This window comes from Streptomyces sp. NPDC028907, assembly GCF_055564995.1.
Genome location: NZ_JBVHVE010000001.1, coordinates 793,090 through 848,572, shown reverse-complemented (window position 1 = coordinate 848,572; position 55,483 = coordinate 793,090). Strand labels below are relative to the sequence as shown.

General features: G+C 70.5%; 49 protein-coding genes, 1 tRNA gene and 1 pseudogene (1 of these 51 cut by a window edge). 26 read left to right on the top strand and 25 right to left on the bottom strand.

The window, feature by feature from the left end:
• Nucleotides 1-897: the 3' portion of an aldo/keto reductase gene (locus ACZ4UU_RS03770; protein ID WP_468036273.1), read on the top strand. 117 nt of this gene lie to the left of the window's left edge; 897 of the gene's 1,014 nt are visible here — the last part of the coding sequence; its start codon lies beyond the left edge, outside the window; it ends in the stop codon at nt 895-897.
• A gap of 223 nt (nt 898-1,120) precedes the next feature.
• Here ACZ4UU_RS03770 and ACZ4UU_RS03765 read toward each other — a convergent pair whose 3' ends face one another.
• From ACZ4UU_RS03765 to ACZ4UU_RS03755, 3 genes are all read right to left on the bottom strand, one after another.
• Entirely contained in the window at nt 1,121-1,990 is an 870-nt protein-coding gene (locus ACZ4UU_RS03765; RefSeq protein WP_468036418.1) for a DUF4429 domain-containing protein, read from the bottom strand.
• A gap of 57 nt (nt 1,991-2,047) precedes the next feature.
• Nucleotides 2,048-3,265, bottom strand: coding sequence for an alpha/beta hydrolase (locus ACZ4UU_RS03760; RefSeq protein WP_468036272.1), 1,218 nt, complete (start codon nt 3,263-3,265; stop codon nt 2,048-2,050).
• Nucleotides 3,266-3,358: 93 nt separating this feature from the next.
• Entirely contained in the window at nt 3,359-3,985 is a 627-nt protein-coding gene (locus ACZ4UU_RS03755) for a TetR family transcriptional regulator (RefSeq protein WP_468036271.1), read from the bottom strand.
• A 66-nt stretch (nt 3,986-4,051) separates the two neighbouring features.
• Here ACZ4UU_RS03755 and ACZ4UU_RS03750 point away from each other — a divergent pair, with 66 nt between their 5' ends.
• Together ACZ4UU_RS03750 and ACZ4UU_RS03745 are read left to right on the top strand one after the other, a co-directional pair.
• Complete coding sequence (locus ACZ4UU_RS03750) at nt 4,052-5,671, top strand: MFS transporter (RefSeq protein WP_468036270.1); 1,620 nt, start codon at nt 4,052-4,054, stop codon at nt 5,669-5,671.
• 213 nt (nt 5,672-5,884) lie between these two features.
• Nucleotides 5,885-6,190: a small hydrophobic protein gene (locus tag ACZ4UU_RS03745; protein WP_468036417.1), complete on the top strand. Its 306-nt coding sequence runs from the start codon at nt 5,885-5,887 to the stop codon at nt 6,188-6,190.
• Between the two features lie 180 nt (nt 6,191-6,370).
• On the opposite strand, the gene aceE is transcribed toward ACZ4UU_RS03745, so the two are convergent.
• The gene (gene aceE / locus ACZ4UU_RS03740; protein WP_468036269.1) at nt 6,371-9,118 is read right to left on the bottom strand and encodes a pyruvate dehydrogenase (acetyl-transferring), homodimeric type; all 2,748 of its coding nucleotides are present in this window, start codon (nt 9,116-9,118) and stop codon (nt 6,371-6,373) included.
• Nucleotides 9,119-9,481: 363 nt separating this feature from the next.
• Here aceE and ACZ4UU_RS03735 point away from each other — a divergent pair, with 363 nt between their 5' ends.
• The 6 genes from ACZ4UU_RS03735 to ACZ4UU_RS03710 all read left to right on the top strand — a co-directional run bounded on the left by ACZ4UU_RS03735 (nt 9,482) and on the right by ACZ4UU_RS03710 (nt 14,239).
• Nucleotides 9,482-9,916, top strand: a complete 435-nt coding sequence (locus ACZ4UU_RS03735) for a DUF3052 domain-containing protein (protein WP_190068584.1) — start codon at nt 9,482-9,484, stop codon at nt 9,914-9,916.
• A 256-nt stretch (nt 9,917-10,172) separates the two neighbouring features.
• Nucleotides 10,173-10,631, top strand: coding sequence for a peroxiredoxin (locus tag ACZ4UU_RS03730; protein WP_468036268.1), 459 nt, complete (start codon nt 10,173-10,175; stop codon nt 10,629-10,631).
• A 113-nt stretch (nt 10,632-10,744) separates the two neighbouring features.
• Entirely contained in the window at nt 10,745-11,320 is a 576-nt protein-coding gene (locus ACZ4UU_RS03725; RefSeq protein WP_345010743.1) for a calcium homeostasis/redox stress adaptation protein, read from the top strand.
• 226 nt (nt 11,321-11,546) lie between these two features.
• Nucleotides 11,547-12,122 (top strand): TerD family protein, encoded by a 576-nt coding sequence (locus tag ACZ4UU_RS03720; RefSeq protein WP_468036267.1) that lies wholly within the window; start codon nt 11,547-11,549, stop codon nt 12,120-12,122.
• A gap of 127 nt (nt 12,123-12,249) precedes the next feature.
• Nucleotides 12,250-13,398 (top strand): DUF475 domain-containing protein, encoded by a 1,149-nt coding sequence (locus ACZ4UU_RS03715; RefSeq protein ID WP_468036266.1) that lies wholly within the window; start codon nt 12,250-12,252, stop codon nt 13,396-13,398.
• A 103-nt stretch (nt 13,399-13,501) separates the two neighbouring features.
• Nucleotides 13,502-14,239: a TerD family protein gene (locus ACZ4UU_RS03710; RefSeq protein WP_468036265.1), complete on the top strand. Its 738-nt coding sequence runs from the start codon at nt 13,502-13,504 to the stop codon at nt 14,237-14,239.
• Nucleotides 14,240-14,349: 110 nt separating this feature from the next.
• Here ACZ4UU_RS03710 and ACZ4UU_RS03705 read toward each other — a convergent pair whose 3' ends face one another.
• The gene (locus ACZ4UU_RS03705; protein WP_468036264.1) at nt 14,350-15,147 is read right to left on the bottom strand and encodes a TerD family protein; all 798 of its coding nucleotides are present in this window, start codon (nt 15,145-15,147) and stop codon (nt 14,350-14,352) included.
• A gap of 188 nt (nt 15,148-15,335) precedes the next feature.
• On the opposite strand from ACZ4UU_RS03705, the gene ACZ4UU_RS03700 reads away from it, so the two are divergent.
• Genes ACZ4UU_RS03700 through ACZ4UU_RS03690 form a run of 3 tightly spaced genes read left to right on the top strand, consistent with a single transcriptional unit; the run spans nt 15,336 to nt 19,963 of the window.
• Nucleotides 15,336-16,505: an HpcH/HpaI aldolase/citrate lyase family protein gene (locus ACZ4UU_RS03700; protein ID WP_468036263.1), complete on the top strand. Its 1,170-nt coding sequence runs from the start codon at nt 15,336-15,338 to the stop codon at nt 16,503-16,505.
• 36 nt (nt 16,506-16,541) lie between these two features.
• Nucleotides 16,542-19,145, top strand: coding sequence for a phosphoribosyltransferase (locus ACZ4UU_RS03695; RefSeq protein WP_468036262.1), 2,604 nt, complete (start codon nt 16,542-16,544; stop codon nt 19,143-19,145).
• Entirely contained in the window at nt 19,145-19,963 is an 819-nt protein-coding gene (locus tag ACZ4UU_RS03690) for an HAD family hydrolase (protein WP_468036261.1), read from the top strand. Before ACZ4UU_RS03695 ends, ACZ4UU_RS03690 begins: the two co-directional genes overlap by 1 nt.
• Before the next feature lie 64 nt (nt 19,964-20,027).
• Here ACZ4UU_RS03690 and ACZ4UU_RS03685 read toward each other — a convergent pair whose 3' ends face one another.
• Nucleotides 20,028-20,246: an FmdB family zinc ribbon protein gene (locus ACZ4UU_RS03685; RefSeq protein ID WP_079056472.1), complete on the bottom strand. Its 219-nt coding sequence runs from the start codon at nt 20,244-20,246 to the stop codon at nt 20,028-20,030.
• Nucleotides 20,247-20,497: 251 nt separating this feature from the next.
• Here ACZ4UU_RS03685 and ACZ4UU_RS03680 point away from each other — a divergent pair, with 251 nt between their 5' ends.
• The 3 genes from ACZ4UU_RS03680 to ACZ4UU_RS03670 all read left to right on the top strand — a co-directional run bounded on the left by ACZ4UU_RS03680 (nt 20,498) and on the right by ACZ4UU_RS03670 (nt 25,255).
• Nucleotides 20,498-22,615, top strand: a complete 2,118-nt coding sequence (locus tag ACZ4UU_RS03680; RefSeq protein ID WP_468036260.1) for a transglycosylase domain-containing protein — start codon at nt 20,498-20,500, stop codon at nt 22,613-22,615.
• A 52-nt stretch (nt 22,616-22,667) separates the two neighbouring features.
• The gene (locus ACZ4UU_RS03675; RefSeq protein WP_468036259.1) at nt 22,668-23,978 is read left to right on the top strand and encodes a polysaccharide deacetylase family protein; all 1,311 of its coding nucleotides are present in this window, start codon (nt 22,668-22,670) and stop codon (nt 23,976-23,978) included.
• 110 nt (nt 23,979-24,088) lie between these two features.
• Nucleotides 24,089-25,255, top strand: a complete 1,167-nt coding sequence (locus tag ACZ4UU_RS03670) for an amidase domain-containing protein (protein ID WP_468036258.1) — start codon at nt 24,089-24,091, stop codon at nt 25,253-25,255.
• A 33-nt stretch (nt 25,256-25,288) separates the two neighbouring features.
• Here ACZ4UU_RS03670 and ACZ4UU_RS03665 read toward each other — a convergent pair whose 3' ends face one another.
• Both ACZ4UU_RS03665 and ACZ4UU_RS03660 read right to left on the bottom strand, forming a co-directional pair.
• Nucleotides 25,289-26,716, bottom strand: coding sequence for a hypothetical protein (locus tag ACZ4UU_RS03665; protein WP_468036257.1), 1,428 nt, complete (start codon nt 26,714-26,716; stop codon nt 25,289-25,291).
• Between the two features lie 73 nt (nt 26,717-26,789).
• Nucleotides 26,790-27,569: a DUF4097 family beta strand repeat-containing protein gene (locus ACZ4UU_RS03660; RefSeq protein WP_468036256.1), complete on the bottom strand. Its 780-nt coding sequence runs from the start codon at nt 27,567-27,569 to the stop codon at nt 26,790-26,792.
• 196 nt (nt 27,570-27,765) lie between these two features.
• Between ACZ4UU_RS03660 and ACZ4UU_RS03655 the strand changes: the two genes are divergently transcribed.
• Nucleotides 27,766-27,837: transfer RNA gene (locus ACZ4UU_RS03655), tRNA-Val, on the top strand.
• Nucleotides 27,838-27,883: 46 nt separating this feature from the next.
• On the opposite strand, the gene ACZ4UU_RS03650 is transcribed toward ACZ4UU_RS03655, so the two are convergent.
• A complete protein-coding gene (locus ACZ4UU_RS03650) occupies nt 27,884-28,228 on the bottom strand; it encodes a hypothetical protein (RefSeq protein ID WP_468036255.1) in 345 nt (114 codons plus the stop codon).
• Nucleotides 28,229-28,334: 106 nt separating this feature from the next.
• Nucleotides 28,335-29,273: a ketopantoate reductase family protein gene (locus tag ACZ4UU_RS03645; RefSeq protein ID WP_468036254.1), complete on the bottom strand. Its 939-nt coding sequence runs from the start codon at nt 29,271-29,273 to the stop codon at nt 28,335-28,337.
• Nucleotides 29,274-29,363: 90 nt separating this feature from the next.
• On the opposite strand from ACZ4UU_RS03645, the gene ACZ4UU_RS03640 reads away from it, so the two are divergent.
• Nucleotides 29,364-29,600, top strand: coding sequence for a DUF2277 domain-containing protein (locus tag ACZ4UU_RS03640; RefSeq protein WP_468036253.1), 237 nt, complete (start codon nt 29,364-29,366; stop codon nt 29,598-29,600).
• Between the two features lie 749 nt (nt 29,601-30,349).
• Here ACZ4UU_RS03640 and ACZ4UU_RS03635 read toward each other — a convergent pair.
• The 4 genes from ACZ4UU_RS03635 to ACZ4UU_RS03620 all read right to left on the bottom strand — a co-directional run bounded on the left by ACZ4UU_RS03635 (nt 30,350) and on the right by ACZ4UU_RS03620 (nt 34,485).
• Complete coding sequence (locus tag ACZ4UU_RS03635; protein WP_468036416.1) at nt 30,350-30,949, bottom strand: DedA family protein; 600 nt, start codon at nt 30,947-30,949, stop codon at nt 30,350-30,352.
• A 299-nt stretch (nt 30,950-31,248) separates the two neighbouring features.
• Entirely contained in the window at nt 31,249-31,686 is a 438-nt protein-coding gene (locus ACZ4UU_RS03630; protein WP_468036252.1) for a DoxX family protein, read from the bottom strand.
• 407 nt (nt 31,687-32,093) lie between these two features.
• Nucleotides 32,094-33,734, bottom strand: a complete 1,641-nt coding sequence (locus ACZ4UU_RS03625) for an alkaline phosphatase D family protein (RefSeq protein ID WP_468036251.1) — start codon at nt 33,732-33,734, stop codon at nt 32,094-32,096.
• A gap of 106 nt (nt 33,735-33,840) precedes the next feature.
• Nucleotides 33,841-34,485, bottom strand: a complete 645-nt coding sequence (locus ACZ4UU_RS03620; protein ID WP_468036250.1) for an HNH endonuclease family protein — start codon at nt 34,483-34,485, stop codon at nt 33,841-33,843.
• A gap of 385 nt (nt 34,486-34,870) precedes the next feature.
• On the opposite strand from ACZ4UU_RS03620, the gene ACZ4UU_RS03615 reads away from it, so the two are divergent.
• Both ACZ4UU_RS03615 and ACZ4UU_RS03610 read left to right on the top strand, forming a co-directional pair.
• Nucleotides 34,871-35,452, top strand: coding sequence for a TMEM165/GDT1 family protein (locus ACZ4UU_RS03615; protein ID WP_468036249.1), 582 nt, complete (start codon nt 34,871-34,873; stop codon nt 35,450-35,452).
• A gap of 187 nt (nt 35,453-35,639) precedes the next feature.
• Entirely contained in the window at nt 35,640-36,302 is a 663-nt protein-coding gene (locus tag ACZ4UU_RS03610; RefSeq protein ID WP_468036248.1) for an HAD family hydrolase, read from the top strand.
• Between the two features lie 315 nt (nt 36,303-36,617).
• Here ACZ4UU_RS03610 and ACZ4UU_RS03605 read toward each other — a convergent pair whose 3' ends face one another.
• A complete protein-coding gene (locus tag ACZ4UU_RS03605; RefSeq protein WP_468036247.1) occupies nt 36,618-37,622 on the bottom strand; it encodes a peptidoglycan-binding domain-containing protein in 1,005 nt (334 codons plus the stop codon).
• 159 nt (nt 37,623-37,781) lie between these two features.
• Between ACZ4UU_RS03605 and ACZ4UU_RS03600 the strand changes: the two genes are divergently transcribed.
• Nucleotides 37,782-39,839 (top strand): MDR family MFS transporter, encoded by a 2,058-nt coding sequence (locus tag ACZ4UU_RS03600; RefSeq protein WP_468036246.1) that lies wholly within the window; start codon nt 37,782-37,784, stop codon nt 39,837-39,839.
• A 262-nt stretch (nt 39,840-40,101) separates the two neighbouring features.
• On the opposite strand, the gene ACZ4UU_RS03595 is transcribed toward ACZ4UU_RS03600, so the two are convergent.
• Nucleotides 40,102-40,758, bottom strand: a complete 657-nt coding sequence (locus ACZ4UU_RS03595) for a dihydrofolate reductase family protein (protein WP_468036245.1) — start codon at nt 40,756-40,758, stop codon at nt 40,102-40,104.
• A 132-nt stretch (nt 40,759-40,890) separates the two neighbouring features.
• Here ACZ4UU_RS03595 and ACZ4UU_RS03590 point away from each other — a divergent pair, with 132 nt between their 5' ends.
• On the top strand, nt 40,891-41,565 hold the full coding sequence (locus tag ACZ4UU_RS03590) for a hypothetical protein (protein ID WP_468036244.1): 675 nt from the start codon (nt 40,891-40,893) through the stop codon (nt 41,563-41,565).
• A 5-nt stretch (nt 41,566-41,570) separates the two neighbouring features.
• A complete protein-coding gene (locus ACZ4UU_RS03585) occupies nt 41,571-41,873 on the top strand; it encodes a hypothetical protein (RefSeq protein ID WP_468036243.1) in 303 nt (100 codons plus the stop codon).
• Here ACZ4UU_RS03585 and ACZ4UU_RS03580 read toward each other — a convergent pair.
• Nucleotides 41,862-42,302, bottom strand: coding sequence for a DnaJ family domain-containing protein (locus ACZ4UU_RS03580; protein WP_468036242.1), 441 nt, complete (start codon nt 42,300-42,302; stop codon nt 41,862-41,864). The two genes, ACZ4UU_RS03585 and ACZ4UU_RS03580, sit on opposite strands and share 12 nt — an antisense overlap.
• Nucleotides 42,303-42,400: 98 nt before the next feature.
• Here ACZ4UU_RS03580 and ACZ4UU_RS03575 point away from each other — a divergent pair, with 98 nt between their 5' ends.
• Nucleotides 42,401-42,793 (top strand): FHA domain-containing protein, encoded by a 393-nt coding sequence (locus tag ACZ4UU_RS03575; protein ID WP_468036241.1) that lies wholly within the window; start codon nt 42,401-42,403, stop codon nt 42,791-42,793.
• Between the two features lie 19 nt (nt 42,794-42,812).
• On the opposite strand, the gene ACZ4UU_RS03570 is transcribed toward ACZ4UU_RS03575, so the two are convergent.
• Complete coding sequence (locus ACZ4UU_RS03570) at nt 42,813-43,484, bottom strand: O-methyltransferase (protein ID WP_468036240.1); 672 nt, start codon at nt 43,482-43,484, stop codon at nt 42,813-42,815.
• A 297-nt stretch (nt 43,485-43,781) separates the two neighbouring features.
• On the opposite strand from ACZ4UU_RS03570, the gene ACZ4UU_RS03565 reads away from it, so the two are divergent.
• Nucleotides 43,782-45,851: a bifunctional glycosyltransferase 87/phosphatase PAP2 family protein gene (locus ACZ4UU_RS03565; RefSeq protein WP_468036239.1), complete on the top strand. Its 2,070-nt coding sequence runs from the start codon at nt 43,782-43,784 to the stop codon at nt 45,849-45,851.
• Here the strand turns inward: ACZ4UU_RS03565 and ACZ4UU_RS03560 are convergent.
• Nucleotides 45,805-47,397, bottom strand: a complete 1,593-nt coding sequence (locus tag ACZ4UU_RS03560; protein WP_468036415.1) for a hypothetical protein — start codon at nt 47,395-47,397, stop codon at nt 45,805-45,807. The genes ACZ4UU_RS03565 and ACZ4UU_RS03560 overlap by 47 nt on opposite strands.
• A gap of 79 nt (nt 47,398-47,476) precedes the next feature.
• On the opposite strand from ACZ4UU_RS03560, the pseudogene ACZ4UU_RS03555 reads away from it, so the two are divergent.
• A pseudogene (locus tag ACZ4UU_RS03555) lies at nt 47,477-47,599 on the top strand (DUF397 domain-containing protein); the annotation flags it as partial.
• Between the two features lie 45 nt (nt 47,600-47,644).
• Here the strand turns inward: ACZ4UU_RS03555 and ACZ4UU_RS03550 are convergent.
• Complete coding sequence (locus tag ACZ4UU_RS03550) at nt 47,645-48,001, bottom strand: hypothetical protein (RefSeq protein ID WP_468036238.1); 357 nt, start codon at nt 47,999-48,001, stop codon at nt 47,645-47,647.
• A gap of 9 nt (nt 48,002-48,010) precedes the next feature.
• Nucleotides 48,011-49,180 (bottom strand): steroid 3-ketoacyl-CoA thiolase, encoded by a 1,170-nt coding sequence (locus tag ACZ4UU_RS03545; protein ID WP_468036237.1) that lies wholly within the window; start codon nt 49,178-49,180, stop codon nt 48,011-48,013.
• A 213-nt stretch (nt 49,181-49,393) separates the two neighbouring features.
• On the opposite strand from ACZ4UU_RS03545, the gene ACZ4UU_RS03540 reads away from it, so the two are divergent.
• On the top strand, nt 49,394-50,629 hold the full coding sequence (locus ACZ4UU_RS03540) for a cytochrome P450 (RefSeq protein WP_468036236.1): 1,236 nt from the start codon (nt 49,394-49,396) through the stop codon (nt 50,627-50,629).
• Between the two features lie 164 nt (nt 50,630-50,793).
• On the opposite strand, the gene ACZ4UU_RS03535 is transcribed toward ACZ4UU_RS03540, so the two are convergent.
• The 4 genes from ACZ4UU_RS03535 to ACZ4UU_RS03520 form a co-directional block, all read right to left on the bottom strand.
• Entirely contained in the window at nt 50,794-51,210 is a 417-nt protein-coding gene (locus ACZ4UU_RS03535; RefSeq protein ID WP_468036414.1) for an aggregation-promoting factor C-terminal-like domain-containing protein, read from the bottom strand.
• Between the two features lie 357 nt (nt 51,211-51,567).
• Nucleotides 51,568-52,428 (bottom strand): ECF transporter S component, encoded by an 861-nt coding sequence (locus ACZ4UU_RS03530; protein WP_468036235.1) that lies wholly within the window; start codon nt 52,426-52,428, stop codon nt 51,568-51,570.
• Nucleotides 52,425-54,170 (bottom strand): ABC transporter ATP-binding protein, encoded by a 1,746-nt coding sequence (locus ACZ4UU_RS03525; RefSeq protein ID WP_468036234.1) that lies wholly within the window; start codon nt 54,168-54,170, stop codon nt 52,425-52,427. Before ACZ4UU_RS03525 ends, ACZ4UU_RS03530 begins: the two co-directional genes overlap by 4 nt.
• Complete coding sequence (locus tag ACZ4UU_RS03520) at nt 54,167-55,249, bottom strand: energy-coupling factor transporter transmembrane component T (protein ID WP_468036233.1); 1,083 nt, start codon at nt 55,247-55,249, stop codon at nt 54,167-54,169. The genes ACZ4UU_RS03525 and ACZ4UU_RS03520 overlap by 4 nt, the downstream gene beginning before the upstream one ends.
• Nucleotides 55,250-55,483 lie beyond the last annotated feature (234 nt).

Sequence of the window (55,483 nt, the reverse complement as noted above, 5' to 3'; positions counted from 1 at the left end):
TCCAGGGCGACCTTGGAACGCGCGCTGGAACTGGGCGTCACGCTGTACGACACGGCGGACGCGTACGGGGCGGGGGAGAACGAGAGGTTCCTGTCGCCGTTCTTCAAGGCGCACCGGGACGAGGTCGTCATCGCCACGAAGTTCGCGCTGGCGATCCCGCCGGACGACCCGACCCGCCGGATCATCCGCAACGACGCCCCGTACATCCGCCAGGCCGTCGAGGCGAGCCTGCGCCGTCTGGACGTCGACGTGATCGACCTCTACTACATGCACCGCCGGGACGTGAACATACCCATCGAGGAGACCGTCGGCGTGATGGCCGACCTGGTCCGCGAGGGCAAGGTCAAGCACCTGGGCCTGAGCGAGGTGACGGGTGAGGAACTGCGTGCCGCGCAGGCCGTCCATCCCATCGCGGCCGTGCAGTCGGAGTGGTCGCTGTTCAGCCGCGACATCGAGGCGAGGGTGGTCCCGACGGCCCGTGACCTGGGTGTCGCCCTCGTTCCGTACTCCCCGCTGGGCCGGGGCTTCCTGACCGGATCCTTCGCCAGTGCCGAGGACCTGACGGCCGGTGACTTCCGCCGCCAACAGCCCCGTTTCACGGGCGAGAACGCGACGACGAACGCCGCGCTGCTGACCCCGATCCGCACGGTCGCCGAGGCCCACGGCTCCACCCCGGGCCAGATAGCCCTGGCCTGGGTCCAGCAACAGGCAGCCCTGCACGGCCTCCCCGTCATCCCCATCCCGGGCACCCGCAAGCCCACCCGAGTGGAGGAGAACACAGACGCGACCCGAATCGCCCTGGGCGAGGAGGACATGAAGCTCCTGGAACCGATCGCAGCACAGGTAGCAGGAGACAGGTACGCAGACATGCGCTTCGCGTCGGCGGGCAGGGAGTAGAGCTTTCGGCGAGCGCGGTGCAGAGGCCTGGCGGGCTGATGGTTGAGGCTTTGGCGGGCGCGGGGTGGATGCTTGGCGGGCCGCGGGTAGAGGTTTTGGCGGGCGCGGAGTAGCGATCTTTCGGCGGCCGCGGGCCAGAGGCTTTTAGGGGCGCGGGGAACTGCGCGACCAGCCACACACGACCCGCACCCGCCACCCGACCGAACCCGGCAGACGCTCCGCCCTAAAGCTCCGCCAGCAACTCGGCCTTCTTGACGGAGAACTCCTCATCCGTCACCAACCCCGCCTGATGCAACTCCCCGAGGTGCCGGATCCGCTCGGCGATATCCGCAGGGTCCCGGCGCGGCACCCCCGCCGCCGGGACGGCTGCGGTCACCCCCGTGGAGCGAACCGCCGACAGCACCGCCGCGGCGAACGGCAACGACTCGTGCACCGGCCCGTACCCCAGCCCGAACACCACCGCCGCCGGATCGTGATCGACCTGCTCGGGCACGGGCCGCCCGTCGACGCCGTCCCGTCGGACCAACCGCAGGTACCCCTCGAAGACTTCGGGCGACCGCCACTCGACGCCGCTCAACTCGCCGACGGAGAAGCTCTGGTCCCCCGCCTTCCACTTCGCCGAGGACGCCCCGGTCCAGAACCAGCGGAACCGCACCGTCTGCCCGTCGAAGGACGCCTTCCCGTCGTACGCCTTGAACTGCAACGGCACCTCGGGCGCCCCCACGAGGAACTCCTCGGCCGGCCCCGACTCCTTCAGCTCCGCCCGCAGCTCGTCGGCGTAGTACTCGGCCAGCGTCTCGCGCTCGGCCGGCAGCACCAGCCGATACGGATCGCCGCCCTCCTTCAGCTGCCCTGCCGCCGCCTCCAGCAACGGATCGGCGCCGGGCCGCAGCTCAAGGCGCAGCACCACCGTTCCGCGCTTTCCCGGCGTCAGCGTCACCGCGCCGATCGCCTCAAGAGGCACTCGGCGTTCCCCCAGTGCCTGGAACAGCTTGGGTGTTCGAATGCCCCGTTCGTAACGGATGAGCACGGAGTCGGACTCGAACTCCCAGGCGGCATGAAATCCGGCCAGTACGTCACCCATGCGGCTCATCGTATGCGGCACGTGCTCCTCCGTCGCCACCCCGCGCACACCGCAATTCCTGCGCCTCTACGCGCGTCCGGCCGACGCCGTGTCGGACAAACCCGCCCGACAGGCCTCGGCATCGTCTGCGCACCGCACCGAGCGGTACGCGCCAACCCCGATCTCGGCGAAGTTCGCCACGCTGTCCGTGCCCGGCTCGAAGTAGCCGCCGTGTCCCTTGGCCTCTCGCGCCGACAGCACCCGGGCACCGAACACCGACGACACCGGGTCCTCCCCGTGTCCCAGCCCGCCGACCTCGAGATACGGCACGTCCTGCACCCAGTCGTCGGCGTCCCGCATCGCCCACACATGCGCGGACGTGCGCAGATGGGAGGCCTTCGAGACCCGCATGCCGGGGCTGCCGGCCACCGCTATGTCGGCCACCCGTCCCGGCAGCGAGGGCGCGGCGATCCCGCACACCACCGAGCCGTAGCTGTGGCAGAAGAGGGAGACCGGCGAGGCGCCGGGCAGGGCCCGCACCAGTGCCTCCAGCCGCACGGCCCCGCCCGCGGCCCGCATCGCCGTCGCCGAATCGATGCCGAGCCCGCTCGGCGCCGTGTAGTCGGCCCAGGCGATCACGGCCGTACGCGTCGACGGGCTGGCCGCGCGCTCGGCGGCGTACAGGGACTGGGCCATGCCGACCGGCGCGGAGTACTTCCGGCTGGTGCGCTGGAAGGTGAGCAGGTCGGTGTCGACACCGGGGACGACGACCGAGATCCGCTCGGCCCGGCTCAGGTCACCGAACACCTCGGCGGCCCGCCCCGAGCCCTCGGGGTCGAAGGCGAGGATGTTCCGGTCCGTCCGCATCATCGACTCGAAGCGATGCATACGGCGGCCCGCCTCGCGCTGCCCGTCGGGCGTGAGCTTCTTGTCGTGCATGCGTTTGCGCTCGACCTCGCGCGCCTCGTGGAGGGCGAGGCGGTTGGCGCGGTAGCGCAGGTCGACCGGAGCGCCGTTCATGTTGCCGACCGCCAGCGGATAGCGGCGTACGAGATCCGTGCGCTGGATATCTGTGAGCGACGCGAAGAAGCGGGCGAGCCGCGCGGGGGAGGATGTCGCGGCCGGCAGTCGATGTCCGGCGACGCTGCCGTCCTCCCAGGCGCTGAGCGAGGCCTGGAGCGGAGAGGCGGTCCGGTGGTGGCGCAGGGCGGTCCAGCCGGTGGTCGCCAACATCACGAACACCACGGCCAGTGCGAGCAGAGCGCGCCAGACGTTCAGTTGCGGGGACGTGTCGAAGGAAGTCACTGGGAGGACACACTAGGAGAACGGGAGGGTCTCGCGTTAACCAAGTGATGGGTATCACGTTTCGATCAAGGTGGTGGCAACACGCCGGTGACCTCAGCGTGTTCGCCAGCTCTCGCTGAGTGCCGGGCCGATCTGTTCGAGATATGAGACGGTCAGTGCCCGCATGGCGTCGAGGCTGAAGTCCTCACCGACACTCCACTGACGCTCCGTCAGCCGCATCACGCCGCCGAAGACGGCCACCGCCAGCCGTGGCCGCGGATCCGTGTCCATGTCGACCCCCTCGCGCTCGGCGAGGATGGCCGCGATCGCCTCCTCGACCTCGACCGAGCGGCGCAGATGGGCGGCGAGCAGGGCGGGCGTCGACTCGACCACCCGGCACATGCGCAGATACAGCTCGACCGGCGCGATGGCCTCGATCGCGTCGTTGAGCGTGTCCCAGCCCTCCACCACCGCCTGCCGCAGCGCCTCCATCGGTGCCTCCTGCGGCGGGCGCTCGCGCACCGACCGGAGGAAGTGCGCGACCGTCACCTCCATCAGGGCGAGGGCCGCCTCTTCCTTGCCGGCGAAGTAACGGAAGAACGTGCGCTGCGACACATCGACGGCCTCCGCGATGTCATCGACCGTGGTGCGCTCGTACCCCTCGGTGGTGAAGAGCTCCAGCGCGGTACGCAGCAGCGCTTCCCGGGTGCGCTGCTTCTTGCGTTCGCGCAGTGTTTCCATATGTGTCAGTTACCGACTTGTGAATCGGTTTGTCAATTGTCAGTGGCTGTCATTAGCCTCGAACGTATGACTAGTCAGACCACCATCAAGACGACGGGGCCGGGGGACCGGGCGCCGGCAGCCCCGCCGGATGCGACGCCGGCCAAGGGGCTGCGCGGCCACCCTTGGTTCACCCTCATCACCGTCGCGGTCGGGGTCATGATGGTGGCCCTCGACGGCACCATCGTGGCCATCGCCAACCCGGCCATCCAGAAGGACCTGAGCGCGTCCTTCGCCGAGGTGCAGTGGATCACCAACGGCTACTTCCTCGCCCTCGCGGTCTCCCTGATCACCGCGGGCAAGCTCGGTGACCGGTTCGGCCACCGCCAGACGTTCCTCATCGGCGTCGTCGGCTTCGCCGCCGCCTCCGGCGCGATCGGCCTGTCCAGCAGCATCGCCTCGGTCGTCGTCTTCCGTGTCTTCCAGGGCCTGTTCGGCGCGCTGCTGATGCCGGCCGCGCTCGGCCTGCTGCGGGCGACCTTCCCGGCCGAGAAGCTCAACATGGCCATCGGTATCTGGGGCATGGTCATCGGCGCCTCCACCGCCGGCGGCCCGATCCTCGGTGGCGTCCTCGTCGAGCACGTCAACTGGCAGTCGGTGTTCTTCATCAACGTGCCGGTCGGCATCCTCGCCGTCGTCCTCGGTGTGCTGATCCTGCTCGACCACCGCGCCGAGAACGCCCCGCGCTCCTTCGACATCCTGGGCATCGGCCTGTTGTCGGCCGCGATGTTCTGCCTGGTCTGGGCACTCATCAAGGCCCCGGAGTGGGGCTGGGGCGACGGCAAGACGTTGCTGTTCATAGCCGGGTCGGTGGTGGGCTTCGCGCTCTTCGCCCTCTGGGAGACAAAGGTCAGGGAACCCCTCATCCCGCTCGCCCTCTTCCGCTCGATCCCGCTCTCCGCGGGTGTCGTGCTGATGGTCCTGATGGCCATCGCGTTCATGGGCGGCCTGTTCTTCGTGACGTTCTACCTCCAGAACGTCCACGGCATGAGCCCGATCGACGCCGGTCTGCACCTGCTCCCCCTCACCGGCATGATGATCGTCGGCTCCCCGCTCGCGGGCGCGATGATCACCAAGCTCGGCCCGCGGGTCCCGCTGGCGGGCGGCATGGCGCTCACCGCCATCGCCATGTACGGCATGTCCACGCTTCAGACGGACACCGGCAGCGGCGTGATGTCGATCTGGTTCGCCCTGCTCGGCCTCGGCCTTGCGCCGGTCATGGTCGGCGCCACGGAGGTCATCGTCGGCAACGCGCCGATGGAGCTGTCCGGCGTGGCCGGCGGCCTCCAGCAGGCCGCGATGCAGATCGGCGGCAGCCTCGGTACGGCAGTCCTGGGCGCCGTCATGGCCTCCAAGGTCGACAGCGACCTCGCCGGCAACTGGACCTCCGCGGGTCTGCCGCCGCTGACCGCCGCTCAGGAGGCCCAGGCGTCCGAGGCGGTCCAGGTCGGCGTACCGCCGCTGGCCCCGGGTACTCCGGACGCCGTCGCCGCGAAGATCACGGACGTGGCGCACGACACGTTCATCTCGGGCATGAGCCTGGCGTCCCTGGTCGCCACGGGCGTGGCGGTCGTCGCGGTCTTCGTGGCCTTCCTCACCAAGCGGGGGGAGAACGCTGAGGCGGGCGCGGGGGCCGCGCACATCTGACGCGAACGGGGGGATGGGACAGGGCAGTTCCCCTATCAGGGTGACAACCCCGAAGATCCCTCCCGTACGGCATGCGCCGCAGGTCACAGTGGGTCAAGCCAGGGCCTGCGGCGCGCTGCCGGAGGGGGTCAGCGCGCCGCGGCCCGGACACGCAGGCATGAGAAGCGCACCGTGGGTACTCGCCAAGTCGAACGCCGAATCAGGGAGTTGACGATGGCGGGCTTCGGACACGGTACGCGCAGGCACCCTCGCTCACGTGGCCGGACGTGGTCACGGACCGGGCCGGATCGCGCGACCCTGGGCATCGTCGGAGCCGTCTGCGCGGTCGCCGGATTCTTCGTACTGGGCATCATCCTCGGCCCGGTGGCGATCGTCTGCGGCTGGCTGGCCATGAACCGAACCTGGTCAGGAGCCCGCCCCGTCCCGGCGTTGATCGCCGTCGTCCTGGGCGCGATCGACACCCTGCTGGCGATCGTCTGGCTGGCGGGTGTGGCAACCCCGGGCAACGGTATGTACTAGCGCCTGGGAACACCCAGCGGGCGATGTGAACGGCCACCACACCGCGTCACCCGGCGTCCTGATGTTCCCGTTCAGCGAGTCCCGCTCCGCCCCTGACACCCCGCGGGTGTGAAGGGGCGGAGCGCCCGCAGGTCACCCACGGGCGCACCACCCCATCGAGCGGTTGACGGACGCCGGAGGCTACGCGTCGCCGCCCGCCGCACCCGGGTCCGCGGCCGACGCGTCGAGCAGCTGGTACCGGTCGATCGCCTGCTTCAGCACGGACCGGTCCACCTTCCCTTCCTTCGCCAGCTCGGTCAGCACCGCCACCACGATCGACTGCGCGTCGATGTGGAAGAAGCGGCGCGCCGCCCCACGGGTGTCGGCGAAGCCGAAGCCGTCGGCCCCCAGTGACTGGTACGTCCCCGGCACCCACCGCGCGATCTGGTCCGGCACCGACCGCATCCAGTCGGAAACGGCCACGAACGGACCCTCGGCCCCGCTCAGCTTCCGCGTCACCCACGGCACCCGCTGCTCCTCCTCCGGGTGCAGCAGATTGTGCTCCTCGCACTCCACGGCCTCACGCCGCAGCTCGTTCCACGAGGTCGCCGACCACACGTCGGCCTTCACGTTCCACTCCTCGGCGAGGATCCGCTGCGCCTCGACCGCCCAGGGGACGGCCACGCCGGACGCCATGATCTGCGCCGGGATCGACCCGGAGGCACCCTCGCTCAGCCGGTACACGCCCTTGAGAATGCCCTCGACGTCGACGTTCTCCGGCTCGGCCGGGTGCTGGATCGGCTCGTTGTAGACGGTGAGGTAGTAGAAGACGTCCTCGCCGTGCGGGTGCTCCTCGGAACCCCCGTACATCCGCCGCAGGCCGTCCTGCACGATGTGCGCGATCTCGTACGAGTACGCCGGGTCGTAGGCGACGCAGCCCGGGTTGGTCGAGGCGAGCAGCTGCGAGTGGCCGTCCGCGTGCTGGAGGCCCTCACCGGTCAGCGTCGTACGGCCGGCGGTCGCGCCCAGCACGAAACCGCGCGCCAGCTGGTCGGCCATCTGCCAGAACTGGTCGCCGGTGCGCTGGAAACCGAACATCGAGTAGAAGACGTAGACCGGGATCAGCGGCTCGCCGTGCGTGGCGTACGCCGAACCCGCCGCGATCAGCGAGGCGGTGCAGCCCGCCTCCGAGATGCCGTCGTGCAGCATCTGGCCCTGCGGCGACTCCTTGTACGCCAGCAGCAGCTCGCGGTCGACCGACTCGTACTGCTGGCCGAGCGGGTTGTAGATCTTCGCACTCGGGAAGAACGAGTCCATGCCGAACGTGCGGTACTCGTCCGGCGCGATCAGCACGAACCGCTTGCCGATCTCCTTGTCCCGCATGAGGTCCTTGAGGAGCCGCACAAAGGCCATGGTCGTCGCGATCGACTGGTTACCGGAGCCCTTCTTCACGGTCGCGTACGTCTTGTCCGCCGGCAGCGCCAGCGGCTTCGAGCGCACGACACGCGTCGGGACGTAACCGCCGAGCCCCTTGCGGCGGTCGTGCATGTACTGGATCTCCTCGGAGTCGCGCCCCGGGTGGTAGTACGGCGGGACCCCGCTCTCCAGGTCCTTGTCGGCGATCGGCAGGTGCAGCCGGTCGCGGAAGCGCTTGAGGTCGTCGACCGTCAGCTTCTTCATCTGGTGCGTGGCGTTGCGGCCCTCGAAGTTGGGACCCAGCGTCCAGCCCTTGATCGTCTTGGCGAGGATCACCGTCGGCTGGCCCTTGTGCGCCTTGGCCGCCGAGAACGCCGCGAAGACCTTCCGGTGGTCGTGACCGCCGCGGCCCAGGTGCAGGATCTGGTCGTCGGTCATGCCCTCGACCATGGCGCGCAGCCGCTGGTCGTCGCCGAAGAAGTGGTCGCGGATGTAGGCGCCGGTCTCGGTGGCGTACGTCTGGAACTGGCCGTCCGGCGTGGTGTTCATCCGGTTGACCAGGACGCCGTCGCGGTCCTGCGCGAGCAGCGGGTCCCAGGTGCGGTCCCAGATCAGCTTGATGACGTTCCAGCCGGCGCCGCGGAAGATCGACTCCAGCTCCTGGATGACCTTGCCGTTGCCCCGCACCGGGCCGTCGAGGCGCTGCAGGTTGCAGTTGACCACGAAGGTGAGGTTGTCCAGGCCCTCGCGCGCGGCGATGGACAGCTGGCCGAGCGACTCGGGCTCGTCCATCTCGCCGTCGCCCAGGAACGCCCACACATGCGACTTGGAGGTGTCCGCGATGTCGCGCGCCTCCATGTAGCGGTTCATCCGGGCCTGGTAGATCGCGCCGATCGGGCCGAGGCCCATCGACACCGTCGGGAACTCCCAGAAGTCCGGCATCGACCGGGGGTGCGGGTAACTCGACAGGCCGTACCGCGCCTTCGACTTCTCCTGGCGGAACGCGTCCAGGTTCTGCTCGCTGAGGCGGTCCAGCAGGAAGGCGCGGGCGTAGATGCCCGGCGAGGCGTGACCCTGGAAGAAGACCTGGTCGCCGCCGTCGCCCTCGTCCTTGCCCCGGAAGAAGTGGTTGAAGCCCACGTCGTAGAGCGAGGCGGAGGACGCGAAGGTGGCGATGTGACCGCCGACGCCGATGCCGGGACGCTGCGCCCTGGACACCATCACCGCGGCGTTCCACCGGGTCGCGTTGAGGATCTTGCGCTCGATCTCCTCGTTGCCCGGGAAGAACGGCTCGTCCTTGGTGGCGATCGTGTTGACGTAGTCCGTGCTGCGCATCTCGGGCACGGCGACACGCTTCTCGCGGGCCCGTTCGATCAGCCGCAGCATCAGATAGCGGGCCCGCTCCCGGCCGCGCTCGTCCACGGCGGCGTCGAGGGAGTCGAGCCACTCCTGGGTTTCCTCGGGATCGAAGTCAGGAACCTGACTCGGAAGGCCGCCAATGATGATCGGGTTGCGATCGGATCCGGAAGCCACGCTGGTCCTTACCTGTCAGAGGGCTGTGTTTCGGGGGTTTCTGGGCGTCTGCACCGCTCCCCATCGTGTACCTCGGGGGGCCAAACGTCATCTCTACTGTGAGGTAACCGTTTCCTGGGCAACGGTGGAGCCGTAACGGATGGTTCCCAAACGCACAAAGGGGGCAGATTGGTGTGGTGCGCGTCACCCTGAGACGATGAGGGCGTGCCTGGAGTTGCGGTGACACGTTCACGATCGTCACCGTTTCGGCGGTCTGAACGGCCGGGTACTTGCGCGATCCGCCCCGCCCGTGTGGACTACGGCCAATGCTTCGCGCACGCGCGTGGCTGAGTTATTTCCCAAGACATGATCAGGAGGCAACCCGTGAGCGCGACCGCGGACCACGCGGAGGAGCGGACCCTTGCCGAGAGGCTGGGGTTCCAGCCCGAGCAGGTGGTCCAGGAGATCGGCTACGACGACGACGTAGACCAGGAACTCCGCGAGGCCATTGAGTCAGTCACCGGCACAGAACTCGTGGACGAGGACTACGACGACGTTGCCGATGCCGCGGTGCTGTGGTTCCGCGACGAGGACGGCGACCTGACGGATGCGCTGGTGGACGCCACCACGTACATCGAAGAGGGCGGCGCGATCCTGTTGCTGACGCCGAAGACCGGCCGTGACGGCTACGTGGAGCCGAGCGACATCTCTGAAGCCGCGACCACGGCGGGTCTGTCGGCGTCCAAGAGTGTCAGCGTCGGCAAGGACTGGAGCGGCAGTCGGCTGGTGACGCCCAAGGCCGCGAAGTCCAAGAAGTAGCGGTTCGAAAGTGGCCGTCGGCTGAGAGGCCGCCGTCCGCTGGGGTGGCCGTCCCTGGGGGCCGCGCCCCCAGACCCCCGTATCGGCCCTGAACGGGCCTCGTCCTCAAACGCCGGACGGGCTGAGTGTGCCGGGCCGGGCTGAGAAGCCCGGCCCGGCATTTCGCGTCCCGCACCCCGGCTGCCGCACGGCCCCCGGTGATCGCTGCGTAGGGTGGGTTCCACCCGAACAGACCCACGAAGGGACATCCACGACGATGGCGATCCAGGTCGGCGACAAGGCCCCCGACTTCGAGCTCAAGGACAACCACGGCGCGACCGTGAAGCTCTCCGACTTCCGCGGTTCCAAGAACGTCGTCCTGCTCTTCTACCCCTTCGCCTTCACCGGCGTGTGCACCGGCGAGCTGTGCGAGGTGCGCGACAACCTGCCGCAGTTCTCCGACCGCGACACCCAGGTGCTCGCCGTCTCCAACGACTCCATCCACACCCTGCGCGTCTTCGCCGAGCAGGAGGGCCTGGAGTACCCGCTGCTCAGCGACTTCTGGCCGCACGGCGAGGTCAGCCGCGCCTACGGCGTCTTCGCCGAGGACAAGGGCTGCGCGGTGCGCGGCACCTTCGTCATCGACAAGGAGGGCGTCGTCCGCTGGACGGTCGCCAACGCCCTGCCGGACGCGCGCGACCTGAACGAGTACGTCAAGGCGCTCGACACCCTCTGATTCTTCGGTACCAAGGCATGCGAGCCACGGGAACCCGTTACTAGGATCGACTCGTTGATCCGATATCAAACGTACGGCGGGGCTCCCCGCCCCTGGAAACCAATGGAGGACTCGTGGGAGTCAGCCTCAGCAAGGGCGGCAACGTATCACTGAGCAAGGAGGCCCCGGGCCTCACTGCGGTCATCGTCGGTCTGGGGTGGGACATCCGCACCACGACCGGCACCGACTTCGACCTGGACGCCAGCGCGCTGCTGCTGAACCCGGAAGGCAAGGTCGGCAGCGACGCGAACTTCGTCTTCTTCAACAACCTCAAGAGCGCCGACGGCTCGGTCGAGCACACCGGCGACAACCTCACCGGTGAGGGCGAGGGCGACGACGAGCAGATCAAGATCAACCTCGCGGGCGTCCCGGCCGACGTGGAGAAGATCGTCTTCCCGGTCTCGATCTACGACGCCGAGAACCGCCAGCAGTCCTTCGGCCAGGTGCGCAACGCGTTCATCCGCGTCGTCAACCAGGCCGGCGGCGCCGAGATCGCGCGCTACGACCTCTCGGAGGACGCGTCCACCGAGACCGCGATGGTCTTCGGCGAGCTGTACCGGCACGGCGCGGAGTGGAAGTTCCGCGCCATCGGCCAGGGCTACGCGTCGGGTCTGCGCGGCATCGCGCAGGACTTCGGTGTGAACGTCTGAGTTCGATCCGAGGGGTGACCGTCCAGGACACCACTGGCTGAGTCCGGCGCCGCATTCGTTTGGGTGCGGCGCCGGATGCGCAGGACAACCAAAGAAGCAACACAGGGCCTGTCTTTCGGATCAGCCCGACTCCGATCGGCGTCGCCTGGCAAGCGCAGGTGAGCGTGCCAGACCCCGCGGCCCCGGGCTGAGCCGAAAGACAGGCCCTAAAGGGGAGGACCAGCACATGGGCGTCACGCTCGCCAAGGGAGGAAACGTCTCCCTGTCCAAGGCCGCACCGAACCTCACCCAGGTGGTGATCGGGCTCGGCTGGGACGCGCGCTCCACCACCGGAGCCCCCTTCGACCTCGACGCCAGCGCCCTGATGTGCAACGGCGGACGCGTCCTGGGCGATGAGTGGTTCGTCTTCTACAACCAGCTCAAGAGCCCGGACGGCTCGGTGGAGCACACCGGGGACAACCTCACCGGTGAGGGCGATGGCGACGACGAGTCGCTCCTGATCGACCTCTCCAAGGTGCCGGCCCACTGCGACAAGATCGTCTTCCCGGTCTCGATCCATATGGCCGACGAGCGCGGCCAGACCTTCGGCCAGGTCAGCAACGCCTTCATCCGCGTGGTGAACCAGGCCGACGGCCAGGAACTCGCCCGCTACGACCTGAGCGAGGACGCCTCCACCGAGACCGCCATGATCTTCGGCGAGGTCTACCGCTACCAGGGGGAATGGAAGTTCCGCGCGGTCGGGCAGGGCTACGCGTCGGGCCTGCGGGGCATCGCACTCGACTTCGGAGTCAACGTCTCATAACGCGATATGAGCAAAAGCCGGGCCGGGGTAGGGGTGCGAAGAGGTGCCGAACTAGACTTCGGCTTCAAAAGTTCGTAAAGCCGAGTGCGGCGCGGGGGAGCCCCGTACACACAGGATTGGGTAGCCAGTGGTTCTGAAAACCTTCGGTTGGTCGTTCGCGGTCACCGCGCTCGGCCTGGTTGCAGCGGTCCTCTTCGGGGGGTGGACCGCCCTCGGTATCGTGGCGATCCTCTCCGTCCTCGAGATCTCGCTGTCCTTCGACAACGCGGTGGTCAACGCCGGAATCCTGAAGAAGATGAATGCCTTCTGGCAGAAGATCTTCCTCACCATCGGCATCCTGATCGCCGTCTTCGGCATGCGCCTGGTCTTCCCGGTCGTCATCGTCGCCATCAGCGCCCAGCTCGGGCCGATCGAGGCCGTCGACCTCGCCCTCAGCGACAAGGACCAGTACCAGCAGCTCGTCACCGACGCCCACCCGGCCATCGCCGCGTTCGGTGGCATGTTCCTGCTGATGATCTTCCTGGACTTCATCTTCGAGGACCGGGACATCAAGTGGCTGGGCTGGCTGGAGCGCCCGCTGGCCAAGCTCGGCAAGATCGACATGCTGACCGTCTGTATCGCCCTGATCGTGCTCCTCATCAGCGCGATGACCTTCGCGACCAACGCCCACCAGCACGGCGGCGCACACGTCGACAAGGCGGAGACGGTTCTGCTCTCCGGTATCGGCGGCCTCATCACCTACCTGATCGTGGGCGGTCTCTCCGGCTTCTTCGAGGACAAGCTCGAAGAGGAGGAGGAGCGCGAGCACGAGGCCGAGGAAGAGGCCGAGCGCTCCGGCAAGCCCCGCACCGCCGTCGCCATGGCCGGCAAGGCCGCGTTCTTCATGTTCCTCTACCTGGAGGTCCTGGACGCGTCCTTCTCCTTCGACGGCGTGATCGGCGCCTTCGCCATCACCAACGACATCGTCCTGATGGCCCTGGGTCTCGGTATCGGCGCGATGTACGTCCGTTCGCTGACCGTGTACCTGGTCCGCGAGGGCACCCTCGACGACTACGTCTACCTGGAGCACGGCGCGCACTACGCCATCGGCGCCCTCGCCGGGATCCTCCTGGTCACCATCCAGTACGAGATCAACGAGTTCATCACCGGCTCCATCGGCGTCATCCTGATCGGCTGGTCCTTCTGGTCCTCGGTGCGCCGCAACCGCGCGCTGGCGGCAGCGGAGGGAAAAGCTGAGGCCTCGGACGAGAAGACTGAGGTCTCGTCCGGGGTGTGACATCCCTGCGGGGGAGGAACGCTCTGAGCGGGGCGGCCGGGCGTCCGGCCGCCCCGCCGGGTTTTCCAGTGAACGCAGGTCTTTCGTGGGACATGGGGGCGGCATGGGCTTCTTGGACGGACTCTGGCGGGGCCGGGCGGCCGAGTTCGACTCGGGCAGCGCGTCATCGAACTCGATCGAACTGACGAAGCGGCACGACCGGGTCTCGCTCACCAAGCAGGGGGCGGCGACCGGTCATCTCCGGGTCAACCTGGCGTGGCGTATGCGGACGTCGGACATCGGGGGCTCGCAGCGGGAGAGCCTGCTGCGGCACCCCTTGAAGGCGCTCAGGCCGCCAGAGGTGCTGGGGCACAGCCAGAGCATGGTCAACGTGGACCTCGACCTCGGCTGCCTGTACGAGCTGGCCGATGGGACGAAGGGGGTCGTCCAGCCCCTGGGCGGGTTGCTGGGGGACGTCAACGCGCCGCCGTATGTGAAGCTCAGCGGGGACGACCGGTTCGGGTCGGCGTCCGGGGAGACCATGTACGTCAACCTTGATCACCGGGAGGAGATCAAGCGGCTGCTGGTCTTTGTGTACATCTACGACCAGACGCCGGCGTTCGACCGTACGCACGCGATCGTCACGCTGTATCCGAGCAACGGGCCCCGGATCGAGATCGGCCTCGACGAGCGGCATCCGCAGGCTCGGTCCTGTGCGGTGGTGATGATCGAGAACGTGAAGGGCGAGATCTGGGTTCGGCGTGAGGTGAAGTTCGTGTACGGGTTTCAGGCCGAGCTGGATCGGTTGTTCGGGTGGGGGCTGCAGTGGGGGCGCGGATACAAGACCAAGGCGGAGCGCTGACGCCGGGTCTCGGCCGATTCGCCTGAGAGCTCGGGTCGTCCGGTGCGATGGCGGTCGCGGGCCTGTTGTGGCTTGTCGCGCAGTTTCCCGCGCCCCTTACGGCGTTGCAGCTATCGTCCGATGAACTGTGGCCCTTGGGGTGGCAGCTGGAAGCCCTCGTGCTGGTGGGGGGCCGCCACCGGGGGCGGGTAGCCGTAGCCCGACTGGGAGGTCGGCTGGGGGTAGCCGTAGGCCGGCTGGGTCGGTGGGGGCTGTTGGGGGTAGCCGTAGGACGGCTGGGGTGGGACCACGGTCGTGGGCTGCTCGGGTGGGAGGGGCTGGGAGACCTCCGGCGCGGGAGCCGGGGCGGGCTCGTCCATCGCCTCGGACTCGTCCACCGAGATGCCGTAGTCCGTGGCCAGGCCCTTGAGGCCGTCCGAGTAGCCCTCGCCCAGCGCGCGGAACTTCCAGCCCTCGCCGCGCCGGTACAGCTCGCCGCAGATCAGGGCCGTCTCCTGGCCCGTCTCCGGCTTGATGTCGAAGTACGCCAGCGGATCGCCGTCGGCGGCCGCGGCGTCGTACAGCACGATGCGCAGATCCCGTACGCGGTCGAAGGCGACGCCGTCCGCCGAAGCGACCAGCAGAATCTGACCGACGCCGGACTCGACACCGGCCAGATCTGTCTGGATCGTGTCGGTGAGGCCCTCGGCGCCCCGCTTCTTGCCGAGTCGCCAGACCTTCCCGGAGGGGTGCCGGGGCTGGTTGTAGAAGACGAAGTCCTCGTCGGAGCGCACACGACCGTCGGGGCCGAGGAGGAGTGCCGAGGCGTCGACATCCGGGACCCCCTGCCCGGGCGTCCAGCGCAGCACGGCGCGTACCGTCGTGGCTTCGAGCGGGACGTTCGACCCCTTCAACATCGCGTGCGTCATACGGTCATCCTGCCCTCTCCGTCCTGGTCACGACAACGCGGGGGTGCGACGGACCGTGCGCGCCTGTGTTCGTCCGCGTTACCAGAAATTCATGCCCTGCGGGAACCCCTGACATGGGTATCTACGTACTATTACCGGCCACCTGTGAACCAGTCGCAGGGGCCACTGAGTCACCACGGGGGAGCTTTATGCGTCATTTCGGGCACATCGCCCCGGAGGTGCGCCAGCGCCTCTTCCACCAGGAGCCGTGCGAGTTCTCCGCCGACTCCCCGGCCCGGCTGCTCTCCGCGGCCCTGGGCGCCACGCTCTACAGCCCGGCCACCCGGCCGCGGCTCGCCGACGACATCGTCAAACAGACCGGACGCGGCGTGGTCTCGATGGTGCTGTGCCTGGAGGACTCCATCGGCGACGAGGACGTGGCGGAGGGCGAGGAGAACCTCGTCCGGCAGTTCACCGACCTCGCGGGACGCCAGGGCGCCGTGGCGCCGCCGCTGCTCTTCGTGCGGGTCCGCACCCCCGAGCAGATCCCCGACCTCGTACGGCGGCTCGGCCCCGCCGTACGGCTGCTGTCCGGATTCGTGCTGCCCAAGTTCACCGAAGAGCGCGGCATGCCCTTCCTGGAGGCCCTCGCGAGCGCCGAGGCGCAGAGCGGGCGGCGGCTGTTCGCCATGCCCGTGCTGGAGTCGCCGGAGCTGATGTACCGGGAGTCACGCGTGGAGACCCTGGAGGGCGTCTCCCGCGCGGTCGACAAGTACCGCGAGCGGGTGCTGGCGCTGCGCCTCGGGGTCACCGACTTCTGCTCGTCGTACGGCCTGCGGCGGGCCCCGGACATGACGGCGTACGACGTCCAGATCGTCGCCTCCGTGATCGCCGACGTGGTGAACATGCTGGGCAGGGCCGACGGCACCGGGTTCACGGTGACCGGGCCGGTGTGGGAGTACTTCCGGGTGCAGGAACGTATGTTCAAGCCCCAGCTGCGCCGCAGCCCCTTCCTTGAGGGCCAGGCCGAGGAACTGCGCGAGGCCCTCATCGAGCACTCCATGGACGGACTGCTGCGCGAGATCACCATGGACCACGCCAACGGCCTCCTCGGCAAGACCTGCATCCACCCCTCCCATGTGCTGCCCGTGCACGCGCTGTCCGTGGTCAGTCACGAGGAGTTCAGCGACGCCCAGGACATCCTGCGGCCGGAGCGCTGCGGTGGGGGTGTACTGAGGTCGCAGTACACGAACAAGATGAATGAGGTGAAGCCGCACCGCGCCTGGGCCGAGCGGACCCTGCTGAGGGCCGAGGTCTTCGGTGTGGCCAACGAGGACATCGGCTTCGTGGAGCTGCTCGCCGCCGGGATTCCGGCCTGACGGCCGGCCTTCATCTCCGATATTTCCAAGGGACGCATGAACAACGCAGTGAACAACGGGGTCTGGTCCGGGAGCTGGGTCGCCGAGCGGCTCGGAGTCCAGCTCGTGGGCGACGACGAGCTCGAGCAGATGCTGGGGCTGGCCCTGCGGCGCAATCCCAAGCGGGCGCATCTGCTGGTGTCCAACGTGCTCGGCAAGCATGTGCCGCAGTCGCCGTCCGTGGTGTACGGGGCCGGGTTCGCCCTCGGGCGCCGGGTGCGGGAGCTCTTGGGCGCGGAGGAGGCTGCCAGGGCGGTCGTCCTCGGTTACGCGGAGACCGCGACCGGGCTAGGACACGCCGTCGCCGACGGGGTGGGCTCCGCCCCGTACCTGCATTCCACGCGCCGCCCGGTCACCGGGGTCGCCCGCGCGGGCGGCTTCGAGGAGTCCCACTCGCACGCCACGTCCCATCTGCTGCTGCCGGAGGATCCTGCCCTGCTGGCGGGGGACGGGCCGCTGGTTCTGGTCGACGACGAGTTCTCCACCGGGAACACGGTGCTGAACACCATCCGGGATCTGCACGAGCGGTATCCGCGGCGGCGGTACGTCGTGGTCGCTCTGGTGGACATGCGGTCGGCGGCCGACGCCGGGCGACTGGAGGACTTCGCCCACGAGATCGACGCCCGCGTGGACCTGGTCGCGGCGGCTTCTGGAACCGTACGGCTGCCGGAGGGGGTGTTGGAGAAGGGGCAGGCGTTGGTGGCGTGGTTCGAGGCCGAGAGTGCCGTGGAGGGTTCGTCGTCGAGTGCGGGCGCGTCGGGGCCGGTCGCGCAGTTCCCCGCGCCCCCAAACGGCGGCGTTGCCGTTGGAGCCGACCAGAAGGGCAACCCCCCAGGGGCGTGGGGAACTGCGCGACCAGCCCCCACCGAGCCGCACCCGGCAGACGAGCGCACCCACCCCCACCCCACCCGCATAGACCTGCACTGGCCCCCCGGCCTCCCCGACGGCGGCCGTCACGGCTTCACCCCCGCCCACCGAACCCGGCTCGAAGCCGCCCTCCCCGCCATGGCCGCCCGACTGGCAGAGGCACTCCCCGCCGACGCACGCCGCGTCCTCGTCCTCGGCTTCGAGGAGCTGATGTACGCCCCCCTGCGCATCGCCCGCGAGCTGGAGCGGAGCGCCGACGTGGAGGTCCGCTACTCGACCACCACCCGCTCACCCGTCCTCGCGGTCGACGACCCGGGGTACGCGATACGGACCCGCCTGACCTTCCCGGCCCACGACGACCCGGCCGACGGCCCCGGCGAGCGCTACGCCTACAACGTCGCGGGCGCCGGCTTCGACGCCGTCATAGCCGTGGTCGACTCGGTCGCCGACACCCCCGAACTGCACGCCCCCGAGGGCCTGTTGGGGCAGCTCGCCGCGCACACCCCGCACGTCCTGCTCGCGGTCGTACCGTCCTACGTCCCCGGACCACCCCCTGCCAGTCCCGAAAGGCCCCCGATGCTGCCCGAGCCCCTCCGCGGCCCCGCCTTCTCCTCGTACGACCCCGAAGAGGTCGGCTGGCTGCTCCAGGACCTCTCGGACGTGACGCTGGAGGCGCCGACCGAGGAGCGCGAGGAGGCCATCCAGAGCGGGGGCGCGCACTACGCCGAGTCGCTGCCGGTGGAGTACCAGCCGAGCGAGCAGTACCAGGCGCTGTTCCACGCGGCGCTGGAGGAGACGGCGGCGCGACTGGCACAGGCGGCCGCTGCCGTCACCGAGCTCGTCCTCGCCGAGCGGTCACCGCGCCCGGTGCTCGTCTCCCTCGCCCGCGCCGGTACCCCCGTCGGCATCCTCATGCGCCGCTGGGCCCAGTTCCGGCACGGCCTCGAACTGCCCCACTACGCCGTGTCGATCGTGCGCGGCCGCGGCATCGACGCCAACGCCCTGCGCTGGCTGGCCGCCCACCACGACCCGCGTGACGTCGTCTTCGTCGACGGCTGGACCGGCAAGGGTGCCATCACCCGCGAACTGGCCGAGGCGATACGGGAGTTCGAGACCTCCGACGGCATCACCGGCTTCGACCCGGAGATCGCCGTACTGGCCGACCCGGGCTCGTGCGTGCGGACGTACGGCACCCGCGACGACTACCTCATCCCGTCCGCGTGCCTCAACTCGACCGTCTCCGGCCTGATCTCGCGCACCGTCCTGCGCGCCGACCTGGTCGGCCCGCACGACTACCACGGCGCGAAGTTCTACCGCGAACTCGCCGACGCGGACGTCTCCGTGGCCTTCCTGGACGCCGTCTCCGCCCGCTTCCCGGAGGTCGTGGACGCCGTCGAGGCGACCGCCAAGGAGCTGCTGTCCGGCGACCGCGCGCCGACCTGGGAGGGCTGGGCCGCCGTCGAGCGCATCAGCGAGGAGTACGGCATCCACGACGTGAACCTCGTCAAGCCGGGCGTCGGCGAGACCACGCGGGTGCTGCTGCGCCGGGTGCCCTGGAAGATCCTGGCGCGGGCCGGTGCCGGCGCCGACCTGGACCATGTCCGACTGCTGGCCGAACAGAGAGGGGTACCGGTGGAAGAGGTGGCGGAACTGCCGTACACCTGCGTGGGGTTGATCCACCCCAAGTACACGCGGGGCGCGACGGGTGCCGACGGCAAGGCGGTGAACCTCTGATGCCGGTGCTGGTGGCGAGCGATCTCGACCGTACGCTCATCTACTCCGCCGCGGCCCTCGCGCTGACCATGCCGGACGCGCGGGCGCCCAGGCTGCTCTGCGTGGAGGTGCACGAGGCCCGGCCCCTGTCGTACATGACGGAGACGGCGGCCCAGCTCCTGACCGACCTCGGTGACACGGCGGTCTTCGTGCCGACGACGACCCGGACCCGCAAGCAGTACCAGCGCATCAACCTGCCGGGCCCCGCGCCGAAGTACGCGATCTGCGCCAACGGCGGCCATCTGCTCGTGGACGGCGTCACCGACCCCGACTGGCACGCCCAGGTCCAGTCCCGCCTGGCCGAACAGTGCGCGCCCCTCGCGGAGATCCAGGACCATCTGATGGCCACGGCGTCCCCGGCATGGGTGCGCAAGCACCGCATCGCCGAGGACCTCTTCGCCTACCTCGTCGTCGAGCGCGAGCTGCTGCCCGAGGAGTGGGTGAAGGAGCTCGCGGTATGGGCGGAGAACCGCGGCTGGACGGTCTCCTTGCAGGGCCGCAAGATCTACGCCGTCCCCAAGCCCCTCACCAAGAGCGCCGCAGTGCACGAGGTGGCCCGGAGGACGGGCGCGGACCTGACTCTGGCGGCCGGCGACTCCTTGCTGGACGCCGACCTGCTACTGGCCGCGGACAAGGGCTGGCGCCCGGGCCACGGCGAGCTGGCCGACGCCGACTGGACCGCCCCGGCGATCAGCGCACTGCCGGAGCGGGGCGTTCTGGCGGGCGAGCGCATCCTGCGGGAGTTCCTGAAGGCAACCCGCACGAGAGCGCCCCGCTAGGGGCGCGGGGAACCGCGCGACCAGCCCCCACACACACCCGCAGCCAAAAACGCACCCGATCTACCTAGCCACAACACCCGCCACCGCAACACCCGCCGCCCCCGCCGCCCGCCTTGGGCACCGCGGGGGCGGACGCCGTCCCGCCCACAGCCACCGTCGACAGAAGCTTCACCGTGTCTTCATGCCCCGCAGGGCACGCGGCGGGCGCGGAGGACTCCGCCATCGGACGGCTCAGTTCAAACGTGTCACCGCAGCTGCGGCACCGGTACTCATAGCGAGGCATGCCCAAAGACTAATCGGCCTGACCGGTTACCCACCCCTCTGCGACTGTTTGTGCTCGGGCCTGTCCGATACCAGTGTGGAGAAATTGAAAAGAGCACTGATAGTTTTCGATCGCCGCGAGGAGCCGTAAGGCCGGGGGAACAGGGGGCGCGCTGCCGTTGACCGCGGCGGCCATGCCCTTCCTCGCGGGCACGACCGAATGCGGGGAGGGGCGCAGCCGTGACCAGGGCTGGGCAGGAGCCGGACGAGACCATGCAGTTGAAGGTCCCCGCGCTCCCGCCGGACGAGACCGTGCAATTACGGACGGTCGATGCGGAGTTATCCCGCACAGGCGACCGCGACACAGCGGAGTCCCGCACCCCGGGGCACCGCCGGAAGGCCACACGGCTCCCGGCCCTGTCCCGCCTCAGGACGGCCGCCGCCCCGTGGGCGGCGCACCTGAGCCGCCTGCGGCCCCACTACCCGCGCCCCGGCCGCACCGGCTGGCGCCGCTGGATGCCCTCCTGGCGGCAGTGGCTCGGTGTCGCGCTGACCTTCCTCGGCCTGACCACCGCGGCCCTGACGGTGGCGTACGCCGCCACGGACATCCCGGAGAACCTCAACTCGTACGCGACCCAGCAGGACAACGTCTACTTCTGGTCCGACGGGACGCCCATGGCCCGCACCGGCTGGGTGCGGCGGCAGGACATGCCGCTGAAGGACATACCCGACGACGTCCGCTGGGCGGTGCTCGCCGCGGAGAACGCCAGCTTCTACTCCGACCCCGGCATCTCCCTCAGCGGCGTCACCCGCGCCGTGTGGCGCACCTTCGGCGAGGGCGACACCCAGGGCGGCTCCACGATCACCCAGCAGTACGTCAAGAACGTCTACCTCAACCAGGACCGCTCGGTGGGCCGCAAGTTCACCGAGGCCATGCTCGCCCTCAAGCTCGACAACCGGATGAGCAAGGACGACATCCTGGAGGGCTACCTCAACACCAGCTGGTTCGGCCGCGGCACCTACGGCATGCAGCGCGCCGCCCAGGCCTACTACGGCAAGGAGGTCGGGGAGCTGAACGTCAGCGAGGCCGCGTTCCTCGCCTCCCTCCTCAAGGGCGCCGCCCTCTACGACCCCGCGCTGAGCGGGGCCAACCACGCGCGGGCGGTGGAGCGCTGGTCCTGGATCCTCGACCGCATGGTCGACATCGGCAGGCTGTCGCCGGCCGAGCGGGCGAAGTACCGGACGTTCCCCGAGCCGCTGAAGCAGACGCAGGGCTACGACACCGGCACGCAGAGCGACTACCTGGTGGAGCTGGCCGCGCAGTACGCCAAGAAGGCCGCGCACCTGACGGACCAGCAGTTCGACCTCGGCGGCTACCAGATCTACACGACCTTCGACCGCGAACGGGAGACCGCGCTCACCGACGCCGTGACCAGGGCCCGCAAGCAGGCGCGCGAGGATCACCCGGCGACGGCGAAGACCGCGCACTACGGTGCCGCCTCGGTGGCCGCCGACGGACGGATCCTCGCGGTCCACGGCGGCCCCGACCACCGTACGCAGGGCTACAACGAGTCCAACGCGACCACCGTGCCCGCCGGTTCGGCCTTCCTGCCCTTCGTCTACGCCTCCGCCCTCGACAACGGCGTCCGCAAGACCCGCGACGGCGCCGCGACCGAGGTGACACCGCAGACGCTGTACGACGGCGACGACGGGATCCCGGTCATGACGCCCGAGGGGCCCTACTGGGACCGCGGCGGCAAACAGGTCAGGGCTCGCAACGACGGCGGGGAGGACCACGGACGGATCAGTCTGCACAAGGCGCTCGCCCTGTCGGTGAACACCCCGTTCATGCAGCTCGGCATGGACACCGGCCTGGACAAGGTGCGCCGGACCGCCGAGGCGGCCGGTCTGCTCGGCTCCAGCTTCGGGCCGCAGGTGCCGGCGCTGTCCCTGGGCAGTGCCACGCCCAGCGCGATCCGGATGGCGAGCGGATACGCCACGTTCGCCGCCGCGGGCAGGCATGTCGAGCCGTACTCGGTGGCCCGGATCACGCGCAACGGCTCCAAGGTGCGGCTGGCCGGGCCGGCCTCCCGGCGTGCGGTGCCGGCGAAGGTGGCCGAGCAGGTCCAGTCCGCCCTGCGGGACTCCTTCGCCCTCGCCCATCCGGCCACCGCCGCCTCCGCCCCGCGCGTCAGCGGCAAGACCGGCACCACCCAGGACGACACCGCGGCCTGGTACGTCGGCACCGCCGCCTCGGTGTCGACGGCCGTCGTGGCCTACCGCATCGATCTCGCCAAGAGCCTCGAACCCCTGCCGCTGAAGGGCGTCGCCGGCACACCCGACGACAGCGTCCCGTACGGCATCTGGGCCGGCGCCCTGGGTCTCGACTGACCCGGCGACCCGCCACCGCACGCCCCCACCCCCCTCGCAGAATGGCCCGCCCATGTCGTCGAAACCCGGCCGCCGCCGAGCCCACGCAAGCCATCGCCGGGCACGCGCATCCGAGCATTCCGTCCGTCTGGGAGCGCTGGCGGTGGCTGTCCTCCTCTTCGCCTTGGTGGTCCCCGTGGCCTACACGAGCCTGACCGGCTCGGACCGCACCACACCGATCGCGTCCGCCGGCGACCGGGGCGGCTCAGTCACGGAGGAACCGCCCGCAAGGCCCTCCGAGAGGCCCGAGTGGGACGGGAGGACGAAGGTGCTCGGCGACGGCTCGACCTCGTACACCGGGCCGCAGAAGGGCACGTTGAAGCCGAAGCGGCTCAAACCCGGTGAGAAGCCGCCCCAGTTCGTCGTCTTCTCCTGGGACGGTGCCCTGGCGGGCGACGACCAGCTCTTCGCGCACTACCGGGAGCTGGCCGAGAAGTACGACGCCCACATGACGTTCTTCCTCACCGGCATCTACCTGCTGCCCAAGGGCAAGGCGAAGCTCTACGCCCCGCCGCAGCACGACAAGGGGGCCGCGGCCATCAGCTACCCCACCGACGCGCACATCCGCACCACGCTGGAACAGCTCGGCAAGGCGTGGAAGGAGGGGCACGAGATCGGCACCCACTTCAACGGCCACTTCTGCGGTATCCGCGGCGGCGGCCACTGGAGCGTCGACGAGTGGAAGAGCGAGATCGACCAGTTCTACGCCTTCGTGGAGAAGTGGAAGACCAACACCGGCTACACCGACCTCGCCCCACTGCCGTTCGACATCCGCGAGGAGGTCACCGGCGGCCGGGCGCCCTGTCTGGAGGGCCAGGGGAACCTGCTGAAGGCCGCCAAGAGCTACGGCTGGCGCTACGACGCCAGCTCCACCGGCGACTTCCAGATATGGCCCACGAAGAAGAACGGCATCTGGGACTTCCCGCTCCAGATGCTCCCGTACGAGGGCGGCGACTTCCAGGGCCTGTCCATGGACTTCAACTTCCTCTACAACCAGTCCGACGGCGAGACCGACGGCGACCCGGCCCGGCACGCCGAGTGGCAGCAGGAGACGCTCGACACGTACATGGCCGGCTTCAACCGGGTCTACTACGGCAGCCGGGCGCCGCTGTTCGTCGGCAACCACTTCGAGGAGTGGAACGGCGGCATCTACATGAAGGCCGTCGACCAGGTCATCAAGAACGTCTGCACCAAGAAGGACGTCAAGTGCGTGTCCTTCAGGGAGCTCGCCGACTGGATGGACGCACAGAAGCCGGAGACCCTGCGGCGGCTGCGCGGTCTGGACCCGGCGCAGTCGCCGGACTGGTCGACGGTCGTGAAGTAGCCGGACGAGGACTCGGTGCGCGTTCAACCACCCCCGAGTGTGGGGGAGTTGGGGAGATGGTGTAAAGATTCCTCACCCGGGTTCGACCACCCCGGGCGAGGAGAATCCCCGTGAGATCAAGAACACCGATCAGTACGCGCCGCCGCGCCACCATAGTCGCGGCCGCCGTCGCCTCGATCGCCGCCTCGGCGGCACTGCCGCCCACCTGGAGCGCCGGCGCCGCGGTAGCCGACGACCCGACGGTGGACGCCACGACCAGGGCCACCTTCCAGCGGTTGGCGGACGCGGTCTTCACCGACCGCACCCAGGCCCTGGTCGACGGCGAACGCACCCGGAAGCCGCTGACCGACGGCTTCGCCGGCGACGTACGCCTGTCCTCCCGCACGGCCCGCGCCGAGGACACCGCCCTGTCCGCGCTGGACCGGCGCAAGGACCTGCTCGCGCGGCTCGGCGAGCGGTACCGCAAGGCCGACACCGCCGTCACGCTGGACGCCACGCGCGTGACGGGCCGTACGGCGAAGGCCGCCGTCACCGAGACCACGACCCTGACCTACGCCAAGGTGCGCGGCGACGAGCCGACGACCACCGGCTTCCAGGCCCACCACGAACTCACCTTCACCGCCGACCGGCACGGCGACTGGCAGCTGACCGGCATCCGCGACACCGACCAGGGCGTCGCGGTGAACACCCTCGCCAAGCCGTCCGTGAAGGCGCCCGCCGTGGACGACACCATGCCGTCCGCCCCGCGCGCCGCGACCACCTACCCCGCCCCGGCCAAGCCCAAGACCCTCACGGGCACGGCCCTCGACTACAAGGGCATGGCGGCGTACGCGGAGAGGTACTGGAGGAACTACAACAAGGACTACCCGGACTTCAACGGTCAGGGCGCGGGCGGCGACTGCACCAACTTCGTCAGCCAGGCCCTGAAGGCCGGCGGCTGGAAGCACGTGCCCGGCTACGTCTACGACTACACGAAGTGGTTCGGCAACGCCGAGATCCAGTCGCACTCGTTCGTCGGCGTCAACGAGTGGTCCTGGTTCGCCCAGAACTCCAAGCGGACCACCAGCCTCACCAACGTCTACCAGATGGACATCGGCGACGTGCTCCAGATGGACTTCGACAAGAACGGGTCCAAGGACCACACGATGATCGTCACCTACCGCAGCCCGCAGGGCGTGCCGTATCTGACGTACCACTCCACGAACACCTACCGGCGCTCGCTGGCCAGCCTCATCGCGTCGGACCCGAACGCCGCCTACTACGCCTACCGCACCTGATCACCACGGACGGAGGCGGTACGACCGCCCGGCTCAGTGCCCGGCCCCGCGCTCCTCGCGGATCTGGGCGACGACCCGGGCCACCGTCCGCCGTACCGCCTCCGTCTCGGTCAGGAAGTGCCAGTAGTCCGGGTGACGCCCCTCCAGCGTGCCCATCGCCCGCTCCAGTCGGGCTACCGAGTCGTCCAGCGGCCGCGCGTGCCGCGGATCCGGGGTGTTCCGCCCCGACATGGCCAGCCGCTGGGCGTCCCGGATCGCGAACCGTGTCCGGTCGATCTCCTGCTGTGGATCCTTCTGCACGGCGTTCAGCCGCCGCAGCCGGTCACCGGCCGCCGACACCGACTCGTCGGTGCTGTTCAGCAGCGCCCGCACCGTCGACAGCAGCGCGGTGGCGTCCGGCCAGCGCTGCTCCTCCCGCGCGGCCTGCGCCTCCTTCAGCTTCAGCTCGGCCTGCCGTACGTTCTCCGCGGCCCCGTCCGGCACCCCCTGGAGGTCCTGCCAGCACGCCACCGTGAACCGCCGCCGCAGCTCGCTCAGCACCGGCTCGACCTGCCCGGCACGGGTGGTCAGCGCCTGCGCGCGGGTCCGCAGCGACACCAGCCGGTGATCGATCTCGGCGGCCCGCTCCGGCAGCCGCTCGGCCTCCACCCGGACCGCTTCCGCCGACCGCGCGACCCGCTCGGCCCGCTCCAGCGTCTGCGGGAGGCCATGCTGCCCGGCACCCTGGTTCAGCTTGGTCAGCTCCGGACCGAGCGTCGCGAGCCGCGCCGCGAGGTCGTCCGCCCGCAGCCCCGACGCCCGTACGGCGTCCAGCGCGTTCGAGGCGGCCAGCAGGCCCTGCCGGGCGCGCTCGACGGCCGGGGCGAGACGGGCCAGCTGGGTCTCGGCCTTGCCGAGCAGCGGCCCCAGCCCGTCCGTGAACCTCTCCAGCTCCCGCTTGACGTTGTCCAGGTCGTCCTTGGCCTTGGTCAGCTCGCCACGGGCCCGGGCGGCGACCGAGGCCTCCAGGTCGTCGCGGTCGAGGTCATGGGCGTCGACGGCCTGGATGTACTGGTGGCTGACCTCGTCGATACGCCGCCCGAGCGCCTCGAAGTCGCTGATGGCCCGGCGGGCGGCCGGAGAGTCGTCGACGGCCGTGATCGTCTCGATCGAGATCCGCAGATCCCGCTGGGCGGTGTCCAGCTCGTAGAACGCGGCCGCCGCTGCGTCCTTCGCGGCCTGCGCCTCGGCCCGCTGGCTCTCGGCCCGCCCGCCGAACCAGCGCCGGGTACCGCCGCCGGCGAACGCGGCGGGCAGGGCGAGGGCGACGAGGGCGGGGAGGGCGGCGAGGGCGAGGGTGTCACGCAGGGCGCGGCGGGTGCCGTACGGGACAGGGCCGACGGTGTCGGCCCGCACGCACTCCGGGTCGGTCTGCGCGCGCGGCGCTGACGGCGAGTTCGGCTGCGGAGGTGTCGCCGTCACATCCCTCTCCCGTGCTGTCATTCACCCTGCCCGGTTCATTCTCCCACCGGTTTAGGACGAACACACGGGCCGGTTAGTTCGCGGTTCGCACCGTGACTTTTCCGTCGCCGGTACGCGCGGAGACCTCGTGCGGGCTGGTGTTGTCCCGGGGCACGGACACGTCGACCGCCCCGTCGCCGGTCTCGGTCGTCACGTCGTACGTCGCCCGGGGCAGCTCGACCGTCACCGAGCCGTCGCCGCTGCGGGTCTCCACCAGATCCGGCACGGTGCCGAGTTCGAGCCGGATCGAGCCGTCACCGGTCCGCGCCTGCACCGTGCGCGAGGACACGCCCCAGACCCGTACGGAACCGTCGCCCGTCCGCAGGTCCAGCGGCCCGCTGGAGTCGGTGACCCGCACGGACCCGTCCCCGGTCTGAACGCTCAACGGATCCCGGAACCCCCGCGCCCGCACACTCCCGTCCCCGTCCTTCACCTTCACCGTGACGCCGCGCGGCACCTCGATGCGGTGCTTCGTCGAGCAGTTCGCGATCATGCCCGAGCACTTCTCCCGCAGCACCAGCCGGTCGTCCTCCATCGACCACGTCACCTTCGGATCCGAGCCGATCGCGACCGTCCCCTGGAACCACCGCGTCACCTCGACCGTCCCCGCCTCGTTCCCGTCGGCGGCGATGATCTCCAACGCCGAGTCGTCCGAGTCCACGGTCAGCGTCCGCCCCTCCAGCGCGAAGGACCGGTGCTCGGGTTCCTTGTCGTCCCCGGCAGAGGCCCCGCACGCGGCAAGCCCCCCGACGAGCGCCACGACGACTCCGACGGCGGCGACAGCGCGGACGGCAACCGGAACGGTACGGGCCATGACGATCTCCCCCTGAGACTCCCTGAGACCTGCCCTTCAGGGCCCAGGATTCGGATGGTGATTCGACCGTACGGATCCGGGGGACCGCTCGGGATCCGGGCCGCTCCCGGATCCGAGGTGGGGATAACCCCAGGACGGCCCCGATACGGGTTTGCGGGACATGGCCCCTGGCAGGGTAGGCTGTCGACTCGTTCTCGGGTGCGTAGCTCAGGGGTAGAGCGCCTGCCTTACAAGCAGGATGTCGGCGGTTCGAAACCGTCCGCGCCCACCGCGGTAGAGGACCCCGCCGTTCGCGGCCGGGGTCCTTCGCCTTTTCAGCCCTCCTGCGGCGCCGACGCCTCATGGGCGTGCTTCAGCTGGGAGCGGGCGTCGACCCGTTCGGCTCCGGCGAGTTCCGACCAGTAGCGGTGGCCGCTGATGAAGACCGTGAGTTCGTGTTCGCGGCGGCGGAGCTTCTCCACCTGGGCCTGTTCGTCCTCCGTCCAGCCGGGGGAGGCTGGGCGCTCGACCTTGCGCCAGCCGTTGTCGTCGCTGAAGGCGTCCAGGGGCACGACCGACCAGGGGAGCCGCTTCAGGAGGGCCGACAGCTCGGCCCGGACCTGATGCAGCTCCTCCTGACCGGCGAGCAGGTCACTCGGAAAGTCATAGGGCGTAGCCACGAGCCAATGCTACGCCTGTTCGATTTTGGGTGGCGAGCTTGTTTGGGTGGTTCATGCGAACGGGTGTGTGGGCGGGTGAGCGGGAGGCTCACCCGGGCCCGGTCGGCTAGTGGCCGGCCTCCCTCAACTCACGCACCAGCCCGGTCGTGACCGGCGTGGAAATCCCATGGTGCTCCGCCGCGCGCAGCAACGCGCCGCCGATGGCGTCCAGTTCGAGGGGACGCCCGGCCTCGGCGTCGCGCTGCATCGACGACTTCGTGCCCGGAGGGAAGGCGTCGTAGCGGGCGAGGGCCTGGGCCGGGTCGGCGGGGCCGCCGCAGGCGCGGCTGACGGCCGCCGTCTCCTCGACCAGGGACGTCAACTGCTCGCGGTGGCGGGTGCGTACGTCGCCGAGGGGGAGGCCGTGGCGGGTGGTCAGCAGGGCGAAGGGGGCCAGGAACGACATCTTCGCCCAGAGGGCCGCCGTCTCGTCGGTCAGGACACGGGTGGTGGGGCCGGCCGTGTCGAGGGCTTGCGCCAGGGTGTCGAGGCGGTCGCGGGGGACCGAGTCGCCGGTGAGGTCGATCTCGGCGAACGGGCTGGCGTGTTCGATATGCCCCGGGGCGACGCGGGTCGACTCGGCGCGGATCACGGCGGGGGCGACACGGTCCGGGCGGTAGCGGGCGCGGAGGGACGCCGGGTGCTCCACGCCGTTCAGGAACGGGACGACCAGGGCGCCGTCGCCGAGCGCGGTGGGCGGGACGCGGGTCAGGGCCGCGTCCAGGGCGGTGGCCTTGACCGCGATCAGACAGGCGTCGACCGGTTCACGGAGCTCGGTGTCCGCCTCCACCTGGGCCGTGAAGTCACCGAAGAGGGCGCTGCGGACCTGGATTCCGTTCGTCCGCAGGGCCTCGGCCGTCTCGTCACCGGCCAGGCAGACGACACGGTGGCCGGCCCTGGACAGCAGCGCGGCGAGCAGGCCGCCGATGCCGCCCGGGCCCAGCACCGCCACGGTGAGCCGGTCGTTCGCGGTGGTCTCTCCCGCCGTCGTTCGTTGCGCAGTCATGCGTTTCCTCTCGTCGGTCGGCCCCAATCGCGGTGGCCGCCTCGACGTGATCATGGCAGACGGGCCCCTCTCCGAGGGAGACTGTTCGACATGTGCCGCAGTATCAAGACACTCCGTCCGCCCGTACTGCCCGAAGAGGCGACCGAGGACGAGATCCGAGCCGCCGCCCTCCAGTACGTCCGCAAGGTCTCCGGCTTCCGCGCCCCGGCCGCCCACAACCGCGAGGTCTTCGACCACGCCGTCGACGCCATCGCGGCCGCCACGGCCGAACTGCTCGACGGGCTGGAGGTGCGAGGGGCCGGCGCGGTGGCGCGCAAGGCCGGGTAGGGCCGCAGGCAAGGGCACGGTCGGGACAGGGGCCGGCAGCACGTCGGCGGACGCCGCGCCGGGGGGCGGGCCTTGCCGCGCGATGGGGCACGCACGGCCCACTCGCGGGTCGGCTGTGCCTGCCTGGTCAGTCGCCGGTCGGTTGTGCCTGCCTGGTCAGTCGGCGGTCGGTTGTGCCTGCCTGGTCAGTCGGCGGTCGGTTGTGCCTGCCTGGTCAGTCGGCGGTCGGCTGTGCCTGCCTGGTCAGTCGCCGGTCGGTGGTGCCCGGCGCGGTAGTCGTCGGGTCGGCTGGACCCGCACGGCCAGGTCGTGGGGTTGGCTGTGCCCGGGTGGTCAGTCGGCGGTCGGTTGTGCGCGTGTGGCAGTCGTGGGGTTGGCTGTGCCCGGGTGGTCAGTCGGCGGTCGGTTGTGCGCGCGGCAGTCGTCGGGTCGGCAGTGCCCGGGTGGTCAGTCGCTGGTCGGTTGTGCGCGCGCGACAGTCGGCGGTCGGTCGTGATCGCGCGGCCAGTCATCGGTTCGGCTGCACCCGCGGGCAGTCACCAGGTCGGCTGCGCGCACACGGCAGTCACCGGATCTCCGGTACCCGCATGGCAGTCACCGGATCGCCGGCACCCGCACGGCAGTCACCGGACCGCCGGTACCCGCATGGCAGTCACCATGTCGCCGATGGCTTCCCCACGTCGGCCGACCCCGCCGTCGAAGCGCGCGTCGACTCCCCCCGCCCCCAGTGGAGCGCACATGCGGAGCGTCTACGCCGGCTTCCGGCGCATCACATACGTGGCCACCGCACCCGCCGCGAACAGGGCCGCGACCGAGACGGCAGTGGCCAGCCAGGTGGCGCCCAGCCACTGGGCGCCGAAGTAGCCGAGGGCCACGCTGTAGGTGGCCCAGGTGAGGCCGGCCAGGGCGGACCAGGGGAGGAAGTCGCGGGGGCTGCGGTGGGTGGCGCCGGCGCTGAGGGAGACCACTGAGCGGCCCGCGGGGGCGAAGCGGGCCAGGACGACCAGGGCGCCGCCGCCTCGGGCGAGGGCCGTGCCGAGACGTTCCTGCGCTGATGTGAGGCGGCGGGAGCGGGCGATCGCGCGGTCCAGGCGGGCGCCGCCGCGCCAGGCGAGGCGGTAGGCGACCAGGTCGCCCAGGACGGAGGCGGTGGCGGCGCAGAGGGTCAGGGCCAGGATGTCGGGGACCTCGCCGGGGACCTGGCCGGTCGCGGCGCCCGTCCCCGCGGCGGCCGCCGTCGCGGCCGTGATCACCAGGACGCCACTGGGCAGGACGGGGACGAACACGTCCAGCAGGACCGACAGTCCTACGACCACATAGATCCATGGGGCCGCCGTCAGCGAACCCATGTCCTCGAGACCCTCGAGCACCGCAACTCCCCGTTTACCCCCGTGGCCAGTCCGTGCCGTGCCGCGACGTCGCGGGGGAGCGGCAGGTGCGGCCTATGACAGCCATACAGCGTACGCCGGGGGTGTGACAGGAGATTCATCGGGGGCTCGTGTGTTCGGCACAGCATCTTCACCCGGCTGCCGCCGGTACGCAGGCGGAACGGCGCCCGTACCCGCGTGGGCCGCGCAGGTACGGGCGCCGTCATCCAGCCGTCATCCAGCCGTCATGCAAGGGCGGAGCCCCGTGCCGCCAACGGGCGTCAGGCCGCCACCGGCGTCTTGTCGGCCGCCGTCCGGCTCTGCGCCTCGGGGCGCTTGGCGAACAGGCGGTCCAGTCCGAACGCGCCGGAGCCCGTGAAGATCAGCAGGAACATGGCCCAGCAGTACATGACGGCACCTTCGCCGCTGTTCTCGATGGGCCACAGTGCCTGTGGCTGGTGGACCTTGAAGTACGCGTACGCCATGGCGCCGGAGGATATGAACGCCGCGGCACGGGTGCCCAGGCCGAGCAGCACCAGGCTGCCGCCCACGAGTTCGATCACGGCGGCGAACCAGCCGGGCCAGGTGCCGGTCTCGACGGTCTCGCCTCCGAAGGTGCCGAAGAGCGTGTTGGCGCCGTGGCAGGCGAAGAGCAGGCCGACGACTATGCGGAACAGGCCGATGGCGTACGGCTGGGCGCTGTTGAGGCGTCCGGTCATGTGGGGGACTCCCTCGGTCTGGGGTTTACCGGTCCTTTTGAGGAACGGTGCGGAGACGGATACTGATCGGTAGCCCCCACGTTAGGTAGCCCTAATCAACACTTGCAAGTTCAACATTTGGCCAGGTTTTGCTGTCGGCGTCCCCATCCACCCCGGAAGCAACCGCACCGTAGCGCGGCTCTCGCCACCGCATCGGCGTCCGAAAGAGTGACCGAATCCACACCCGGCCGTGCCCCCGCCGCCGTCACCCGGTGCACACCCTCCGTAGGCACACCCGACGCGAACCGGCCGGGACGCGCCCGCCCCTGACGGTCGATCAGGCGATACGTGCCGCTGTGTCACGTCCACCCCGTCGTCAGTCGCCATCGCACCGACAGCCCCGAGCCCTCAGGCGACCGGCCGCACTCTCACGGCGTGAGTTCCGACTCCGCCACCGTCCGAAGCCGCGCAGCACCCCCGCGCGGCACACGCGCCTGCTCCAGCCGCAGCCGCGCCGAACGTCCCCGCAGGGTCAGGGTCATGAGCTGGTTGCCGAACCAGGGGCCGCCTGTGCGGCGCCAGTCGATCGGCGGGGTGGGGCAGCCGCCGTGCCCGGCGAAGCGGCGACCCAGCACCCGGGCCGGCCCGCTCCAGCCGAAGCGGAAGCCGAGTCGGATGGCCAGCGGGATGGCGTTGTGGACGGGGGAGCAGGTCAGTTGGAAGACGCGGGCGGTGGGGCCGGTGCCGGTCGGCCAGGCCGGTTCGGCCACGTAGGCGTGGTGGACGTCGCCGGAGAGCACGCACACCGTCGCCGGAGCCCGCGCGCCCGACCCGGCCTCGGCGATCAGTGCGGCCAGGGCGTCGAAGGACGACGGGAACGCCGCCCAGTGCTCCAGGTCCGCCCGCCGCCGCAGGTTCTCCCCGAACCGCGCCCAGCGCTCCCCGCGCTCGCCCCGGCACAGGGCCGCGTTCCACGCCTCGGCGTCGTGCACCAGGTGCGGCAGCAGCCAGGGGAGGGACGTACCGATGAGGAGGTGGTCGTAGGAGCCGGGCGCGTCCAGGGCCTGCTCGCGCAGCCAGCGGGCCTCGCCCGCGTTGAGCATCGAGCGCGCGTCCTCGTCCAGGACCCGGGCCGCCCGCGTGTCCACCATCAGCAGCCGTACGCGGCCGAAGTCACGCCGGTAGCTCCAGCGCACGGACGCCGGGTCGGCGTCCGCCCGGCAGGCGAAGGAGCGCAACAGATCGGTGCCGTCGGGGGTTTCGCGTACCGCGGCGTAGAGCGGGTCCGCGGCGAGCTCGGCCGGTGGGAGGTTCCCCAGGTGCTGGTGCACCCAGTACGACATCAGCCCGCTCAGCAGCCGCTCCCGCCACCACGGGGTGGTCCGCATGTCGGCGAGCCAGGCGGCGGAGGTGTTCCAGTCGTCGATGACGTCGTGATCGTCGAAGATCATGCAGCTGGGCACGGTGGAGAGCAGCCACCGCACCTCCGGGTCGAGCCAGGACTCGTAGTAGAGGCGGGTGTACTCCTCGTAGTCCGCGACCTCGTCGCCCGGCGGGTCGCGCAGATCGCGCCGGGCGGCCAGCCAGCGCCTGGTCGCCTTGGAGGTCTCGTCGGCGTACACCTGGTCGCCCAGCAGGACCAGTACGTCGGGCCGCTCGCCGTCCGGGTCGGCCGCGATCCGGGCGGCCAGCGTGTCGAGGGCGTCCGGGCCGACCGGATCCTCCTCGTCGGCCGGTGGCGCGGCCCAGCGGCAGGAGCCGAAGGCGAGCCGGACCGTGTCGCCCTCGGCCGGGGCGCGGATGACGGAGGGCGGGAACGGGCTGTCGGGCAGCGGCCACACGCGTGTGCCGTCGAGGTGGACCTCGTAGGCCTCGGAGGAACCCGGGGTCAGGCCGGTCACCGGGATCAGGGCGTAGTGGTGGCCCGCGATCTGGAAGGTGCGGGACGTGCCGCGGGCGCCGTCCGCGCCGCGCACCTCGGCGGTGCACGGACGGCTCGCCTCGACCCACACGGTCGCGGACGAGCCGTCGGCATACCTCAGCAGTGGTCCAAGGCGCAGTTCGGCCACGTCAATGCCCTCCTCCGTCGCCCCGTACGGTACGGAACGACGGAGGTGGGCGGGGAGGTTCCGCAGGTCACGGTTTGCCGAACTCGGACGGTTGCGGTCGGTGCCGTCAGCAGTTCGCGAGGTAGTTCGTGAGGGCGGACTTCTCCGCCGAGTCGACCGAGAGGTCGTAGTAGTACTTCACCTGGACCCAGGCGCGGACGTACGTGCAGCGGTAGGCCGTGCGCGCCGGCATCCAGGTGGCCGGGTCCTGGTCGCCCTTGGCCTGGTTGACGTTGTCGGTGACCGCGATCAGCTGCGGGCGGGTCAGGTCGTTGGCGAACGACTGGCGCCGGGAGGTGGTCCAGCTGTCGGCGCCGGAGTCCCAGGCCTCGGCCAGCGGGACCAGGTGGTCGATGTCGACGTCGGAGGCGGCGGTCCAGGTGGCGCCGTCGTACGGGGAGTACCAGCTGCCGCTGGTGGCGGCGCAGGAGGAGTTGGTCACGACTCCCGAGCCGTCGCGCTTGAGGACCGTCTCGCGGGTGTTGCAGGTGCCGGACTGGGTGATCCAGTGCGGGAAGAGGTCACGGTCGTAGCCGGTGCGGTCCTCGGTGGCCACGGTGAGCTGGGCCAGGTAGCTGCGGGCGGTGGCGCCGCTGACGGGGGTGGGGAGCGCGGCGGAGGCGGTCGGGCCGTTGAAGAGTCCGACGGAGGCTATGACACCGGTGAGCGCCGCGAGTATGCTGACGCGTCGACGCGCGTAGAACTTCGACATGTGCGAACTCCCTTGGGAGGTGGGGGTGTTGGCGGGCGAGCGATGGAATGCTCGCGGCGCCCTGTTGCCGGGAGGTGTGCGTCGGGTAAGAAGTTAATGACGCGTACATGACATAACAAGGTTTACGGCGAAACGATCTCGTATCATGGGGAGCGCAGAAGGGGAGTAGCTCTTCGCCGGACCGTCGACATACTGCTCAGCTCGCCTGAGCCGGCGCCCGGAGGCGGACCTCGTCCACGAGGTCGGCCAGCGAGACCTTCGGCAAGCAGTGCACACCCGTGCCCCATGGTGCGGGTGCCTACGTGTGCTGCCGTGCCGAGGTGTCGCAGCGCAGTCGCAGTGCAGCATCGCTCTCGGTGGGGCGGCCCCGACCGATTGAGGAACCTTGATCAGCTTCACCGTGACGGCCGTCGTCTTCGGCGTCGTCTTCCTCGCCGAACTGCCCGACAAGACCGCACTCGCCGGGCTCGTCCTCGGCACGCGCTATCGCGCCTCCTACGTCTTCGCCGGCGTCGCCGCCGCGTTCGCGCTGCATGTCGCCCTCGCCGTGGCGGCCGGCAGTGTGCTGACGCTGTTGCCGCAGCAGATCGTGCACGCGGTGACCGGCGTGCTCTTCCTGGGTGGCGCGGCGGTGCTGCTCAGGAAGAAGGACGAGGACGAGGAGGAGATCCGCAAGCCCGAGAACCAGTCCTTCTGGAAGGTGTCGGGGGCCGGCTTCATGCTCATCCTGGTCGCCGAGTTCGGGGATCTGACCCAGATCATGACGGCGAACCTCGCGGCCCGGTACGACGACCCGCTGTCGGTCGGCATCGGGGCGGTGCTGGCGCTGTGGGCCGTGGCGGGGCTCGGGATCGTCGGCGGGAAGGCGCTGATGCGGCGGGTGCCGTTGCGGCTGATCACCAAGGTGGCGGCGTTGCTGATGCTCGGGCTCGGGGTGTGGAGCCTGTGGGAGGCGATCACCGGGTGAGGTCGGGCGCCGGCCGGCTGAACTGTCGGTGAACGGTTTCTGGAGGCGGTGGCGCGATCGGGATCGGTTTTGTACCGTGGAGGAACAAAGTGGCTCCCGCCCGTTTTCCCTGACCGGCGGGCGGGACCACCTTGTCCCTCCCTGGGGGCACCCCTGTACCCCCGCGCCCCTCGCCCTGGAGCTGCCGATGCCGGCCACCGTCCTCACCGCCCGTGCCCTGCTGCTCGACATGGACGGCACCCTCGTCAACTCGGACGCCGCCGTGGAACGGATCTGGCGTCGCTGGTCGCAACGGCACGGGCTGGACGCCGACGAGGTGATGAAGGTCGTGCACGGACGGCAGGGGTACGCCTCGATGGCCCTGCTGCTGCCCGACCGGCCGATGGAGCAGAACCACGCGGACAACGCCCGCATGCTCGCCGAGGAGACGGCGGACGTGGCGGGCGTCGTGCCGATTCCTGGGGCGCCGGAGTTCATGGCCTCGCTGCGGGAGCGGGGGCTGGCGCATGCGCTGGTGACCTCGGCCGACGTTCCGCTGTCCACGGCGCGGATGGCTGCCGCCGGGCTGGAGCTGCCGGATGTGCGGGTGACCGCGGAGTCCGTTGGCGCGAGCAAGCCGGATCCGGAGGGGTTCCTGAAGGGGGCGGCCGAGTTGGGGGTCGCGCCGGAGGACTGTGTGGTGTTCGAGGACTCGGGGGCGGGGATTCAGGCGGGGCGCTCCGCGGGGATGCGGGTGGTGGGGGTTGGGCCGCGGGCCCGGTTCCATGAGCCGGATGTCGTCGTGGCTGATTTGCGGCAGGTTCGGGTTGAGGCGGGGGACGGGGGCGGGATTCGGTTGTATGTCGCCTGAGGGCTCGGGGGGTGTGGGACCGATTGCGGGTGCGGGTTGTGGTGGGTTGCTCGCGCAGTTCCCCGCGCCCCCAGGGAGCTCGGGGTGCGTGTTTGATGGCGGGTGCGGGTTGAGTGGGGCTGGTCGCGCCGTTCCCGGTTTTGGTGGGTTGCTCGCGCTCAGGGGCGGTGGCCGGACATCTGGTGCAGCTCCGTGCGCCTTTGGGTCGGCTGTGCCTCGGCGGACCTCAAAGGGCGCGGGGAACTGCGCGACCAGCCACGGTGGAGCCGCGGTCGCCATCGGACCGGAGGCTCCCGAGTTCTCGGGCGAACCCCGTCACGGCTCCCGCGTCTCCGACTCCAGCCTCTCCCGCGTCGCCAGGTCGTACACCCCGTACTCCTCCGGCTGGACCCCCCGCGCCCACTGGTACCTGCTCACCGCGTCCTCGACGCCCTCGTTGTAGCTGCCCCGGGCCTCCCTCGTGTAGAGGCCGAGTTGGGTCAGGCGCAGTTCGAGCTCGACCACCTCGGAACCCCGGTCGCCACGACGCAGCGTCGGCGGGGCGGGGTCTCGGGCCGCGGCGGACTCCTGCTGGGCGCCGACGGCCTCCGTGGGTGAGGGGGTGGAGGTGTTCGTCGGTTCCGTGGCGGGGGGCGGAGTGGGGGACGCGCTGGAGCGGGACGGGGAGGACGAGGGGGAGGGGGATGCGCTCTCCGTGGGTGTCGGGGACGCAGGGGGCGGCGCCGGCCGCGTCCGCGTCGGGGAGGGCGGTTGCGATGCCTCGCTGGTCGACGGGGCCGGGACGCTCGCCCGTACGTCGTCCGGCAGAGCCGTGTCGCGGGACGGGGTCTCGTAGGTGAACAGGCCGCTCGCCAGGCCGGCCGCCGCGATCACGGCCACGAGCGCGCCGCCCGTGCCGAGGAGGACGGTGCGGGTACGGCGCCGACCGGGCGCCGCTGTGTCCGGAGCGTCGGTTCCGGTGCCGTGGGGGTCGGTCGCGTCCGGCTCGAACAGGCTGAGGTCCCGTGTGTCGAGGGTGCGGGCCGGCGCCGGAGGGATCGGCCGTAGCGGCATCGTCGCGTCGGAGGGGAGTGCGGCGGCGCTGTCGCCGTCGGCCTCCAGCTCCACGTACGGGCGTATGCGCAGGGGATCGAAGTCCTCCGCCGCTGCCGCCTCCGCGGTGCGGGCGTCGCGCAGGGCCTCGGACACGCGCTGGGCGCAGCCGCAGGACGGGGTGTTGTCGAGGGCTCTCGGCGTACCGCACTCCGGGCAGGGGTGACCGTTCTGGCCTATCGGGCCGTCCTGGCCTTCCGGACCCTTCGTGCCTGTCCGCTCTGTCACGCCTTCGTACCTCCCCCTCGCGAACTCCCCACACTATGCAGACGTTCCTCACGTGGTCTCCGGAAGCCCCCGGAAGGACTGATTCCAAAGGGACTCGACAGGCCATAACCAGCCATATCGATCACGATGGGGGTGTATCGAGACCCTCGGGAGGTCTTCATGGCCGGGGACGCGCACGGTATGCCGGACGATGTGCGTGACGCGCAGCCCCCGAGGCGGGGAGCCGACGCGCACGAGAACGTGCCCGGCAACGTCCTCGTCTCCATCGGCGCGCTGCTGCTCGGCATGCTGCTCGCCGCGCTCGACCAGACCATCGTGTCGACCGCCCTGCCCACCATCGTCAGCGACCTCGGCGGGCTGGAGCATCTGTCCTGGGTCGTGACCGCGTATCTGCTGGCGTCCACGGCCGCGACTCCGCTGTGGGGCAAGCTCGGTGACCAGTACGGGCGCAAGCGGCTCTTCCAGATCGCGATCGTGATCTTCCTCGTCGGGTCCGCGCTGTGCGGCATGTCGCAGAACATGGCCCAGCTCATCGCCTTCCGGGCCGTGCAGGGTCTCGGGGGCGGCGGGCTCATGGTGCTGTCCATGGCGATCGTGGGGGACATCGTGTCGCCGCGGGACCGGGGGCGGTACCAGGGGTTGTTCGGGGGCGTGTTCGGGGCGACGAGTGTGCTCGGGCCGTTGCTGGGCGGGGTGTTCACGGAGCATCTGAGCTGGCGGTGGGTGTTCTACGTCAATCTGCCCGTCGGGGTGGTCGCGCTGGTGGTGATCGCGAGTGCGCTGCGGATTCCCCGGAAGTCGACGCGGCACGTCATCGACTATCTGGGGACGTTTCTGATCGCGTCCGTCGCCACCTGTCTGGTACTCGTCGCTTCCCTCGGGGGGATCACGTGGGGGTGGGGGTCGGCGCAGATCGTCGGGCTCGCGGTGCTGGGGGTGGTGCTCACCTGTGCGTTCGTCGCGGTCGAGCGGCGGGCCGCCGAACCGGTGCTTCCGTTGAAGCTGTTCCGGGTGCGGACCTTCGCGCTGTCGGCTGTCATCAGCTTCATCGTCGGGTTCGCCATGTTCGGCGCGATGACCTATCTGCCGACGTTTCTCCAGGTCGTGCAGGGCGTCAGTCCGACCATGTCCGGGGTGCACATGCTGCCGATGGTCGTCGGCATGCTGCTGGCGTCGACCGTGTCCGGGCAGATCGTCAGCCGTACCGGGCGGTGGAAGGTGTTCCCGGTCGCCGGGACCGGGGTCACCACGCTGGGGCTGCTGTTGCTGCATCAGATGGACGTGGACAGCTCCACCTGGGAGATGAGCCTGTACTTCTTCGTGTTCGGGCTGGGGCTCGGGCTGGTCATGCAGGTGCTCGTGCTGATCGTGCAGAACGCCGTCTCGTACGAGGATCTCGGCGTCGCCACCTCCGGGGCCACCTTCTTCCGGTCCATCGGGGCGTCGTTCGGCGTCGCCATCTTCGGCACGGTCTTCGCGGGCCGGCTCGACGACAAGCTCGTGGAGGCGTTTCGGGGGGTGCGGCTGCCGAGCGGGGTCTCGCTGGAGGGACTGGAGGCCGATCCACGTGACATCGCCCGGTTGCCGGGGGCGTTGCGGCCGGCCGCGCTGGAGGCCTACGCGTCCTCGATCACCGACGTGTTCTTGTACGCGGCGCCTGTGGCGTTGCTCGGGTTCGTGCTGGCCTGGTTCCTGCGGGAGGACCGGCTGCGGGGGTCGGTGACCGCGCCTGATGTCACCGAGACGCTGGCCAGTAATCCCGTGGAGCGGTCGTCGTACGACGAGGTGTGCCGGGCTTTGTCGGTGCTCGGGACGCGGGAGGGGCGGCGGGAGGTGTACCGGGAGATCACCGAGCGGGCCGGGTACGACCTGTTGCCCGCGGCCAGTTGGCTGCTGCTGCGGATCAAGAAGTGCGGGTGGGTGGAGCCGGCGGTGCTCGCCGAGCGGAGTTCCGTGCCGTTGCCGGTGATTCTCGAAGCCGCTCGGCAGGTGGAGGAGCGGCGGTTGGCCGTGCGCGAGGGGCTGGATCTGGTGCTGACCCAGAGTGGGCGGGAGGTCGCGGCGCGGTTGGCCAGGGTTCGGGAGGAGTCGTTGGCGGAGTTGCTGGGGGACTGGTGGGGGCCGGGGAGGTCCACGGATCTGGTGCAGTTGGTGAAGGAGATCAATGAGGAGTTGTGTGGGTCGGAGCGGGAACGGCCGGGTACCTCCGGTGGTTGAGCGGGGGATGCCTGCGGCGGCCCGTTGCGGTGGGTGGGGGGTGATCGCGCAGTTCCCCGCGCCCCTGAGGTGCCTGCGGCGGCCTGTTGCGGTGGGTGGGGGTGCGCGTAGCGCCTGCGGTTTGGTGGGGGTCGGGGCCGTGCCGGGGGGTGTCCGTCCTCGGTCGGGCGGCTCGGTTGCTTTGAGATGTGCTCTGCGTTGACGCCCGCCGCTGCGGGCGGACACCCCCCGGCACGTCCCCTCGCCGCCGTACGCGGCTGAGCTATCCGCGGCCCTCCGTCGCGCGGGTGAACGTCAGGTGTGTGACGCCGCTTGGCGAGGGGACGGCCTCGATGTCGTAGGCCTGGTCCAGGCCCTCCAGTCCGTCCCAGAGGCGTTCGCCTCGGCCGAGCAGGATCGGGGCCACCACGACGTGCATGTGGTCGATGAGCTCTGCGGCGAGGAAGTCGCGGAGCAGTGTGACACCGCCGCCGATGCGTACGTCCTGGTCGCCCGCCGCCTCGCGGGCCGTCTCGAGTGCCTCGGCGGGTGACGCGTCGAGGAAGTGGAACGTCGTGCCGCCCTCCATCTCGATCGACGGGCGAGGGTGATGCGTGAGGACGAAGGTCGGCGTGTGGAAGGGCGGGTTGGGGCCCCACCACCCCCTCCAGTCCGGGTCCTCGTGCCATCCGGGCGGGCCGAACTTCCCGGCGCCCATGATCTCGGCTCCGATCCCCGGACCGTGCTGCCGTGCGAAGGCGTCGTCGATGCCGCCGGTTCCGCCGGAACGGCCGGTCATGCTGTGCCAGAAGCCGGTGGCGAACATCCACTCGTGCAGCCTTTCACCGGCGTGGCCGAACGGTGTCTCCCGGCTCTGGCCTTCACCGGTGCCGAAGCCGTCGAGCGAGATGGAGAAGTTGTGGACGCGGGCGAGTGACATGGCAGGCCCTTCCTTCCGTGTGCGGTCAACGCCTTTCACCATGACGTCGATCGGGGCGCCGCCGAATCGACACGCCGGGGGTGGCCGATTCGGCCGCCGTTTGAGGCGGGCCATCGGGGCAACCCGGCATCCATGTCCACAGGTGTGATCATTCTGGTCGTGGTAGTGGCGGTCGTCGTGCTGATCGGTGCGGCCGTCCTGGCTCTGCGTGCTCGGAGTACGCAGAGCGGTCGGGGCCTGAAGCGGCGCTTCGGGCCTGAGTACGAGCGGGCCGTTGCCCGGCACGACGGTGACGCCGAGGCCGCCGAGCGGGAGCTCGCCCAGCGGGTGGAGCGGCACGGCGGGCTGCGCGAGCGGGCGTTGGAGACAGAGGAGGCCGAGCGGTTCGAGGCTCGGTGGACGGCGGCCCAGGAGCACTTCGTCGACTCGCCGAAGGATGCCGTCGAAGAGGCGGACCGGGTGCTCGCGGATCTGGCGCAGGCGCGCGGGTTCCCCGACGGCACGCAGTACGAGGAGCAGCTCTCCGCTCTGTCCGTGCACCACGCGCACCAAGTGCAGGGATACCGGCATGTGCACCGGGTCGCCCACGCGCGCGTGAGTGAGGGGGCGGAGGGCGGCGGGCCGGGGACGGAGGAGATGCGCGAGGCCATGGTCGAGGCCCGGGGCCTGTTCGAGGAGCTGACGGGGCCGGTCGAGCGGCGGCGTGGGGGCTTGCCGGAGACAGCCCGGCAGTCCCGGCGGGGCGCCGACGGTCATCGTGGCCATCTGCCGTGGGGCTTCACCGGCCGTCACGCGAAGGGGAGTTGAGGGGCATGACGGATGTGACGAGGGCAGGGCGCGAGGTCACCGCGCTCATGCCGCGTGAGGAGTCCGACAAGTTCGAGCTCAGGCTTCACCAGTCCGTCGCCGGGTTCGTCGACGGTCCCCGGGCCGCCGTCGAGGAGGCCGATCAGCTGGTCGAGGATCTGGTGGGGCGGATCAGCGACGCCATGGCGCAGCGGCGTCGCACGCTGCGTACGTCCTGGCAGGCGGCCGACGAGCAGGCCGACACCGAGCAGCTGCGGCTCGCGCTGCGGGACTACCGGGAGCTGGCGGAACGGCTGCTACGCCTCTGACACTCCTGGCCCATGTGACCCACCCGCCGCCCGGCGCCTCTCCTGCCACTCCCGTACGACCTGTTCCACGTCGTACGGCTTGCGGCCCAGGGGAGGGCCGGGCGGCGGCTTCAGGAGCATGTCGCGGATCTTGGCGTTGACGTTCGTGATGATCTTCCGGACCGCCGGTTCGGACCTGGCCGCGTAGGCCGCGGCCAGCGCGTCCTCCGCCTCCTTGCGCAGGGCCAGGGCCGGGGGCAGGACCGACAGGCCCTCGCGGGCCATCTTGCGTTTGACCCACCACAGTTCGTCGTAGGGGGACTCCAGATCGTTCGGCAGGGGCTTGCCCGCTCCGGGCAGTCTGTCGAAGTCGCCGCGCTGCTGGGCGTCGTGGATCTGCTTGTCGACCCAGGACTCGAACGGGACACCGGGGGGCTTTCGCTCGGTCATGAGTTCATTGTGCCGGACGCGGCGGTGCCGGGCGATTTATCATGCGGCGTCGGTGGCCAAAACGGCCGCCCCTCAAGGATGTTTCAGGAGGAGCGCACGTGCTCGAACTCACCATGGCCGCCGTGTCCGCGGCGGACGAGGGTGCCACGGCCGGCATGCTCATGGCCGACGCGCCCAGCGAGCCGGGTGCCGTGCTGCGGGTGGGCCGGGACAAGACGGTGTGCCGGCTCTCGACGCCGGACGACTGGCTGTTCGTCTCCCGGGTCCACCTGGAGTTCCTGTGCGGGCCCGACGGGACGTGGCAGGTGACCTGGCTGCGCGGCTCGCAGCCCGACCCGTCCTCCGAGGTGCGGCTGACCGTCGGCGAGTACGCCCAGCCGATCGGCTACGGCGGGACCGTGCCGTTGCCCCGGGGCGGCAGCGGCGAGATCATCATCCACGACCGCACCGCGCCGCGCAGCGTCAACGTCGGCTTCTATCAGGAGGCTTGAGCACACCCGCGCGGGCGGCTCACGCCAGGACGCGGGCCAGGGCGAAGCCGTCGTAGCCCTTGGCGCCCACCGTCTGGATCGCCGTACCGCTCAACCTCGGGTGGCTGCCGATCAGTTCGATCGCGGCGCGGGTGCCCTGGATGTCCGGGGCCGTGTCGGTGGGGTCGGCGACCCGGCCGCCGCGCACCACGTTGTCCACGATGATCAGGCTGCCGGTGCTGGTGAGGCGGAGCGCCCAGTCGACGTAGTGCGGGTTGTTGGCCTTGTCGGCGTCGATGAAGACCAGGTCGAAGGGGGCCGGGTTCTCGTCGGCCAGTTTGGGCAGCGACTCCAGGGCCGGGCCGACCCGCACCTCGACGATCTTGTCCAGGCCGGCCCGCGCGATGTTGCGGGTGGCGACCTCGGCGTTCTTGGGGTCGTACTCCAGCGAGATCAGGCGCCCGTCGGCGGGCAGGGCGCGGCCCAGCCAGATGGTGCTGTAACCGCCGAGGGTGCCGATCTCCAGGATGTTGCGGGCGCCCTGGATCCGGGCGAGGAGCTGGAGGAGCTTGCCCTGGGACGGGGTGACGTTGATGTGCGGGAGTTCGGCCGCGTCGCTGTCGCGCAGGGCCGCCTGGAGGGTGTCGTCCTCGGGGGACAGGTGGGTGGAGAAGTACTCGTCGACGTCGTCCCAGAGCTGCGACTCGCTCATCGCCTTGCCTTTCGTATGGCTAGTTAGATGCGCTAACTACCCGTGTTGCGCGGCACTGATTCCCAGGATGGTGGATTCAGGCGGCCCGCGCAGGCGGCTGGGCCGGGGGTGAACCCCGTCACGGCTCAGTCGCGGGGGGATCGGTGCACGACTATCGTCAACCGGACAAAAGGAGAGCGGACGACAGGTGAAGCGGGGGTTGCCTGCGTCTCTCCCGAGGGAGGGCGGGCCGCATAGGGTTCGTGGAGATTCCGTAAGCGTGGGACGTGAGACGACCGGGGCGGGAGGCCGACGGGCGTGGCGAATGCGGAGCGCGGTGGGCGACCGGCGGAGGCACTCGGAGCCACGGCCGCCGGAGCCACGGCCGTCGGCGCGGTCCAGGCACGCGTGCGGGTGGCACGGCTCGGACTGTGGCTGATCGCCACGATTCTGGCCGTACGGCAGGTGGCCGTCGTCCTCGCTACGCCGCGCGGGGAACGGCTGACGGATCTGGAGACCTGGGTCGGGCCCGAAGGCGTCCTGCATGTGAAGGGTTCGCTGTACGAGTCGACGCAGTTCACCGGTACGCCGTTCGGCGGACTCGTCCTCAAACCGCTCACCCGTGCTGCCGAGCAGGCCCTCGGCTGGGGCTGGACCTTCGGCACGCTGCTGCTCGTCGTCGCCCTCGGCCTGGTCGCCGCCCGCGCCCTGCCGCAGCCGGTGAGCCGCAGGACCTCCCTGCTCGCGGCGCCTGTCGCCGTCAGCCTGCTCATGCTGTCGCTGCCGGTGCGCAACGCCCTCTACCTCGGCCAGACCAGCATCATGCCGGTGCTGCTCGTCCTCCTCGGCTGCTTCGCCGTACGGGGTGAACGCGCCAGCGGCGTGCTCATCGGCCTCGCGGCCGCCCTTCAGCCGACCCTGCTGCTGTTCACCCCGCTGCTGTGGTTCACCGGCCGGCGCCGGGCCGCGCTGACCACGGGCGCAACGTTCGCCGTGAGCACGGTGGTCGCCTGGGCGACGATGCCACGTGACTCGTACACGTACTGGGTGCACCACATGGCCGGCGTCGGCCTCGGCGGACGCGCCGACGACCTCGGCAACCAGTCCCTGCACGGTGCCCTGCTCCGGCTCGGGCTGACCGGCCCCCTGGAGATCGCGCTCTTCCTCCTCCTCGGCGCCGCCGTCGCCGTCCTCGCGATGCGCAGGGCCGTGCGCTACGCCCACGACGGTCAGCTCCTCCTCGCCGTCGCGATCACCGGCTGCGCCGCGATCGTCGTGTCCCCGACGGCCTGGCAGCACCAGCTGCTGTGGGTGCTGCTCGCGCTCGTCGGCCAGGTGGGCAGACGCGCGGGCGACCGGTACGTGTGGCCGGTCGCCGTCATCCTGGTGATGACGCTGCCCGCGAAGATGATGGTGCCGGACAAGGCGATCTTCCATCCGCTGCGCGCCGACCTCATCCTGCTGGCCGCGCTCGCCACGGCCGCCGTCGTCCCGTTCCTGGCCCGTACGTCGCCGTACTGGCAGACCCCGATCCCGACCCGGTACGCCGCCCCGGTCCCCGCCCGCTTCCGGCACATCCCGCTCGTGGGGTCCCTGCGCCGGGTGATCACCCGCCCGAACCTGCTCTTCGAGCTGCTGCTGATCCGGGTCACCTACTACGCATACGCCCAGATCCGGCTCGCCGCGGCCGGTGGCTCCAACTCGGCCGGGCGGGCCACCGCCGAGGAGCACGGCCGGGAGATCCACTCCATCGAACGGGCCCTGCGCATCGACATCGAGTACTGGGCCAACCACGCGGTCGTGAAGGTCGACTGGCTGCGGAACTTCTTCGACTTCTACTACGAGTCGTTCCACTTCGGCGTGCCGCTCACGATCCTCGCCGTCCTGTACTGGCGCCGCCCCGTCGACTACCGCTGGGCCCGCACCGCGATCGGCTTCGCCACGGTGTTCGCCCTGATCGGCTTCTGGCTCTACCCGCTCGCCCCGCCCCGTCTGATGCCCGGCCTCGGCTTCATCGACACGGTCCACGGCCCCCAGGACTTCACCCAGCCCGACTACGGCACCCTCACCGAACTCACCAACCAGTACGCCGCGATGCCGTCCCTGCACTTCGGCTGGTCGTTGTGGTGCGGCCTGGTCATCCTCGTCCTCGCCCCCAGGTGGTGGATGAAGGCCCTCGGCCTCCTCCACCCCCTTTTCACGGTCACCGCGATCGTCGTCACCGCCAACCACTGGGTCCTGGACGCGGCCGGCGGAGCGGTGGTCGTGGCGGCGGGCTTCGGGGTGACCTACCTGTTCCAGGGGCCGCGTGCCAGAGGGGTGACGGCACAGGCCGAGAAGGTCAGCAGTGAGTCCCCGGCCCTGCTGAAGGACCGTACTCCGAGCTGATGCGGTAGTCGCCCGGAGCCGGGACCGTGAGGCGGGTGAACTCGCCCTGGGGGGTCAGACACGCGGCACCGTCCACGCGTAGCCAGGGGGAGTAGGCGATGCGGACCGTCGTCGCACCCGCGCGGGGCATGTGTACGACGACGTCGGCGCTGGACGTCGAAGCGACCGTCGCCGGGGCGGAGACCAGCGGCACCGCGTCCCGTACCCGGTACACCCGCCAGTGCGCGTCCTGCCAGACCGGCTTCAGCCAGTCGGGCCGGTCCTCGCGGATGAGGCGGGCCTCGACCTTGGCATAGCCGTCGGGCTTGCCGATGGGCAGGACGACGTAGCCGACGGCCCAGCGGTCCAGCCAGGCCCGGTAGGTGGTGGCCGAGAAGGAGCCGTCGTAGAAGAGGCGGGCCCGTTCCATGTCGAGCTGGCGGTTCCAGCCGCGGGCCATGTTGACGTACGGGGCGAGGCCGCTGGCCTCGCGGTGGTTGCGGGCCGGGACGACCTCGACGCGGGTGCGGTCGGCGCCGAGGCGGTCTAGGGCGCGGACCACTCCGCGGGTCTCGGTGGCCCAGGCGGGCACCTTCGTGGAGACGTAGAGGTCGTCTCCGGTCTTCTTCCCGACCCAGGCCACAGAGAAGACCAGCGCGGTGATCAGCAGCCTTCGGCGGACCTTCGCGAGGCGGGGCTGGGCGACCAGCACGGCGAGGAGGGCCGCCGGTGCGAAGAGTTCGGCGAAGCGCTCGACGTTCGTGCCTATGGGGGAGGGGATGAGATACGTCAGGACGGCACCCACCGCGTAGACGGCACCGCTCCAGCGGGCGACCCGCCACGAGCGCGGGGCGAGGAAGGTGACGGCCAGCCCCAGGAAGAACGGCGGCCATATGCGGTCCACGAACATCAACTGCTCGCCCTTGAAGGGGAAGAGAAGAGTCGTCACGCCGACGGTGAGCGCGGGCGGCAGGAGCAGGGCGAGGGCGCGGGGGCAGTCCCGGGTGAGGAGGAAGGCGGCGCCCACGACCACCAGGAACAGGCCGGCCACCGGGCTCGCCATCGTCGCGAGGGCGGCACACACGGCGGCCAGGAGGAGCCGTCTCTCACGGGACAGCAGCAGACAGGCGGCGAGCCCGAAGGCCACGCCGAGGGCGAAGGTGGTGCGGCCGGAGGCCACGTTGCACCACAGGGCGAAGGACGCGAGCAGGGCCGGACCGAGAGGTCTTCGCAGTCCCTCGACCCGGGTCATCAGGACGGCCGCGAGCCAGGTCGCCGCCAGACCCGAGACGACGGTGACCGCGCGAACACCCACGGCGGCCATCAAGTACGGGGATATCAGGCTGTAGTTGGCGGTGTGGGTGCCGCCGTACCAGAAGAGGTTGTAGGCCGAGCCGCCGTGCCGCGTCGCGAAGTCGGTCCACGCGTACTGGGCGGCCAGGTCGCCGCCTCCGGTGGCGAGGAAGGCCCACCAGAGAGCGTAGAGCGGGACGGCGGGGAGTGTGGCGAGCAGGGGGATGCGGTGGCGGGTCCACACCGTCAGCAGAAACCGTTTGTGGGCAGGGATCCCCGGATCGGGGGCGTTCGTGCGCGGACGGGTGCTGGTGAGTTCGGCTGGGACCACGTGATCCTAGACGTGGAATCGGATGGGAGCGTTTACTGCCGAAGGAAGGTGGATCAAGTGCGAAGGTCTCCTCCACTTCACCGTCCGCGACTCCAAGAACCCGGCGGGATCGATCCTCACCCTCGACCCCGCCGTGTTCACCGCCTTCGTCAACCGGACGGCGCACCACTGGAGCGGCAGGCGCTCACGCTCACGCGGCGGCCCACGGCACCCGGCAGGTGTGAGGTGCGGTACCTTCCGGGCACAGCTCCCTGATCACCGTCTTGCGGATCGTCCGCCACGTCCGCAGCGAACAGGCCAACCGCACGCGCAACTCGACGGCTTCCCGGGCGCCGCTGCCCTGGCCGGGGTTCTCCCATTCCCACTGTTCCGCGAGATGGTCGTACGCGTCGGCGGTCGTCATCCCGCTCGCGGGAAACGTGCGCGCGACCGTCACATCGACGATCCGGGCCCCGCGCGCGCCCGCCGCCTCGTCCACGAGTCCCCTGACCCATGCGAGGCCTTGCCCGTCGGCGTACAGACCGATCCTCAGGGTGCGTGTCCTCATGCCCTGAGGCTACAGCCGCTGAATGATCGTCCCGGTGGCGAGCCCGCCCCCCGCACACATCGTCACCAGCGCGAACTCCTTGTCGGCACGCTCCAGTTCATGAAGCGCGGTCGTGATCAGCCGGGCCCCGGTGGCCCCGACCGGGTGCCCGAGCGCGATCCCGCCACCGTTCACGTTCACCTTCTCCAGGTCCTGCTCGAAGACCTGCGCCCAGCTCAGCACCACGGATGCGAAGGCCTCGTTGATCTCGACGAGGTCGATGTCCTTCAAGGACATCCCGGCCTTCCCCAGCACCGCCTTGGTCGCGTCGATCGGGCCGTCGAGGTGGAAGTGCGGGTCGGCGCCCACCAGCGCCTGGGCCACGATCCGTGCCCTCGGCCGCAGCTTCAGCGCGCGGGCCATCCGTTTCGACGCCCACATGATGGCCGCGGCGCCGTCGCTGATCTGGGACGAGTTGCCCGCGGTGTGGACGGCCGTCGGCATGACGGGCTTGAGTCGGGCCAGTGCCTCCATGGAGGTGTCGCGCAGGCCCTCGTCCTTGTCGACCAGGCGCCACATGCCCTGCCCGGCGCGCTGCTCCTCCTCGGTGGTGGGGACCTGGACGGCGAACGTCTCCCGCTTGAACCGCTCCTCGGCCCATGCGGCGGCCGCCCGCTCCTGCGAGAGCAGGCCCAGGGAGTCGACGTTCTCCCTGGTCAGGCCACGGTGGCGGGCGATGCGTTCCGCTGCCTCGAACTGGTTGGGCAGGTCGACGTTCCACTCGTCGGGGAACGGCTTTCCGGGCCCGTGCTTGGATCCCGAGCCCAGCGGCACCCGGGACATGGCCTCGACGCCGCAGCTGATCCCGACGTCGATGACGCCCGCTGCGATCATGTTGGCCGTCATGTGCGAGGCCTGCTGCGAGGAGCCGCACTGGCAGTCCACCGTCGTCGCCGCCGTCTCGTACGGCAGGCCCATGGTGAGCCAGGCCGTGCGCGCGGGGTTCATGGACTGCTCGCCGGCGTGGGTCACCGTGCCGCCGACGATCTGCTCGACACAGTCGGCGGGGATGCCGGTGCGGCCCAGGAGTTCGCGGTAGGTCTCGCCCAGGAGGTAGGCGGGGTGGAGGTTGGCGAGCGCGCCGCCGCGCTTGCCGATCGGGGTGCGTACGGCTTCGACGATCACGGGTTCGGCAGCCATGGGTGCGGGTCCTCTCCGAGGGCTCTGCGGAGTCAGGGCGGGGCTGGGCGGAACTGGTACGCGTTCTAGTTCCGTGCTTCAGTGTGCTGACGGAAGGTCAGTGGCTGCAAGAGGTGTGCAGGCAACTGGGACGTCCATGGCTATTGCCAGTTGTAGAACCCGTTACTACCGTCACGGGGACCTTCTTTGCTGATGGACCGTCAGGAGCTGTCCATGCCCTGTCCAGCGCTTCCCGACGGGTTCGACTTCACCGATCCCGATGTGCTGCACCACCGCGTGCCCCTCCCGGAGTTCGCCGAGCTGCGCCGTGCCGAACCGGTCCGCTGGATCCCGCAGTCGGGCAATGTGGCCGGGTTCCAGGACGAGGGCTACTGGGCGGTGACCCGGCACGCGGACGTCAAGTACGTCTCGACGCACCCGGAGTTGTTCTCGTCCACCCTCAACACCGCGATCATCCGCTTCAACGAGCACATCGAGCGCGACGCGATCGACGCGCAGCGGCTGATCCTGCTGAACATGGACCCGCCCGAGCACACCCGGGTCCGCCAGATCGTCCAGCGCGTCTTCACGCCACGGGCCATCCGCGCCCTGGAGGAGCGCCTGCGGACGCGCGCGCTGACGATCGCCGCCAACGCCCGTGACCACTCGGGCACCTTCGACTTCGTCACCGAGGTCGCCTGCGAACTGCCCCTCCAGGCCATCGCCGAGCTCATCGGCATCCCGCAGGACGACCGGGCCAAGATCTTCGACTGGTCCAACAAGATGATCGCGTACGACGACCCCGAGTACGCCATCACCGAGGAGGTCGGCAAGGAGTCGGCCACCGAACTCATCGCGTACGCCATGAACATGGCCGCCGACCGGCGGGAGTGCCCGGCGAAGGACATCGTCAGCACGCTGGTGGCCGCCGAGGGCGAAGGCAACCTGCGCTCGGACGAGTTCGGGTTCTTCGTGCTGATGCTGGCGGTGGCGGGCAACGAGACCACGCGCAACGCCATCACCCACGGCATGCACGCCTTCCTCACCCACCCCGAACAGTGGGAGCTGTACAAGGGGGAGCGGCCGGCGACGGCGGCCGAGGAGATCGTCCGCTGGGCGACGCCGGTCGTGTCCTTCCAGCGCACGGCGACCCAGGACACGGAGTTGGGCGGGAAGCGCATAAAGAAGGGTGAGCGGGTAGGCATCTTCTATGCCTCGGCGAATCGCGACCCCGAGGTCTTCGAGAATCCCGACACCTTCGACATCACCCGCGACCCCAACCCCCATCTCGGCTTCGGCGGGGGCGGCCCCCACTACTGCCTGGGCAAGTCCCTCGCGGTCCTGGAGATCGACCTCATCTTCAACGCCGTGGCCGACGCGATGCCCGGCCTGCGACTGGCCGGGGACCCTCGCCGCCTTCGCTCCGCGTGGATCAACGGAGTGAAGGAACTGCAGGTCAGCACCGGCTGAAGACCGGCACCGGCTGACCTGTCCCGAGGGAGGCAGGAGCACCCCCTATCCCTACGCCCCGTTCCTGCCTCCCCCGAGACGGTCGTCGCGCAGTCGAACACGGCGAAGGCGGCGGCCCCGGGGATCGGGGGCCGCCGCCTTCGGTTCCGTCTGGCGGTGCCGGCTCAGTACCAGCCGTTCGACTGCCAGAAGTTCCAGGCGCCGCACGGGCTGCCGTAGCGGTCCTTCATGTAGTCCACGCCCCACTTGATCTGGGTGGCCGGGTTGGTCTTCCAGTCGGAGCCGGCGGAGGCCATCTTGTTGCCCGGCAGGGCCTGAACCAGGCCGTAGGCGCCGCTGGAGGCGTTGGTGGCGCTGACGTTCCAGTCGCTCTCGTGGTCCACGATCTTGGAGAAGCACTGGTACTGGGCCGAGTCCGAGATCATCTTCTGCGCGATCTGCTGCGCCGAGCCGCCCTCGGTCGTCGCGGCCTGCGAGGGCGCGGCGGCGAACAGGGTGCCGGCGGTGGCGGCCGCCAGGACGACACCGGTGAGGGCCTTCTTCGGGGCGGAGACGCGGCGGAAGGAGGAAGCGACGGACACGGTCACGGGGAGCCTTTCTTCGGGGACATCGGATCGCGGGCATGCCGGAGCCACGCGATGCGATGCGAGGCGGGGGCATACGTCGGCGCCGCGGCCCTGAGGGCACGTCGGCGCCGTGCGACGTCCTCCACACAACCAGGCCGGGAAGGCGTCCGCAATGAGGGCATTTGCTAGTTGTGGTCGTATGCGGGGCGAAGGTCGTTTGTGTGATCTGGCTCTCAATGTGCAGGTCAGGGCGCGCTATGGCGTGGACATGGCGTCCCATTTGCCCGACTAGCGCAGGTAGTAGGTGATGTGGGTCATGTGGGGTGCTTCACCGGGGAGGGGGTGAGGGTGTGACCGTGTGCGCGGAGTCCCTCACCCTGCGGGAGCGTCGAACGTGACCGGGCTCTCGAAAGCCGCGCGACGGGTGGCCCGGCGGAGGGCCCTGAGGATCACCGGGCCGAGTGCGAGGGTCAGCACGACGGTGACGAGCGCCCGGCCGAGGTCCCAGCCGAGCGAGGTGGCCAGGCAGTACGCGACGAATCGGGCGAGGTTCGCGGGAACGGCGGCGGCCGGGTCGAAGGCGACGTTCGAGGCCAGCGCGCTCATGAAGGGCCAGCCCGCGAGGTTCATGATCGTGCCGTAGGCGAAGGCCGCGAGGAAGCCGTAGACAGCGAGCATCAGCAGCTCCGCCCGCCCCCGCAGGCGGTCCTGGCCCGGCAGCAGGCCCGCGCCCAGCGTGAACCAGCCCATCGCCAGCATCTGGAACGGCAGCCAGGGCCCCACCCCGCCCGTCAGCAGCGACGACGCGAACATCGTCACCCCGCCGAGGACGAAGCCGAAGCCCGGGCCGAGGACCCGGCCGCTGAGCACCATCAGGAAGAACATCGGTTCCAGACCGGCCGTCCCCGCGCCGATCGGCCGCAGCGCGGCCCCCGTCGCCGCCAGCACACCGAGCATCGCGACCGCCTTCGGGCCGAGCCCCGACTCGGAGATCGTGGCGGAGACGACCGCGACCAGGAGGACGAGCAGCGCCGAGAACAGCCAAGGGGCGTCCTGGGCGTGCGCGCTGAGCTGGGAGGCGGGCGGCGCGAGGAACGGCCAGCCGAAGGCGGCGACGCCGACGGCGCTGACCAGGGTGAGGGCGGCGATGGAGCGGGGGCCCAGACGGACGGCTCGGGCCTGGGGGGTGGGCGGTGGGGTGCCCGGCGGGGTGGAGCTGGAGCGGCCGGTCATGACAGGGCCTCTCTCACCTCGGCGACCGTGAGCCACTTCTGCGGCGCCAGGATCTTGGCCACCTGCGGGGCGAAGGACGGGGACGCGACGACGACCTCCGGGGTCGGGCCGTCGGCGATCACCTCGCCGTCCGCCAGCAGGACCACCCGGTGCGCGAGCTCGGCGGCGAGCTCCACGTCGTGCGTGGCCAGCACGATGGCGTGGCCCCGCGCGGCCAGGTCGCGCAGCAGCGTGACGAGACGGGCCTTCGCCGCGTAGTCCAGGCCGCGGGTCGGTTCGTCGAGGAGGAGCAGAGGCGGGTCGGCGGTCAGCACCACGGCCAGGGCGAGGGTGAGGCGCTGGCCCTCGGAGAGGTCGCGGGGGTGGGTGTCGTCAGCGATACCCGGGCCCGGGAGGAGGTCGGCGACGAGGGCGCGGCAGGTGCCGGGGGCCGCGCCGGCGTCCTGGTCCGCGGCGGTGCACTCCGCTTCCACCGTGTCGGCGTAGAGGAGGTCGCGGGGTTCCTGGGGGACCAGGCCCACGCGGCGTACGAGGTCCTTCGGGGCGGTCTTGTGGGGGACCGCCCCGTCGACGTGGACCGAGCCGGTCGTGGGGTGGACCAGGCCCACGAGGGTGTTGAGGAGGGTGGACTTGCCGGCGCCGTTGCGGCCCATGAGGGCGATGGTTTCGCCGGGGGTGACGGTGAGGTCTACGTGGCGTAGGGCCTGGATGTGGGCGCGGGTCACGGAGAGGGCCTGTATTGCGGCTGCGTAGGGGGTGGTGGGGGTGGTTGCGGTGCGGTTGCGCTTGAACCAGCGGGGGCGGGCGCCCAACGGGGTGGGGGGTGTGGGTTGTTGGCGGGTGCGGGTTGAGTGTGGTTGACCGCGCCCACGCGGCGGAGCCGCACATGTCGCAGCCCCGCGCCCCTCAAGGGCGTTGTCGTGCCGTTCCTCCAGCTGTTGACGTAGGTCTGCTGCCTTGCGGCGGGCGTCCCTGACCGTCAGGGGCAAGGGGGACCATCCCGCCAGGCGGCCCAGGGCCACCACCGGTGGGTAGACCGGGGAGACGGCCATGATCTCTGCCGGGGTGCCCACGCTGAGCGGTGCGCCCGGGGCCGGGAGCAGGACGACCTGGTCGGCGTACTGGATGACCCGCTCCAGGCGGTGTTCGGCCATCAGAACCGTCGTCCCGAGGTCGTGGACCAGGCGTTGGAGGACCGCGAGGACCTCTTCGGCGGCTGCGGGGTCCAGGGCTGAGGTGGGCTCGTCGAGGACGAGGACCCGGGGGTGCGGGGTGAGGACGGAGCCGATCGCGACACGCTGCTGCTGGCCGCCGGAGAGGGTGGCGATGGGGCGGTCGCGGAGGCCGGTGAGGCCGAGGAGGTCGAGGGTCTCCTCGACCCGACGGCGCATGACGTCGGGGGCGAGCCCCAACGACTCCATGCCATAGGCGAGTTCGTCCTCGACCGTGTCCGTGACGAAGTGGGAGAGGGGGTCCTGGCCGACCGTGCCCACGACGTCGGCCAGTTCGCGGGGCTTGTGGGTGCGGGTGTCACGGCCGGCCACCGTGACGCGGCCGCGCAGGGTGCCGCCGGTGAAGTGCGGGACGAGACCGCTGACCGCGCCGAGGACGGTGGACTTGCCGACGCCCGACGGGCCGACCAGCAGGACCAGCTCGCCCTCGGGCACCTCGAAGTCGATGCCCTGGACGGTGGGTTCGATGGCGCCGTCGTACGTCACCGATACGTCCTCGAAGCGGATCACGACGGCTCCTCGGGGGTGATGAAGGCAGGCAGGAGGCCCAGGAGTACGGCCGCCGAGGGCCAGAGGGGGAGGGTCGGGGCGGTCAGGGGGACCACGCCGGGGTGCAGCGCCTCGGGATCCCGGGAGGCGGCCAGGGCGAGCAGCGCGGCGACCGCCACGCCGGAGGCGGTGACCAGCCAGGCCCGGGCGTCCCACGGGTCGGGGCGGTAACGGGTGCGCGGGGTGCGGCGGCCCCCGAGCCACAGACCGGCCAGCGCGGCGGCCAGGCCGGAGAGGAGGACAGGGAGGCCGTAGCCGGCCCCCTGGGCGGTGAGCAGCCCGTACGTGCCGGCGCAGACGCCCAGGAGACCGCCGAGCGTGAGGGCGGTGGTGGTACGGCGGACGGCGGCCGGGACCTGTGCGGTACGGCCGTAGCCGCGCGCGTCCATCGCCGCGGCGAGCGCGACCGAACGCTCCAACGCGCCCTCCAGCACCGGGAGCCCGACGAGCAGAAGGCCCCGGACGCCACGGTCGGGACGGCCGCGCAGCCGACGTGCGGCACGCAGGCGCTGGGCATCGGCGATGAGGTTCGGCGCGAAGGTGAGGGCGACCACCACCGCCACGCCCATCTCGTACAGCGCGCCCGGGAGCGACTTCAGCAGCCGGGCCGGATTGGCGAGGGCGTTGGCAGCGCCGACACAGATCAGCAACGTGGCGAGCTTCAGGCCGTCGTACAGCGCGAAGACCAGCGCCTCCGCCGTGACCGTGCCGCCCAGGCGGATCCCCTGCGCCCAGTCGGGCAGGGGGACCTCGGGGAGCTCGACGATCACGTGCGTGCCGGGGATGGGGGAGCCCAGGGCCACGGCGAAGAAGAGCCGGATGAGGAGCACCGCGAGGGCGAGCTTCACGAAGGCGGCATAGGACCGGGCCCAGGGCGCCTCCGAACGGCAACTCGCCACCACATAGGCCGAGGTCGCGATGAGAAGGGCGAGCAGAAGGGGGTTGGTGGTCCGGGTGGCCGCAACGCCGAGGCAGAGAGCCCACAGCCACCAGGCGCCGGGATGAAGAGCCCCTCGACGTCGCCCCCCACGTGACAACACCGGTTCGGCAGCGCCCCTAAGGGGCGCGGGGAACTGCGCGCGAAGCCGCGACGCGGCGGTAGACAGGAGACGGCCTTTCGTCGCACTTCCTGGGGGCGCGGGGAACCGCGCGCCCGGCCGCGACGCGGCGGCAGGCACGAGACGGCCTTTCGTCGCACTTCCTGGGGGCGCGGGGAACCGCGCGCCCGGCCGCGACGCGGCGGCAGGCACGAGACGGCCTTTCGTCGCACTTCG

What these genes read in the sequence shown, in the direction of transcription:
- ACZ4UU_RS03765 (WP_468036418.1), bottom strand. Translation starts at nt 1,990, where the DNA reads ATGAGCCGCATGGGTGACGTACTGGCCGGATTTCATGCCGCCTGGGAG.
- ACZ4UU_RS03755 (WP_468036271.1), bottom strand. Translation starts at nt 3,985, where the DNA reads ATGGAAACACTGCGCGAACGCAAGAAGCAGCGCACCCGGGAAGCGCTG.
- ACZ4UU_RS03750 (WP_468036270.1), top strand. Translation starts at nt 4,052, where the DNA reads ATGACTAGTCAGACCACCATCAAGACGACGGGGCCGGGGGACCGGGCG.
- ACZ4UU_RS03745 (WP_468036417.1), top strand. Translation starts at nt 5,885, where the DNA reads ATGGCGGGCTTCGGACACGGTACGCGCAGGCACCCTCGCTCACGTGGC.
- ACZ4UU_RS03730 (WP_468036268.1), top strand. Translation starts at nt 10,173, where the DNA reads ATGGCGATCCAGGTCGGCGACAAGGCCCCCGACTTCGAGCTCAAGGAC.
- ACZ4UU_RS03720 (WP_468036267.1), top strand. Translation starts at nt 11,547, where the DNA reads ATGGGCGTCACGCTCGCCAAGGGAGGAAACGTCTCCCTGTCCAAGGCC.
- ACZ4UU_RS03710 (WP_468036265.1), top strand. Translation starts at nt 13,502, where the DNA reads ATGGGCTTCTTGGACGGACTCTGGCGGGGCCGGGCGGCCGAGTTCGAC.
- ACZ4UU_RS03705 (WP_468036264.1), bottom strand. Translation starts at nt 15,147, where the DNA reads ATGACGCACGCGATGTTGAAGGGGTCGAACGTCCCGCTCGAAGCCACG.
- ACZ4UU_RS03700 (WP_468036263.1), top strand. Translation starts at nt 15,336, where the DNA reads ATGCGTCATTTCGGGCACATCGCCCCGGAGGTGCGCCAGCGCCTCTTC.
- ACZ4UU_RS03695 (WP_468036262.1), top strand. Translation starts at nt 16,542, where the DNA reads ATGAACAACGCAGTGAACAACGGGGTCTGGTCCGGGAGCTGGGTCGCC.
- ACZ4UU_RS03690 (WP_468036261.1), top strand. Translation starts at nt 19,145, where the DNA reads ATGCCGGTGCTGGTGGCGAGCGATCTCGACCGTACGCTCATCTACTCC.
- ACZ4UU_RS03685 (WP_079056472.1), bottom strand. Translation starts at nt 20,246, where the DNA reads ATGCCTCGCTATGAGTACCGGTGCCGCAGCTGCGGTGACACGTTTGAA.
- ACZ4UU_RS03680 (WP_468036260.1), top strand. Translation starts at nt 20,498, where the DNA reads ATGCAGTTGAAGGTCCCCGCGCTCCCGCCGGACGAGACCGTGCAATTA.
- ACZ4UU_RS03675 (WP_468036259.1), top strand. Translation starts at nt 22,668, where the DNA reads ATGTCGTCGAAACCCGGCCGCCGCCGAGCCCACGCAAGCCATCGCCGG.
- ACZ4UU_RS03660 (WP_468036256.1), bottom strand. Translation starts at nt 27,569, where the DNA reads ATGGCCCGTACCGTTCCGGTTGCCGTCCGCGCTGTCGCCGCCGTCGGA.
- ACZ4UU_RS03645 (WP_468036254.1), bottom strand. Translation starts at nt 29,273, where the DNA reads ATGACTGCGCAACGAACGACGGCGGGAGAGACCACCGCGAACGACCGG.
- ACZ4UU_RS03640 (WP_468036253.1), top strand. Translation starts at nt 29,364, where the DNA reads ATGTGCCGCAGTATCAAGACACTCCGTCCGCCCGTACTGCCCGAAGAG.
- ACZ4UU_RS03635 (WP_468036416.1), bottom strand. Translation starts at nt 30,949, where the DNA reads ATGGGTTCGCTGACGGCGGCCCCATGGATCTATGTGGTCGTAGGACTG.
- ACZ4UU_RS03630 (WP_468036252.1), bottom strand. Translation starts at nt 31,686, where the DNA reads ATGACCGGACGCCTCAACAGCGCCCAGCCGTACGCCATCGGCCTGTTC.
- ACZ4UU_RS03620 (WP_468036250.1), bottom strand. Translation starts at nt 34,485, where the DNA reads ATGTCGAAGTTCTACGCGCGTCGACGCGTCAGCATACTCGCGGCGCTC.
- ACZ4UU_RS03610 (WP_468036248.1), top strand. Translation starts at nt 35,640, where the DNA reads ATGCCGGCCACCGTCCTCACCGCCCGTGCCCTGCTGCTCGACATGGAC.
- ACZ4UU_RS03600 (WP_468036246.1), top strand. Translation starts at nt 37,782, where the DNA reads ATGGCCGGGGACGCGCACGGTATGCCGGACGATGTGCGTGACGCGCAG.
- ACZ4UU_RS03595 (WP_468036245.1), bottom strand. Translation starts at nt 40,758, where the DNA reads ATGTCACTCGCCCGCGTCCACAACTTCTCCATCTCGCTCGACGGCTTC.
- ACZ4UU_RS03590 (WP_468036244.1), top strand. Translation starts at nt 40,891, where the DNA reads ATGTCCACAGGTGTGATCATTCTGGTCGTGGTAGTGGCGGTCGTCGTG.
- ACZ4UU_RS03585 (WP_468036243.1), top strand. Translation starts at nt 41,571, where the DNA reads ATGACGGATGTGACGAGGGCAGGGCGCGAGGTCACCGCGCTCATGCCG.
- ACZ4UU_RS03580 (WP_468036242.1), bottom strand. Translation starts at nt 42,302, where the DNA reads ATGACCGAGCGAAAGCCCCCCGGTGTCCCGTTCGAGTCCTGGGTCGAC.
- ACZ4UU_RS03570 (WP_468036240.1), bottom strand. Translation starts at nt 43,484, where the DNA reads ATGAGCGAGTCGCAGCTCTGGGACGACGTCGACGAGTACTTCTCCACC.
- ACZ4UU_RS03550 (WP_468036238.1), bottom strand. Translation starts at nt 48,001, where the DNA reads ATGAGGACACGCACCCTGAGGATCGGTCTGTACGCCGACGGGCAAGGC.
- ACZ4UU_RS03545 (WP_468036237.1), bottom strand. Translation starts at nt 49,180, where the DNA reads ATGGCTGCCGAACCCGTGATCGTCGAAGCCGTACGCACCCCGATCGGC.
- ACZ4UU_RS03540 (WP_468036236.1), top strand. Translation starts at nt 49,394, where the DNA reads ATGCCCTGTCCAGCGCTTCCCGACGGGTTCGACTTCACCGATCCCGAT.
- ACZ4UU_RS03530 (WP_468036235.1), bottom strand. Translation starts at nt 52,428, where the DNA reads ATGACCGGCCGCTCCAGCTCCACCCCGCCGGGCACCCCACCGCCCACC.